This is a genomic window from Kribbella amoyensis, from assembly GCF_007828865.1.
Classification (GTDB): Bacteria; Actinomycetota; Actinomycetes; order Propionibacteriales; family Kribbellaceae; genus Kribbella; species Kribbella amoyensis.
Genome location: NZ_VIVK01000001.1, coordinates 5513658 through 5570479, shown reverse-complemented (window position 1 = coordinate 5570479; position 56822 = coordinate 5513658). Strand labels below are relative to the sequence as shown.

Annotated in this window: 54 protein-coding genes (1 of these 54 only partly in view); 23 read left to right on the top strand and 31 right to left on the bottom strand. The window is 69.8% G+C overall.

All coding sequences use genetic code 11. The annotated features are described in order from the left end of the window. The first annotated feature begins 71 nt into the window (after positions 1 to 71). Complete coding sequence (locus FB561_RS26025; RefSeq protein ID WP_145811139.1) at positions 72 to 1031, top strand: sigma-70 family RNA polymerase sigma factor; 960 nt, start codon at positions 72 to 74, stop codon at positions 1029 to 1031. A 93-nt stretch (positions 1032 to 1124) separates the two neighbouring features. Here the strand turns inward: FB561_RS26025 and FB561_RS26020 are convergent, their stop codons facing one another. The 3 genes from FB561_RS26020 to FB561_RS26010 form a co-directional block, all read right to left on the bottom strand. Beyond that, positions 1125 to 2051: an endonuclease/exonuclease/phosphatase family protein gene (locus tag FB561_RS26020; RefSeq protein ID WP_145811138.1), complete on the bottom strand. Its 927-nt coding sequence runs from the start codon at positions 2049 to 2051 to the stop codon at positions 1125 to 1127. A 140-nt stretch (positions 2052 to 2191) separates the two neighbouring features. Continuing rightward, positions 2192 to 2917, bottom strand: coding sequence for an HAD family hydrolase (locus tag FB561_RS26015; RefSeq protein ID WP_145811137.1), 726 nt, complete (start codon positions 2915 to 2917; stop codon positions 2192 to 2194). Between the two features lie 40 nt (positions 2918 to 2957). Beyond that, complete coding sequence (locus tag FB561_RS26010) at positions 2958 to 4529, bottom strand: CPBP family intramembrane glutamic endopeptidase (RefSeq protein ID WP_145811136.1); 1572 nt, start codon at positions 4527 to 4529, stop codon at positions 2958 to 2960. Positions 4530 to 4652: 123 nt separating this feature from the next. Here FB561_RS26010 and FB561_RS26005 point away from each other — a divergent pair, with 123 nt between their 5' ends. The 8 genes from FB561_RS26005 (at position 4653) to FB561_RS25970 (ending at position 12782) form a co-directional block, all read left to right on the top strand. Then, positions 4653 to 5978 (top strand): MFS transporter, encoded by a 1326-nt coding sequence (locus tag FB561_RS26005; protein ID WP_145811135.1) that lies wholly within the window; start codon positions 4653 to 4655, stop codon positions 5976 to 5978. Continuing rightward, on the top strand, positions 5975 to 7390 hold the full coding sequence (locus FB561_RS26000) for a pyridoxal phosphate-dependent decarboxylase family protein (protein ID WP_145811134.1): 1416 nt from the start codon (positions 5975 to 5977) through the stop codon (positions 7388 to 7390). Before FB561_RS26005 ends, FB561_RS26000 begins: the two co-directional genes overlap by 4 nt. An 89-nt stretch (positions 7391 to 7479) precedes the next feature. Then, positions 7480 to 8448: a Dyp-type peroxidase gene (locus tag FB561_RS25995; RefSeq protein ID WP_145811133.1), complete on the top strand. Its 969-nt coding sequence runs from the start codon at positions 7480 to 7482 to the stop codon at positions 8446 to 8448. A 73-nt stretch (positions 8449 to 8521) separates the two neighbouring features. Beyond that, positions 8522 to 10057, top strand: coding sequence for an ATP-dependent DNA ligase (locus FB561_RS25990; RefSeq protein ID WP_145811132.1), 1536 nt, complete (start codon positions 8522 to 8524; stop codon positions 10055 to 10057). Then, positions 10054 to 10731 carry a class I SAM-dependent methyltransferase gene (locus FB561_RS25985; protein WP_145811131.1) on the top strand — a complete coding sequence of 226 codons (678 nt, stop codon included), beginning with the start codon at positions 10054 to 10056 and terminating at the stop codon, positions 10729 to 10731. Before FB561_RS25990 ends, FB561_RS25985 begins: the two co-directional genes overlap by 4 nt. Positions 10732 to 10814: 83 nt before the next feature. Further along, positions 10815 to 11687, top strand: a complete 873-nt coding sequence (locus tag FB561_RS25980; RefSeq protein WP_145811130.1) for a helix-turn-helix domain-containing protein — start codon at positions 10815 to 10817, stop codon at positions 11685 to 11687. 59 nt (positions 11688 to 11746) lie between these two features. After that, positions 11747 to 12043, top strand: coding sequence for a hypothetical protein (locus tag FB561_RS25975; RefSeq protein ID WP_145811129.1), 297 nt, complete (start codon positions 11747 to 11749; stop codon positions 12041 to 12043). 145 nt (positions 12044 to 12188) lie between these two features. Beyond that, complete coding sequence (locus FB561_RS25970) at positions 12189 to 12782, top strand: hypothetical protein (protein WP_145811128.1); 594 nt, start codon at positions 12189 to 12191, stop codon at positions 12780 to 12782. A gap of 202 nt (positions 12783 to 12984) precedes the next feature. Here FB561_RS25970 and FB561_RS25965 read toward each other — a convergent pair whose 3' ends face one another. Then, the gene (locus tag FB561_RS25965; protein WP_475422033.1) at positions 12985 to 13674 is read right to left on the bottom strand and encodes a response regulator; all 690 of its coding nucleotides are present in this window, start codon (positions 13672 to 13674) and stop codon (positions 12985 to 12987) included. 110 nt (positions 13675 to 13784) lie between these two features. Here FB561_RS25965 and FB561_RS25960 point away from each other — a divergent pair, with 110 nt between their 5' ends. After that, the gene (locus FB561_RS25960; protein WP_145811127.1) at positions 13785 to 14342 is read left to right on the top strand and encodes a pyridoxamine 5'-phosphate oxidase family protein; all 558 of its coding nucleotides are present in this window, start codon (positions 13785 to 13787) and stop codon (positions 14340 to 14342) included. Between the two features lie 13 nt (positions 14343 to 14355). Here the strand turns inward: FB561_RS25960 and FB561_RS37990 are convergent, their stop codons facing one another. Next, on the bottom strand, positions 14356 to 15210 hold the full coding sequence (locus FB561_RS37990) for a universal stress protein (protein ID WP_170284768.1): 855 nt from the start codon (positions 15208 to 15210) through the stop codon (positions 14356 to 14358). 175 nt (positions 15211 to 15385) lie between these two features. Here FB561_RS37990 and FB561_RS25950 point away from each other — a divergent pair, with 175 nt between their 5' ends. Then, the gene (locus FB561_RS25950; protein WP_145811125.1) at positions 15386 to 17128 is read left to right on the top strand and encodes a sensor histidine kinase; all 1743 of its coding nucleotides are present in this window, start codon (positions 15386 to 15388) and stop codon (positions 17126 to 17128) included. Here the strand turns inward: FB561_RS25950 and FB561_RS37985 are convergent, their stop codons facing one another. Both FB561_RS37985 and FB561_RS25945 read right to left on the bottom strand, forming a co-directional pair. Then, positions 17129 to 17278, bottom strand: a complete 150-nt coding sequence (locus FB561_RS37985) for a hypothetical protein (protein ID WP_170284767.1) — start codon at positions 17276 to 17278, stop codon at positions 17129 to 17131. A gap of 57 nt (positions 17279 to 17335) precedes the next feature. Next, positions 17336 to 18406 (bottom strand): glycosyltransferase family 2 protein, encoded by a 1071-nt coding sequence (locus FB561_RS25945; protein ID WP_145811124.1) that lies wholly within the window; start codon positions 18404 to 18406, stop codon positions 17336 to 17338. 175 nt (positions 18407 to 18581) lie between these two features. Between FB561_RS25945 and FB561_RS25940 the strand changes: the two genes are divergently transcribed. Further along, positions 18582 to 19439: an LLM class flavin-dependent oxidoreductase gene (locus tag FB561_RS25940; protein ID WP_145811123.1), complete on the top strand. Its 858-nt coding sequence runs from the start codon at positions 18582 to 18584 to the stop codon at positions 19437 to 19439. Between the two features lie 124 nt (positions 19440 to 19563). On the opposite strand, the gene FB561_RS25930 is transcribed toward FB561_RS25940, so the two are convergent. Genes FB561_RS25930 through FB561_RS25915 form a run of 4 tightly spaced genes read right to left on the bottom strand, consistent with a single transcriptional unit; the run spans position 19564 to position 23629 of the window. Beyond that, complete coding sequence (locus FB561_RS25930) at positions 19564 to 19830, bottom strand: hypothetical protein (RefSeq protein WP_145811122.1); 267 nt, start codon at positions 19828 to 19830, stop codon at positions 19564 to 19566. 9 nt (positions 19831 to 19839) lie between these two features. Further along, the gene (locus tag FB561_RS25925) at positions 19840 to 21342 is read right to left on the bottom strand and encodes an FAD-binding oxidoreductase (protein ID WP_145811121.1); all 1503 of its coding nucleotides are present in this window, start codon (positions 21340 to 21342) and stop codon (positions 19840 to 19842) included. Beyond that, complete coding sequence (locus FB561_RS25920) at positions 21339 to 22562, bottom strand: (Fe-S)-binding protein (protein ID WP_145811120.1); 1224 nt, start codon at positions 22560 to 22562, stop codon at positions 21339 to 21341. The genes FB561_RS25925 and FB561_RS25920 overlap by 4 nt, the downstream gene beginning before the upstream one ends. A gap of 14 nt (positions 22563 to 22576) precedes the next feature. Further along, complete coding sequence (locus FB561_RS25915; protein WP_202880738.1) at positions 22577 to 23629, bottom strand: LLM class flavin-dependent oxidoreductase; 1053 nt, start codon at positions 23627 to 23629, stop codon at positions 22577 to 22579. Between the two features lie 171 nt (positions 23630 to 23800). Here FB561_RS25915 and FB561_RS25910 point away from each other — a divergent pair, with 171 nt between their 5' ends. Continuing rightward, the gene (locus FB561_RS25910) at positions 23801 to 24466 is read left to right on the top strand and encodes a VOC family protein (RefSeq protein ID WP_170284766.1); all 666 of its coding nucleotides are present in this window, start codon (positions 23801 to 23803) and stop codon (positions 24464 to 24466) included. Here FB561_RS25910 and FB561_RS25905 read toward each other — a convergent pair. Continuing rightward, a complete protein-coding gene (locus FB561_RS25905; protein WP_145811118.1) occupies positions 24463 to 25161 on the bottom strand; it encodes an NADPH-dependent F420 reductase in 699 nt (232 codons plus the stop codon). The genes FB561_RS25910 and FB561_RS25905 overlap by 4 nt on opposite strands. A 3-nt stretch (positions 25162 to 25164) precedes the next feature. Beyond that, positions 25165 to 26196 (bottom strand): LLM class flavin-dependent oxidoreductase, encoded by a 1032-nt coding sequence (locus FB561_RS25900; RefSeq protein WP_145811117.1) that lies wholly within the window; start codon positions 26194 to 26196, stop codon positions 25165 to 25167. A gap of 257 nt (positions 26197 to 26453) precedes the next feature. Here FB561_RS25900 and FB561_RS25895 point away from each other — a divergent pair, with 257 nt between their 5' ends. Together FB561_RS25895 and FB561_RS25890 are read left to right on the top strand one after the other, a co-directional pair. Then, entirely contained in the window at positions 26454 to 27209 is a 756-nt protein-coding gene (locus FB561_RS25895; RefSeq protein WP_272952568.1) for an arsenate reductase/protein-tyrosine-phosphatase family protein, read from the top strand. Between the two features lie 3 nt (positions 27210 to 27212). Beyond that, the gene (locus FB561_RS25890) at positions 27213 to 27590 is read left to right on the top strand and encodes a VOC family protein (protein WP_238335060.1); all 378 of its coding nucleotides are present in this window, start codon (positions 27213 to 27215) and stop codon (positions 27588 to 27590) included. Here FB561_RS25890 and FB561_RS25885 read toward each other — a convergent pair. The 3 genes from FB561_RS25885 to FB561_RS25875 all read right to left on the bottom strand — a co-directional run bounded on the left by FB561_RS25885 (position 27587) and on the right by FB561_RS25875 (position 31030). After that, positions 27587 to 28234: a response regulator gene (locus FB561_RS25885; protein WP_145811114.1), complete on the bottom strand. Its 648-nt coding sequence runs from the start codon at positions 28232 to 28234 to the stop codon at positions 27587 to 27589. The genes FB561_RS25890 and FB561_RS25885 overlap by 4 nt on opposite strands. Then, a complete protein-coding gene (locus FB561_RS25880) occupies positions 28231 to 29430 on the bottom strand; it encodes a sensor histidine kinase (RefSeq protein ID WP_202880737.1) in 1200 nt (399 codons plus the stop codon). The genes FB561_RS25885 and FB561_RS25880 overlap by 4 nt, the downstream gene beginning before the upstream one ends. Before the next feature lie 109 nt (positions 29431 to 29539). Then, positions 29540 to 31030 (bottom strand): alpha/beta hydrolase, encoded by a 1491-nt coding sequence (locus FB561_RS25875; RefSeq protein WP_145811113.1) that lies wholly within the window; start codon positions 31028 to 31030, stop codon positions 29540 to 29542. A gap of 353 nt (positions 31031 to 31383) precedes the next feature. Here FB561_RS25875 and FB561_RS25870 point away from each other — a divergent pair, with 353 nt between their 5' ends. Both FB561_RS25870 and FB561_RS25865 read left to right on the top strand, forming a co-directional pair. Beyond that, the gene (locus FB561_RS25870; protein WP_145811112.1) at positions 31384 to 33654 is read left to right on the top strand and encodes a family 43 glycosylhydrolase; all 2271 of its coding nucleotides are present in this window, start codon (positions 31384 to 31386) and stop codon (positions 33652 to 33654) included. 20 nt (positions 33655 to 33674) lie between these two features. Beyond that, positions 33675 to 36506 (top strand): alpha-glucuronidase family glycosyl hydrolase, encoded by a 2832-nt coding sequence (locus FB561_RS25865; protein ID WP_145811111.1) that lies wholly within the window; start codon positions 33675 to 33677, stop codon positions 36504 to 36506. Between the two features lie 46 nt (positions 36507 to 36552). Here FB561_RS25865 and FB561_RS25860 read toward each other — a convergent pair whose 3' ends face one another. From FB561_RS25860 to FB561_RS25825, 8 genes are all read right to left on the bottom strand, one after another. Continuing rightward, positions 36553 to 37569: a LacI family DNA-binding transcriptional regulator gene (locus FB561_RS25860; RefSeq protein ID WP_170284765.1), complete on the bottom strand. Its 1017-nt coding sequence runs from the start codon at positions 37567 to 37569 to the stop codon at positions 36553 to 36555. Positions 37570 to 37698: 129 nt separating this feature from the next. Beyond that, a complete protein-coding gene (locus FB561_RS25855) occupies positions 37699 to 38814 on the bottom strand; it encodes a UDP-N-acetylglucosamine--N-acetylmuramyl-(pentapeptide) pyrophosphoryl-undecaprenol N-acetylglucosamine transferase (RefSeq protein WP_238335059.1) in 1116 nt (371 codons plus the stop codon). Beyond that, complete coding sequence (gene vanX, locus FB561_RS25850) at positions 38811 to 39422, bottom strand: D-Ala-D-Ala dipeptidase VanX (RefSeq protein WP_145811109.1); 612 nt, start codon at positions 39420 to 39422, stop codon at positions 38811 to 38813. Before vanX ends, FB561_RS25855 begins: the two co-directional genes overlap by 4 nt. Continuing rightward, positions 39412 to 40449 carry a D-alanine--(R)-lactate ligase gene (gene vanA, locus FB561_RS25845; RefSeq protein ID WP_145811108.1) on the bottom strand — a complete coding sequence of 346 codons (1038 nt, stop codon included), beginning with the start codon at positions 40447 to 40449 and terminating at the stop codon, positions 39412 to 39414. Before vanA ends, vanX begins: the two co-directional genes overlap by 11 nt. Continuing rightward, a complete protein-coding gene (locus tag FB561_RS25840; RefSeq protein WP_145811107.1) occupies positions 40446 to 41477 on the bottom strand; it encodes a D-isomer specific 2-hydroxyacid dehydrogenase family protein in 1032 nt (343 codons plus the stop codon). Before FB561_RS25840 ends, vanA begins: the two co-directional genes overlap by 4 nt. Further along, positions 41474 to 42070: a VanZ family protein gene (locus FB561_RS25835; RefSeq protein ID WP_238335058.1), complete on the bottom strand. Its 597-nt coding sequence runs from the start codon at positions 42068 to 42070 to the stop codon at positions 41474 to 41476. The genes FB561_RS25840 and FB561_RS25835 overlap by 4 nt, the downstream gene beginning before the upstream one ends. Before the next feature lie 31 nt (positions 42071 to 42101). Continuing rightward, positions 42102 to 43211: a lipid II:glycine glycyltransferase FemX gene (locus FB561_RS25830; RefSeq protein ID WP_145811106.1), complete on the bottom strand. Its 1110-nt coding sequence runs from the start codon at positions 43209 to 43211 to the stop codon at positions 42102 to 42104. After that, on the bottom strand, positions 43208 to 43831 hold the full coding sequence (locus FB561_RS25825) for a M15 family metallopeptidase (RefSeq protein WP_145811105.1): 624 nt from the start codon (positions 43829 to 43831) through the stop codon (positions 43208 to 43210). Before FB561_RS25825 ends, FB561_RS25830 begins: the two co-directional genes overlap by 4 nt. Before the next feature lie 87 nt (positions 43832 to 43918). Between FB561_RS25825 and FB561_RS25820 the strand changes: the two genes are divergently transcribed. Together FB561_RS25820 and FB561_RS25815 are read left to right on the top strand one after the other, a co-directional pair. Further along, the gene (locus tag FB561_RS25820; RefSeq protein WP_145811104.1) at positions 43919 to 44626 is read left to right on the top strand and encodes a response regulator transcription factor; all 708 of its coding nucleotides are present in this window, start codon (positions 43919 to 43921) and stop codon (positions 44624 to 44626) included. Continuing rightward, the gene (locus FB561_RS25815) at positions 44619 to 45725 is read left to right on the top strand and encodes a sensor histidine kinase (protein ID WP_145811103.1); all 1107 of its coding nucleotides are present in this window, start codon (positions 44619 to 44621) and stop codon (positions 45723 to 45725) included. Before FB561_RS25820 ends, FB561_RS25815 begins: the two co-directional genes overlap by 8 nt. Before the next feature lie 3 nt (positions 45726 to 45728). Here the strand turns inward: FB561_RS25815 and FB561_RS25810 are convergent, their stop codons facing one another. Then, a complete protein-coding gene (locus FB561_RS25810) occupies positions 45729 to 46151 on the bottom strand; it encodes an RNHCP domain-containing protein (protein WP_145811102.1) in 423 nt (140 codons plus the stop codon). Between the two features lie 168 nt (positions 46152 to 46319). Between FB561_RS25810 and FB561_RS25805 the strand changes: the two genes are divergently transcribed. Continuing rightward, positions 46320 to 47894, top strand: coding sequence for a DUF4139 domain-containing protein (locus tag FB561_RS25805; RefSeq protein WP_145811101.1), 1575 nt, complete (start codon positions 46320 to 46322; stop codon positions 47892 to 47894). Between the two features lie 12 nt (positions 47895 to 47906). Here the strand turns inward: FB561_RS25805 and FB561_RS25800 are convergent, their stop codons facing one another. Continuing rightward, complete coding sequence (locus FB561_RS25800; RefSeq protein ID WP_145811100.1) at positions 47907 to 48683, bottom strand: maleylpyruvate isomerase family mycothiol-dependent enzyme; 777 nt, start codon at positions 48681 to 48683, stop codon at positions 47907 to 47909. A gap of 216 nt (positions 48684 to 48899) precedes the next feature. Here FB561_RS25800 and FB561_RS25795 point away from each other — a divergent pair, with 216 nt between their 5' ends. Beyond that, positions 48900 to 49484, top strand: a complete 585-nt coding sequence (locus FB561_RS25795) for a GNAT family N-acetyltransferase (protein WP_145811099.1) — start codon at positions 48900 to 48902, stop codon at positions 49482 to 49484. Positions 49485 to 49490: 6 nt separating this feature from the next. Here the strand turns inward: FB561_RS25795 and FB561_RS38310 are convergent, their stop codons facing one another. After that, the gene (locus FB561_RS38310) at positions 49491 to 49700 is read right to left on the bottom strand and encodes a hypothetical protein (protein ID WP_202880736.1); all 210 of its coding nucleotides are present in this window, start codon (positions 49698 to 49700) and stop codon (positions 49491 to 49493) included. 98 nt (positions 49701 to 49798) lie between these two features. Beyond that, positions 49799 to 50437 (bottom strand): DUF2461 family protein, encoded by a 639-nt coding sequence (locus FB561_RS25785; protein WP_145811098.1) that lies wholly within the window; start codon positions 50435 to 50437, stop codon positions 49799 to 49801. 311 nt (positions 50438 to 50748) lie between these two features. On the opposite strand from FB561_RS25785, the gene FB561_RS25780 reads away from it, so the two are divergent. After that, positions 50749 to 51174, top strand: a complete 426-nt coding sequence (locus FB561_RS25780; RefSeq protein ID WP_238335057.1) for a DUF1269 domain-containing protein — start codon at positions 50749 to 50751, stop codon at positions 51172 to 51174. 102 nt (positions 51175 to 51276) lie between these two features. Further along, the gene (locus tag FB561_RS25775) at positions 51277 to 51654 is read left to right on the top strand and encodes an SHOCT domain-containing protein (RefSeq protein WP_145811096.1); all 378 of its coding nucleotides are present in this window, start codon (positions 51277 to 51279) and stop codon (positions 51652 to 51654) included. Positions 51655 to 51698: 44 nt separating this feature from the next. Here the strand turns inward: FB561_RS25775 and FB561_RS25770 are convergent, their stop codons facing one another. The 3 genes from FB561_RS25770 to FB561_RS25760 form a co-directional block, all read right to left on the bottom strand. Beyond that, positions 51699 to 52736, bottom strand: coding sequence for a lysylphosphatidylglycerol synthase domain-containing protein (locus FB561_RS25770; protein ID WP_145811095.1), 1038 nt, complete (start codon positions 52734 to 52736; stop codon positions 51699 to 51701). 39 nt (positions 52737 to 52775) lie between these two features. Continuing rightward, on the bottom strand, positions 52776 to 55403 hold the full coding sequence (locus FB561_RS25765; protein ID WP_170284764.1) for a LuxR C-terminal-related transcriptional regulator: 2628 nt from the start codon (positions 55401 to 55403) through the stop codon (positions 52776 to 52778). Between the two features lie 318 nt (positions 55404 to 55721). After that, positions 55722 to 56822, bottom strand: partial view of an amidohydrolase gene (locus FB561_RS25760; protein WP_145811093.1) — the 3' portion only. 141 nt of this gene lie beyond the right edge of the window; only the last 1101 of its 1242 coding nucleotides appear in the window; its start codon lies beyond the right edge, outside the window — the gene reads right to left on this strand; the stop codon is at positions 55722 to 55724.

The window sequence follows — 56822 nt, the reverse complement described above, 5'->3', positions numbered from 1 at the left end:
TTACACACTCATCGTGGAATCTTGAACCTCACTCGAGCGTTGCTCTCCATGTAACGACGAAGGGAGTTTCGGTGGCTCGCACGGCTCGTGTCCGGTCAACGGACGACGGTATCGACGGCAAGGACAGCGTCGGTCTCTACCTGGAGGAGATCGCACGCACGCCCCTGCTCACCGCTGAGGAAGAGGTCGAGCTCGCTGAGACGGTCGAAGCAGGACTCCTGGCGGAGCAGCTCTTGGCCGAGGGGCGGGTTGGACGCAAGAAGGGCGGCGCGCCCAAATATGCGACAGAGGAAGAGCTGGAGTGGCTGGCCGAGGAGGGTCAGCGCGCCCAGCAACGGTTCGTGACCGCGAACCTGCGCCTGGTGGTATCGATCGCCCGCCGCTACGGACGGTCCCAGATGCCGCTCCTGGACCTGGTCCAGGAAGGCAACACAGGCCTGATCCGCGCGGTGGAGAAGTTCGACTACCGCAAGGGCTTCAAGTTCTCGACGTACGCCACCTGGTGGGTGCGTCAGGCCATCACCCGCGGGATCGCGCAGCAGGCCCGGGTGGTCCGGCTGCCGGTGCACGTGGTCGAGCAGCTGAACCAGATCGGATCGGCCCGGCGGACGCTCGAGCGCAGGCTCGGCCGTGAGCCGGAGATCGACGAGATCGCGGCGGAGCTGGACCTGGACGAGGACCGGGTCACCGACCTGATCCGGATCGGCCGGGACCACATCAGCCTGGACAACCCGATCGACGACGAGGGCGAGACCTCGCTGGGCGACCTGATCGCGGCCGAGACCGCGCCGGGTCCGGACCAGCTGGTCGCCGACGCCTCGGACCGCTCGGGCCTGTTCAGCCTGGTCGACCAGCTCGACCCGCGGTCCGCGGACGTGATCCGGCGGCGGTACGGCCTGCACGACGGCCGGCAGGCCAAGCTGGCGGACATCGGCGCGGTGCACGGCATCTCCGCCGAGCGGGTCCGGCAGATCGAGCGGGAGGCGCTCGGCCGGCTCCGGCTGCTCGCCGACCCGACCCTGGCCGCCTAGGACCGAGCCACCTGGCCGCAGCCGATCAGAACCCCCACCCAGGACCCCCGTGCCGCCCTCCCGGCCGGGGGTCCTGTCCTGTCCGGAGGTGGATCAGGGCAGCTGCAGCCAGGACTCGACCGGCAGGTGGTCGCTCGGGTACTGGCCGTCCTTCTGGAAGGTGTTGATCGACGCCTTCGGGACCTTGACGCCCGGCGTGGTGAGGATCCAGTCGATCCGGTCACCGTTCGGCGTCAGCGGCTTGTAGCCGTGGAAGGTCGCGTACAGCGGGCTGCGCCGGTCGGCGGTCAGCCAGCTGTCCTCGAGCGGCCCGTTGGTGACGAGCTTGTCGTAGACGGTCACGCCTGGCTTGCCGGCCTCGTTGAAGTCGCCGGTCGCGATCACCGGCAGCGCCGGGTCGAACCCGCCCATCCGCTGCAGCAGCAGGTCCGCCGACTTCGACCGGGTGGTCGCGTCGAAGGCCTCGAAGTGCGTGTTCACCGCGTAGAACTGCTTCTCGGTCGCCTTGTCCAGGAACCGGACCCAGGTGACCATCCGCGGGCAGCAGCCGCCCCAGGTCTGCGAGCCGACCACGTCCGGGGTGTCGGACAGCCAGAAGTGGTCGTACTCGAGCGGCTGCAGCCGGCGGGTGTCGAAGAAGACCATCATGAACTCGCCGCGGCTGCCGCCTTCACGGCCGAGACCGATCGAGTCGTACGACGGGCCGAGGTCGGCGGCGATGTCCTGGAGTTGCGGGTAGACGCCCTCCTGGGTCCCGATGAGCTCGGGCCGCGCCATCCGGAGCTGCTCGCGCATCACCGGGCGCCGGTCCTGCCAGGCGTTCGGCGGGGTGTCGCTCGCGTAGCGCAGGTTGTACGACATCACGTGCAGCGGTTTGTCCGCCGCACCCTTGGTCGCTGTTCCGGAAGTGCTCGCGGACTTGGCGGTGCCGGTCGCGGAGGCCGAGAGGCCGCCGACGAGAGTGAGACCGAGGGCGGCCGCGGCGAGGAGCGCGGCGACTCGGGGGCGGGTGGTGAACATTTGTCTGAAACCTCCAGGCAAGTGGGAGCGAGTTACCGAAGCTAACCACGATCGGTGACCGCCGCCTGACCACGGCGCGTCGGCCAGGTAACCGCTGTCCGCCCACCGGGCAGTACCGGGCGCCTGCCCTCGCTGGTCGGTCAGGCGGCGGTTCGGTTCCAGGTCTGGATCAGCGCGGGGAGCTCGGCGAGCCGCTGGACGGTCGCGTCCGGGACGCCTTCGGTGTGGCCGATCTGGTTGGCCGGGATCGCGCTGTGCGGGATGTGGACCGCGCGCATGCCGACGTTCTGCGCGCCCCAGACGTCGTCGAAGAGCCGGTCGCCGACGAACAGGCAGCTCGCCGGATCGGTCGCTCCGGCCGCCCGCATCGCCGCGAGGAACGCCTCCGGATGCGGCTTCGTCCACGGCACCTCGCTCGTGTACACGGCCCCGTCGAGGAGGTCGAGGACGCCGTCGCGGGCGAAAATGTCCTCGTGCCGCTGCCGGGACCAGATGGTGTTCGACAGCACGCCGATCCGCAGGCCCTGGGCCCGCAGGTCGGTGAGCATCGCGAGCGCGTCCGGGTCGAGCTCGGTGTGCGGGTGCCACAACCGCTCGTACTCCGCGAGCGCCGCCGGCGTCATCACCACGTCGGCCAGCAGGCACACCTCGTCCAGCGTGCTGCTGCGGTGCTCGTCGCGGGAGCGCGCCCAGACCGAGTCCTCGGCGGCGAGCAACCGCGCGGCCAACTCGTCGGCGCGGGCCGCGTCGATCAACGCGGCCACCGACCGCCAGACGGCGTACAGGTCGATGGTGTGCCAGGTCGCCAGCGTGCCGCCCCAGTCGAACAGGACGGTGTCGATCGGTGCGCTCTTCGGATTCGTCACGGCGTCAGGGTGCCAGAACCCGCCGACAGTTCTCGCCTGGTTATCCGCTGACCCGCGTCAGCTCCTGCCGCTTGGCGAGCCACAGCACGAGTACGGCGTAGACGGCGAGGCTCGGCACGTCCGTCACCGGGAGGGTCCATGGCGCACCGCCCTGCTCGGCCCAGCCATCCAGCGTTCCCATTGCCGCAGGCAACAAAAACGCGAAGACGTTGTTCAGGGTGTGCAGCCCGATCGCGGCCTCGATCCCGCCGGTCCGCACCGACACGTACCCGACCACCATCGCGAACATGAAGATGTCGAGCATGGCCCAGCCGGTGTACCCGTGCACCGAGACGAACGCGGCGCTGCTGATCACCAACGCCGGCCACGGCGTCCGCAGGACCAGCTTGGCCGTCCGTACGAACGCGTTGCCGTCGGTCCCTTGCGGGGCGTACGCGCCGATCGCCTGCACCAGCCAGCCGCGGAAGACGAACTCCTCCGCACCCGCCTGGAACGGGACGAGGACGAGGATGATCAGCAGCGGCAGGATGAAGTCCGCCAGGCCCACCCAGGAGCCGTCGTCGGTCACCGCGCTGTCCGTGGTCGGGAACAGGGCCTCCATCAGCACGCTCAGGCCGAACGACACGGCGAGGTAGGCGAGGCCCGGGAGCAACGCGAAGAGCAGCCAGCGCCAGCGGATCCGGTTGAGTACGGACGCGACGCTCCAGGCCGGGCGGCGTTGCACCAGCCAGGCGGAGAGCAGCACGACCGGGGTGAGGATAGCGAGCGAGGCGAGCGTGAAGGCGAGGTTCTCCAGGTCGCTCGGGAAGAAGTCGGTGCCCTCCATCGACGGGGTGTCGCCGGTGACGAGGGTGTGCACGATCGTCCAGATCACGACCAGCGCGGCACTGGCGAAGAACGCGACGGCGAGCAGGAACCCGGTGCCGACGATCGGCCGCCACCAGCGGTGCTTGACGTTGCGCGCGAGCTGGTGGAACGGCGTGCCGGGTGGGGCGGGGATCGCCCGGGGCTCGGCCGGGCGCACTCCGTACGGCGCGTACTGCGGCTGCTGCCAGGCCTGCGGCTGGCCGGGATAGGGCGGCGGCTGCTCCGGCGACCAGTACGGCGGCTGTTGCGGATACGGCCCAGGCTGCTGCGGGTACGCACCGGGCTGTGGCGGGTACGCCCCAGGCTGCTGGTACGCCCCGGGCTGCTGCGGGTAGGCGCCAGGCTGCTGGTACGCGCCAGGCTGCTGGTACGCGCCGGGCTGCTGGTACACACCGGGTCCGGGATACGCGCCGGGTTGTTGCGGGGGTGCGGACGGGCCGGGGTACGGCTGTTGCTGCGGGTGCTGCCTGGGTTGCTCCGGCGGCAGGTACGCGCCGGGTCCGGTGTAGCCGCCCGACTGCGCGGGGTAGCCCGGCTGCTGCGGCTGGACCGGCTCGCGGCGCACGTCCTGGACCGAGCTCGGTTGCACTCCAGGCCGGCGATCAGCCGTAGGCTCCGGCGGGCGGGTACCGTCCGCCGACGCGCCGTCGGGGGTGGACTCCGACGTACGGGATTCGGCCGGCGGCGCCTCGTCGGCGGGGCGGCGAGGGTCCTGCGGCTCGGGTGGGCCCTGGTGCGAGTCCATGAACCGACTCTAGGACCTGTCTGGTAATCCGGTGCGGTGACGGGCTGGTGCTCGGAGATTCGGGCCGACCCGGCTGTGGACGACCGGATCCACGAACGGCTCCGAACCTGGCATGCTTCCGCCATGTCCGCCGCACCGCTGCCCCGTCGAGTGCGGATCGGGTATGCACTCGGTTCGGTCGCGACCGGGTCGTTCGGCACGGTGCCCGGGTTGCTGCTGCTCCCCTACCTCACCGACACGCTCGGCATCGCGGCCGCGCTCGCGGGCCTCATCGTTTTGTTGCCCAAGGCATTGGACGTGCTGCTGAACCCGGTGGCCGGCCGGATCAGCGACCGCCACGTCTCGCCGCTCGGACCACGGCGCCCGTTCCTGCTCCGAGGCGGTCTCGCCCTCGCTGCGTGTTTCGCGGTGCTGTTCGCCGCCCCCGCGTTCGACTCGAAGGTGGCCGGCGCGTCCTGGGTGCTGCTCGCGTTCGTCGGCTGCGCGACGGCGTACGCGTTCTTCCAGGTGCCGTACATCGCGATGCCGGCCGAGATCACCGGCGACTACACCGAGCGCACCCGGCTGATGTCCTGGCGGGTCGCGTTCCTCACCCTGGCGATCCTGATCAGCGGCGGCGCCTCCCCCGCGATCCGGGACGCGATCGGCGGCCGGGACGGCTACCGCGCCATGGGTCTCACCGTCGCCGCCCTGCTCGTCCTCGGCACGGTCGGCGCGTACTACGGGACGCGGCGGGCTCCGATCGGTCCGGCTCAGGAGACCACCGGGACCCTCCGGGACCAGCTTCGCGTGGTCGCGCAGGCGGCCGACTTCCGCTGGCTGTTGTCGACCTTGATGCTGCAGGCGCTCGCGATCGGTTCGATGCTCGCCGGGATCGACTACCTGGCCCGGTACGTCCTCGGCGATCCGGGGGCCGCGTCGATCGGGTTCGTCTGCGTCGTCGGTCCGGCGCTGCTGGTGAGCCCGTTGTGGCTTGCCTTCGGCAACAAGTTCGGCAAGAAGACCGGGTACGCCGCCGCGTCGGCGGTCCTGGGTCTCGGTGCGATCGCGCTGACCGCGGCCAACCACCTGCCCGCGTGGTGCGTATACGCCGCGACCGGGATCGTCGGGATCGGCTTCACCGGCGCCCAGGTGTTCCCGCTCGCGATGTTGCCCGACGTCGCCGCGGTGGACGCCGCGCGGAGCGGGGTACGCCGGGCCGGTGTGTTCACGGGGATCTGGACCGCGGGCGAGACGCTCGGGCTCGCTCTGGGCCCCGGCGTCTACGCGCTCGTCCTCGCCGCGGGCGGGTACGTCTCGTCCACGGACCAGGCCGCCGTGCAGCCCGGCTCGGCGGTGACCGCGATCGTGCTCGGGCTGTCCGTGGTCCCTGCTGTGCTCATCGCGATCAGCTTCTTCACCTTGTCCCGCTACCGGCTCACGCCCGAGGAAGTCCTGGAGGCCCGATGACCGACGTCCTGGCCCGCTTGCGGGAACTGCAGCAGGCGGACCTGCCGACCCACGGCGGCAGCACGCTCGCCTACGTGTACGACTCGGGTCTCGCCGAGGCCGACGAGCTCGGCCGGCAGGCGCTCGCGTTGTACGGGGCGACGAACGGGCTCGACCCGACCGTGTTCCCGAGCCTGCGCGCCTTGGAGAACGAGCTCGTCGGCTGGGCGGCTCGGCTCCTTCGCGGTCCGGATGCCGTGGGGACCGTGACGTCCGGTGGGACCGAGTCGGTCCTCCTGGCCGTGCAGGCTGCTCGGGACGCCTCCCCCGGCATCACCTCGCCAAGCATGGTCCTGCCGTCGACGGCGCATGCCGCGTTCCACAAGGCCGCGCACTACTTCGGCGTCCGCGCCGTGGTCGTGGATGTCGACCCGGCCACGTTCCGCGCGAAGCCGGCGGAAATGGCGGCCGCTTGCGACGACACCACGGTGCTCCTGGTGGCCGGCGCCCCGTCGTACGCGCATGGCGTGGTCGATCCGGTCGAGGAGATCGCGGCGCTGGCGGCGGACCGGGGAATCAGGTGTCACGTCGACGCGTGCATCGGCGGGTGGGTGCTCCCGTACCTGCGGCTCGACGGGGTCGAGGTGCCCGCGTTCGACTTCACGGTGCCGGGCGTGACCAGCGTGTCGGTCGACCTGCACAAGTACGCGTACACCCCGAAGGGCGCCTCGATCCTGCTGCACCGCGATCCGGGACTGCGGCGGGCCCAGTTCTTCGCGAGCGCGGACTGGCCCGGGTACACGATGCTGAACTCGACCCTGCAGTCCACCAAGTCGGGGGCTCCGCTCGCTGCTGCGTGGACGGTGGTCCGGCACATCGGCGACGACGGGTACCGGCGGCTCGCGCGCACCGCGTACGACGCGACCCGGAAGCTGGCCGAGTCGGCCGGGGCCATCGACGGGTTGACGGTGATCGCCGAGCCGGCCACGACGCTGGTGGCGTTGCGGAGTGACGAGCGGGCGGACGTGTTCACGATCGCGGACGAGCTGGTGGCGCTCGGCTGGTTCGTCCAACCCCAGTTGAGCTTCCGCGACCAGGGCCCGTCCCTGCACCTGACGGTCAGCGCGGCGACGGCGGATCGGCTCGACGAGCTCCTGGACGCGTTGGCCAAGGCGACCCGGGCAGCGCAGGAGGCAGGGCCCGTTCAGGTGCAACCGGAGCTCGCTCAGGCAGCCGCGGCGCTGGATCCGGCGACGCTCGACGACGCTGCGTTCGACGGCCTGCTGACGATCGCGGGACTCGGCGACACCGCCGCGACTGGCACGTTGCCGGCCCGGATGGCGCCCGTGAACGCGCTGCTCGACGTCGCTCCCCCACGCTTGCGGGAGGCGTTGCTCATCGCGTTCCTGGATCGGCTGATGCGACCGTCCTGAGTGACCGACGACCGACCCCGGGTGCCCGCGAGGTCGGCGTCCTGCTGCATCCTGACGCTGGAATCACCGCACGAACAGAGGAGACCTTCATGGTGACCGATCCGACTCCTGGTCCGACCGCCTCGACCCGCGTCCTCCCGCAGTCCGTCCTGATGCCGCTGACCGGGTCCGCGATCTTCCTGGTGGTGCGGATCGAGCCAGGCGGTGAGGCGACCACGCGGGATCTGCTCGAGCGCGTCACCGGACTCACCCGGTCGGTCGGCTTCCGGGTGCCGGCCGGCAACCTGTCCTGCGTCACCAGCATCGGCTCCGACGTCTGGGACCGGTTGTTCGCCGGACCCCGGCCGCGGAAACTGCACCCGTTCGCCGAGCTCGACGGCGGCAAGCACAAGGCCGTGTCGACACCTGGCGACCTGCTCTTCCACATCCGCGCGGCGCACCTGGACCAGTGCTTCGAGCTGGCCACCCAGATCATGAAAGAGCTCGACGGGGCCGCCACCGTGGTCGACGAGGTGCACGGGTTCAAGTACTTCGAGATGCGGGACCTGCTCGGCTTCGTCGACGGCACCGAGAACCCGGCCGGTACGGAGGCCGCCGAGGCGGTGCTGATCGGCACGGAGGATCCGGAGTTCGCGGGCGGCAGCTACGTGATCGTGCAGAAGTACCTGCACGACATGAAGGCGTGGAACGCGCTCACCGTCGAGCAGCAGGAGCTGGTCATCGGCCGGACCAAGCTGGAGGACATCGAGCTGCACGACGACGTGAAGCCGAGCAACGCGCACATCGCGCTCAACGTGATCGAGGACGACGACGGCAACGAGCTGCAGATCCTGCGCGACAACATGCCGTTCGGGACCGTCGGCTCGGAGGAGTTCGGCACGTACTTCATCGGGTACGCGAAGGACCCGGGCGTGACCGAGCTGATGCTACGGCGGATGTTCCTGGGCGAGCCGGCCGGCAACTACGACCGCATCCTCGACTTCTCCACCGCGGTCACCGGCACGTTGTTCTTCACGCCCACCGCCGAGTTCCTCGACGAGCTGCCGGACGCTCCCTGACCACGGCGTACCGACGCCCGCACGGACAGCGAAATCCCCCGGAACTGTCGGTGCGATCGGCAACACTGGACCCATGTTGCTAGCCGAGGTGGTCGCCACTTCGACCGCGTTGAGCCAGACCCGGTCACGCCGGGCGAAGGCCGACCTGATCGCGTCCCTGCTGACCACGGCCACCGATCCGGTGGAGACCGAGATCGTCGTGACGTACCTGTCCGGCGAGTTGCGGCAGCGCCGGACCGGCGTCGGTTGGCGCACGCTGGCCGACGCGGCCGGGCCGGCCGAGAGCACGTCACTCACGGTCGAGGAGGTCGACCGGGCGTTCGGCGAGCTGGCCGAGATCTCGGGTGCGGGTTCGCAGGCACGTCGGCGGGAGGCGGTCGACGCGTTGTTCGGCCGGGCGACCGAGGACGAGCAGCGGTTCCTCCGGTTCCTGGTCAGTGGTGAGCTGCGGCAGGGAGCGCTCGACGGCGTGATGGCCGACGCGGTCGCCAAGGCCACCGGGATAGGTCTCGACAAGATCCGGGCCGCGACGATGCTCCGTGGCGCGGCCGCACCGGTGGCCGTCGCCGTGCTGACCGAGGGCGAGGCGGGGCTGGACCAGTTCGGTCTCGAGGTCGGTCGCGGGGTCCAGCCGATGCTGGCCCAGTCGGCGACCGGTGTGGCCGAGGCGATGACGAAGACGGGCGCGCCGGCCGCGATCGAGTGGAAGCTGGACGGCATCCGGATCCAGGCCCACCGCGACGGTGACACGGTGGTCGTCTACACCCGGACGCTCGACGACATCACCAACCGCGTCCCCGAGGTGGTCGACGCCGTCCGCGCGCTCAAGGCCGAGCAGATCGTGCTCGACGGCGAGCTGATCGCGCTCCGCCCGGGCGGACGGCCCGAGCCCTTCCAGGTCACGGGTTCCCGGACGGCGACCCGGGCGGCGACCGGGCCCGAGACGGTGCCGCTGACGCCGTACTTCTTCGACATCCTGCACGTCGACGGCCAGGACCTGCTCGGCCTCGACGGCGCCGAGCGGTACGAGTGGCTGCGCAAGGTGGTCCCCGAGGAGCAGCGGATCCCGCGCCTCGTCACCGCGGACCCGGAAGCCGGTCAGGAGTTCTTCGCCGACGCAGTCCGCCGGGGCCACGAGGGCGTGATGGTGAAGTCGCTGACCGTTCCGTACGAGGCGGGCCGGCGCGGGTCGGGCTGGGTCAAGGTGAAGCAGACCCACACCCTCGACCTGGTCGTGCTCGCCGCGGAGTGGGGTCATGGCCGCCGGACCGGCTGGCTGTCCAACCTCCACCTCGGCGCGCGGGACGAGGCCACCGGCGAGTTCGTGATGCTGGGCAAGACGTTCAAGGGGCTCACCGACGAGCTGCTCCGCTGGCAGACCGAGCGGTTCCAGCAGCTCGCGGTCCGGCGGGACGACTACACCGTCTACCTGCGCCCGGAGATCGTGGTCGAGATCGCGTTCGACGGGGTGCAGACCTCGCCGCGCTATCCGGCCGGGATGGCCCTCCGGTTCGCGAGAGTACTGCGGTACCGCGAGGACAAGGCCGCGAGCGAGGCTGACACCGTGCAGTCGGTCCGCGCCATCCACCAACCCGAAGAGGACCGATGAGCCCCGAAGACCCCGCTGTCGTCTCCCGCCGGATCGCCCGGGAGTCGCTGACCAAGGACGATCCGACCGGCTGGTTCGAGGAGCTGTACGCCGCCGCCGAGAACGGCCAGGCCGTCGTCCCGTGGGACCGCGGTGCGGCCAACGCGCTGCTCACCGACTGGATCGAGACCGCCGGGCCGGACGGTACGGGCAAGACCGCGCTCGTGGTCGGTGCCGGCACCGGGTGGGACGCGGAGCTGGTCGCCGACCTCGGCTACGCCACCACCGCGTTCGACATCTCACCGTCGGCGGTCGAGGCGGCGAAGCGAGCGCATCCGGACTCCAAGGCCGAGTACGTGGTGGCCGACCTGCTGGATCCGCCGGCCGAGTGGCATCGCGCGTTCGACCTGGTGGTGGAGATCTACACGGTCCAGGCGTTGCCGATCTCGCTCCAGGCGAACGCGACCAAGCAGGTCGGCGAGCAGGTCCGGCCCGGCGGGACGCTGCTGGTGATCGCGTCCGCACGGCCCGAGGGCCTCGCGGACGACGACGTCGAGGGGCCGCCGTGGCCGCTGACCCGGGCCGCCGTCGAGGCCTTCGCGCTCGACGACCTGCGGCTGATCCAGCTCGACGAGACCCCGCACCCGACCGAACCGTCACTGTTCCGCTGGCGGGCTGAGTACCTGCGCGACTGAGCTCCGCGCGGGCCCTCGGTAGACCCCGGCCGCGCTCCGGGATCGATTCGAACATAGGTTCGAAAATGAGGTAGACTGGCCGCATGGCCGGGCGAAGCGAGCCGGGGCCGACGGCTCTGCGCATCATGCTGGGCGCGCACTTGCGGCAACTGCGGGAGCGCGCCGGAGTCAGCCGGTCCCAGGCCGGCTGGGCGATCCGCGGCTCGGAGTCGAAGATCAGCCGGCTGGAGCTCGGCCGGGTCGGCTTCAAGGAGCGCGACGTCCGCGACCTGCTCACGCTGTACGGCGTGACCGACGAGGCCGAGCGGGATCGGCTGGTCCAGCTCGGCCGCGACGCGAACAACCGCGGCTGGTGGCATCAGTACAGCGACGTCACCCCGGACTGGTTCGACGCGTACCTCGGGCTGGAGGCGGCGGCCACCTTGATCCGCACGTACGAGATCCAGTTCGTGCCCGGCCTGCTGCAGATCCCCGAGTACACGCGGGCCGTCGCGCGGCTGACTCCCGGTGGCGCGGATCGGTCCGCGAGCGAGGTGGAGCAGATCGTCGAGCTGCGCCGGACGCGTCAGCAGGTGCTGCGCCGGGATCGGCCGCTCAAGCTGTGGGCGGTCGTCGAGGAGTCGGTCCTGCGGCGCCCGATCGGTGGCGCCGACGTCCTGCGGGCCCAGCTCGCCGCGTTGCTCGAAGCGATCCAGCTGCCGAACGTCACCCTCCAGGTCATCCCGACCGGTAGTTCGGGGCACCCGGCGACCGGTGGAGCCTTCAGCGTGCTCCGGTTCCCCGAGGCCGATCTCCCGGACGTCGTCTACCTCGAGCACCTCACCAGCGCGATCTACCTCGACAAACGCGACGACGTCGACGCGTACACCCACATCCTCGACACCCTCGCCGCCACCGTTCCCCCACCGGGCGAGACGGAGCACCTGCTGACCGAGACGCTCGCCGAGGTCGGCTGATCCGGCGCGCGCGTGCATAAGTTTTGGTGAACCTTCCACCTCGGGGGCACCGGCGGGCGATGAAACGGTTATGCGCTGCGCTGCTGATCGGACTCCTGATCGCGATCATGCCGACCGGGATCGCCGAGGCGGTCGGCGGCGATGAAATCGGAGCTGGGGTCTCGGCGGCGAGTCCTTCGCCTTCGTTGGGGTCGACACCGCAACCCGGGGTCGAGCAATCGGGGGACAACGACGGGGACGCGGCCGACTTCTCGCAGGTCCCGTTGGCTTTCGCGGGGTTGGCGATCGTGGTGATCGTGCTCGGGTCGGTCGCGTTCTACCTGCGGCGACGACAGCGGAGCGGATCGAACTCTTGACAGTTCGTGGTCGACTGACGACGATGTGTCACGTCATCCGCCCGTGACAAGGTTGTCAGTGCCGCCTGCCAGGCCGGCGACCGCTCCGCCCCCGGTGTACTCACGGGCTGCTGTTCCGTGCAGTGAGGACCCGGAAGGACACCCGATGAAACCGATCGCCCCTCGAGTGGCGGTGGTGTTCGCGGCAGTGGCGGCCACCGTGCTCGGCTCGATTCCCGCCGCGTCGGCCGCCGAGCCGCTCGCGACCCCGCGCACCGAGACCACCCAGCTCGCGGCCCCGAGCGCGCATCAGCAGATCACCGACGAGCACGCTGCCGACGAGCACACCGGGGACGGGCACGGCGTGGAGCTCGGCCCGGCCGCCAAGATCGCGCCGAAGCCGGCGAAGCTACTCGGCTGGGACCCGCCGAACCCGCGCTCGTACACGATCACCGCGTCCTGCGCCCAGTGGGCCGGCGAGATCCGGCAGGGCGCCGCCGCGTGGAACGGCCTCACCGAAGGCGGTGGGACTCCGGTCTCCTGTCAGACCTCGTACATCACCGACTGCGGCGGCACCGGCGCGATCATCGGCTGCAACTACGGCTCCGGCCAGCGCATCACGCTGGTCCCGACCGCGACCGGCCAGATCGCGCTGCTCGCCGCCCACGAGTTCGGCCACGACTGGTACGGCCACTCCGGCAGCGGCTGCGCCAACTGGAACAGCCCGGCCGACGTGATGCGGACCACCATCTGCGGCTGACCGAAGACCTGCGGCATCCGCCGGGCGCAGGGTCCTGGCGGATGCCGCAGCTTGTACTTGGAGCAGGCCGCGACCTTGGTCGTACCGCCGGCCGCGGCTGATGGTGGCCGAGGCCAGGTGGATCTGGGACTTTCGGCCCTGGTGAGCCGGACGCGTCGTCCGGGACCCTGGAGCCCTGATGGAGTGGTTCGGGTTCCGGGGGTCAGCGCGACGGGCGGCGTCTGGACCGCTCGACGGCGTAGATGGCCGCCTCGGTCCGCCGGTCCATCTCCAGTTTGCGGAGCAACCCGGACACGTAGTTCTTCACCGTCTTCTCGGCCAGGAACAGCGCCTCCGCGATCTGCCGATTGGTCTTGCCCTCGGCAATCAGATCGAGAATCTTCTTCTCCTGCGCGGTCAACGACTTGTACCGCGGGTCGTCGTCCTCCACCACGGGACTCCGCAACCGCTCCAGGACCGCGGTCGTCATCGCCGGATCCAGCAGCGACTCCCCCGCCGCCAACCGCCGCACCGCGCCGACCAGGTCCGTCCCGCTCACCTGTTTCAGCAGGTACCCCGCGGCGCCGGCCATGATCGCGGTGAACAACGCCTCGTCGTCGGAGAAGGAGGTCAGCATCAGGCAGGCCGGCGGGTGGTCCATCATCGAGCGGATGTCGCGGCAGACGGAGATCCCGTCGCCGTCGGGCAGTCGCACGTCGAGCACGGCCACCTGCGGGCTCAGGGCCGGGATCCGCGCGATCGCCTGCGCCGCGGTCGAGGCGTCACCGATCACCTCGATGTCCGGTTCGGCTTCCAGCAGCTGACGCAGCCCGAGCCGCACCACCTCGTGGTCGTCGAGCAGGAACACCTTGATCGTCGTCATCTCGCGCCGCTCCCAGTGTCGCGTGGTCACTCATCGCTCACCCTAGACCGCGAACGGCGTTCCGCAAGGCCGAACCCATCCCCAGTACGTCCATCGCGCCGGAGCAGACAGCGCCCCGGCGCCCGACCAGGAGCCGCCCGATGACCAAGGCCTCGAGCACCCCTCCCCTGTCCAGCACCCTCACCGACTCCCCGGAACATGTCGACGGCAACGAGTTCGGGTCCGCGTTGCTCGCACCTGACCAGGAAGCGGCGACTCCGTTGCCCGAGGCCCGGACCGAGGTGGATGCCAACGGGCTGGAGATCCTCGATCCGGCGGAGTGCCTGCGCCTGCTGGCGACCAGGGCGATGGGCCGGCTCGTGTTCACCCGGGACGCCCTCCCCGCGGTCCGGCTCGCGACCTTCGCCGTCGAGCAGGGCGGCCTGATCTTCGCGACCGCCGACGACGACCGGTATCGGGCAGCGGAGCGTGGTGACGTGGTCGCGTTCGAGGTGGACGACATCGACGAGGACGAGGGGCTCGGCTGGCGGGTCACCGTCGTCGGCCGGTTGGCACCGATCGACCCGGAGCAGGCCGCTCCGCTGATCCCCTTGCTCCCGGTCCGTGCCTGGGCTCCGATCGGCGAGCGTCAACTCGTCCGGCTCACGATCGAGTCGTACGACGGCCGCCGCCTCGCCTCCAGGCCGGACGAGACCTGACCGGGAAACCGGATCAGTTCGCAGCCGCCCCGGAGTGGGCGGCCGCGTGGTGCGGTACGACGGCCAGCGGGCTGTTCATCGACACCACGGACCGGCGTGCGCCCGGATCCCCGATCGGCAGCAGGCCGGCCGGGGTACCGATCACGACGAGCCCGGCCTGGTGCCCTTCCTCGACGAGCACGTCGGCCACGGGTCGCGTGGTGAGGAACCGCGTCAGCTTCACCTGCGGATAACGGCTCCCCCAGTCGGCGAGCGTCTCGGCCACGCTCAGCTCCTCGCCGGACCGCGGCTCGGGCGGTACCAGCGACAGGTGCCGCGGAGTGTGCTGCGAATGCACCAACGTGAGGTCGCCGCCACGATCCGCGGCCGCCCGCATCGCGAACTCGACCGCCTCCAACGACATCGCGGTGCCGTCCACCCCGACCGAGATCCGCCGGTCCAGGTCCGACGGCCGCCACCCACTCGGTACGACGAGCACCGGGCAGCCCGTACGGGTCGCGAGGAAGAGGTCACCGTGTGCGGTGACCAGACGTTGCGGCCCACGCAGCGGCGTCCGGCCGATGACGAGCAACCTGGCGTGCTGCGCGGTCTCGGCGAGCACCTTCAACCGGGATCCACGAGCCAGCAGCGTAGTGATCGCGACACCGCTCCCGGTGAGTTCGCGGACCCATCTGGCCGCCGACCGGAGGTTGTCGGTCGGAGTCGGTCCCTCGGTCTCGGTGAAGCCGAACGGCTGCGTCGGCGCGACCAGGACCAGTTCGGCCCCGGTCCGCAGCGCCTCGTGGCTCGCGTACTCGACCACGCGCCGACCGGCCGGCGTACCGTCGACCTCGACGACGATCGGGCCACTCCGCGTCCACCTCACCATTCGCACTCTCCCTTCCGAGTCAGGATCCCGGGACGGGGGGTGTTCGCAGCAGTGCCGCCGGTCTCCACCTGGAGGGTCGAAGGCAGTCGGCGGACGGGACTTTCGGCCGTTGCGGCCCGGACGCGACCCGCCGGGGTAGTTCCCAAACGCGGCCGGGCTTCGTACGGTGGACCGCATGGCCGGCCGCGAACGCAGGGTGACCTGGGACGAGGGGGCGCTGGAGTTCGCCAGCCTGTCGCGGGTCCGCCTGGACGCCTTGCTGGAAGAGCTGCTCGGCCGGGTCGACGAGATCATGGAGTCGCAGGAACGGCTGCGCGCCCTGTTCGACGCGGTGGTGGCGATCGGCGCCGATCTCGACCTGAACAGCACTCTGGACCGGATCGTCACCGCGGCCTGCGACCTGGTCGGCGCGAAGTACGGCGCCCTCGGGGTGGTCGGGCGGGACGGCCGCCGGTTCGCGCGGTTCATCACGCACGGGATCAGCCCGGAGGAGCAGGCGAGGATCGGGCCGCTGCCGGAGGGCCACGGTCTGCTCGGACTGCTGGTCGAGGATCCCGAGCCGCTGCGGCTGGCCGATCTGGCCAAGCACCCGAGCTCGTACGGCTTCCCGCCGAACCACCCGCCGATGCGGTCGTTCCTCGGCGTCCCGATCCGCAGCCGGGACCATGCCTACGGCAACCTTTATCTGACCGAGAAGGCGGACGGGGCCGAGTTCACCGCCGACGACGAGCGGGCCGTGACCGCGCTGGCGATGGCGGCGGGCGTGGTGATCGACAACGCCGGGCTGTTCGCCGAGTCGGAGCGCCGGCGCCGCTGGCACGAGGTGACGGCCGAGATCACCCAGGCGGTCCTCGGCGACGTCGACCAGGGCGAGGCGCTGCAGCTCATCGCCGGCCGCGCCCGCGAGGTGTCCGAGTCGCTGCTCGGCGCGGTGCTGCTGGTCGACGGGGACGATCTGGTGATCGAGGCGGTCGACGGGCCCCGGGAGTACCTGCCCTATCTCGGCCGGCGGCTGCCGGTGGACCGGCCGATCCTCGGCGACGTCCTCCGCGGCGACGAGCAGGTGGTGATCGACGATCTCGCCCAGCTCATCGAGCAACGGGGCCGCAGCGCCGACCTGCCCGAGCTGACCACCCTCGGCCGGACCTTGCTCTCGCCGCTCCCCCGCGGGACGAACAGCAGTGGGGGTCTGCTCATCGTCGCCGCCCGGCGAGGCGAGAGCGTGGTGGTCGGGAACGAGCTGATGCAGATGTTCGCGAACCAGGCGACGCTCGCCTTGGACCGGGCCCAGGCGCAGCGCAACGAGTCCACCCTCGCCGTGCTGGAGGATCGCGACCGGATCGCCCGCGACCTGCACGACCTGGTGATCCAGCGACTGTTCGCGACCGGGCTGCAACTCCAGGGCATGCACCGGATGGTCGAGCCCGAGGTCCAGGAGCGGATCACCCGGGCGGTCGAGGACATCGACGCCACGATCCGCGACCTGCGTACCGCGATCTTCGAGCTCCACCACCAACCGGGGCGCAGCTCGCTCCGTGCCGACCTGCAGAGCCTGGTCGACGAGTACGCGGCCCCGCTGGGATTCCGGCCGCGGCTGACGTGCATCGGTCCGGTGGACAGCGCCGTCCCGCCGATCGTGCGGCCGCAGATCCTCGCCGCGGTGCGGGAGTCGTTGTCGAACGTGGTCCGGCATGCGAAGGCGAGTGCCGTCGAGGTGGAGGTCGGTGTCAGCAGCGACGCGGTCACCGCGCGGGTGTCCGACGACGGCATCGGGATCCAGGACACCGAGCGGCAGAGCGGACTGCGGAACCTCCGGGAACGGGCCGAGAGACTGGGTGGCGCCGTGCGGCTGATGACGAATCAGCCGCACGGCACCGTGCTGGAGCTGCGCGCGCCTCTCGCCGCGCAGACCAGCTGATCAGGAGGAGCGCTTCGGCAGCAGCTTCAGCAGCGCGAGGCCGACGAAGATCAGGGCGAAGCCGGCCACCACCCAGGCGAGGGTGTTGGTGGCGGCGCCGGTCGCCGCGAGGGTGCCGCCGGTCGTGGTGGTGCTGGTCGGTCCGTACATCGGTTCTGGTTCCCCGTTTCCTGGGTGTGAGGGTGATCGTGCGGTGAAAGGTTGTGTTCAGTTGTCAGTGGCAACGACGACGTGGTGCCACCGTGCCTCGGTCCGGCGCAGGACGTCCCACGCCGAACGGATCAGGACGACCTGCAGGAAGAGGTCGTAGGCCCACTCGACGACCATCGTCAGCGCGAGCGCCATGGCCCGGGGACCGCGCCGGCTGACGGTGACGACGCGCTCGACGACGAAGATCAGGCCGACCGCGAACCACAGCGGCCGGAACTCGAACCCGTGGTGGATCGTGAGCGCGGTGAGCAGCAGGAACAGCCACATCGCGACGACCCCGATCCCCATGCCGACCTGCTGCAGGGCGTACGGGGCGGTGACGCGGGTGAGGCCGTAGGTCTTGAGGTTCTCCAGGGCCCCGCGCTGCCAGCGGATCCGCTGCCGCCACAGGTCGCCCCAGGTCGGCATCACCTCGGTCTCGACCCGGCACTCGGCCGGGGAGACGCAGCGGTAGCCGAGGGTCTTGATCGCGAGCGTGATCTCGTTGTCCTCGGTCAGCGCGGTGGTGTCGTACACCTTGCCGGCCGGGCCGGGCAGCGTCCGGCCGCGGGTCGCGGCGATCTGCCGCAGGACGTCGACGCGGTGCAGAGTGGCCGTGCCGGTGAGGACATGGGCGCGGCCGCGGCGGCGGTCGATCTCCCGGGCGTACCGGGCGTACTCGTTACGCTGAAGCGCGCCGATCAGGCCCGCGCCGGCCTCGCCCCAGAAGACGCCGCCGACGGCGCCGACGGACGGGTCGGCGAGCTCGGCGGCCGCGGTCTCCAGGAAGGTAGGGGACAAGGTGCCGTCGGCATCCATCACCAGGACCAGATCGGCCGGGTCCAGCAGGTCGAGCAGAACGGCGAGGGCCTGGTTCAGGCCGCCGGCCTTCTTGTCCCGGTTGCGGACGGTCTCAAAGACCTCCACACCGGCGGCGCGGGCGACCGCCGCGGTCCCGTCGGTGCAGTTGTCCGCGACCACGATGATCCGGTCCGCCGGGCGACCCTGCTCCCGCAGTGACGCCAGCGCCGCCGGCAACGAGCGCTCCTCGTTGTGTGCCGGGACCAGGACCACGATCCTGCCTGCCATCAGCTCCCCGTTTCGCTGTGTCGAGATGACCAAGTGTTCAACTAACTGAGAGTGTTCATCATCGAGCAGATCCTGGGAAAGTGACCACGGTAAGTATTCGGTTGGGACTTTGGGCCCTAACCCGTGGGCGGAACTTCCTTGCGGTCCCCCGGTCCGGTGCAGCACGATCCTGGGCGTGCGCTTCTCGATCAACCTGCCCAACTTCGGCGACTTCGCCGACGCCGCCGCCGTGGTCACCGTGGCCCGTGCCGCCGAGGAGGCCGGCTGGGACGCCGTCTTCGTCTGGGACCACGTCGTCCACGACAAGGAACGCCGGCGCGGTCAGCCCTTCGCCGACCCGTGGATGCTGCTGACCGCGGCCGCGCTGGCGACCACCCGGGTACGCCTCGGCCCGCTGGTCACCCCGGTCGCCCGGCGCAGACCCGAGCAGCTGGCTCGCCAGGTCGCGACCCTCGATGCCATCAGCAACGGCCGGGTGATCTTCGGCGCCGGACTCGGTGGCCCGATCGAGGACGAGTTCGGCAGCTTCGGCGAACCGACCGACCCGGTCCTGCTGGCCGAGAAGCTGGACGAGGGACTCGGGCTGCTCCAGCGGTACTGGTCAGGTGAGCGCGTCGACCACGAGGGACCGCACTACCGGGTCCGCGACGTCACGTTGCTCCCGGCCACGGTCCAGCAACCGCATCCCCCGATCTGGGTCGGCGGCTTCTGGCCCAACCAGCGCCCGTTCCGCCGAGCCGCCCGGTACCAGGGCGCCGTCCCCCTCTTCAAGAACGCCCGCCACGGCGAGGTCCCCAGTACCGACGACGTCCGCGCGGTCGCGGCGTACCTCACCAGGCACCGCGAGAGCGACGCCGCGTACGACCTGGTCATCGGCGGCGCGACGAACCCGTCCGACGCCGCGTCGATCATCGGGCCCCTCGCCGAAGCCGGCGCAACCTGGTGGGACGAACGCCAACTCCAAACCAGCGAAAACCTCCACAACCTCGACGCAGTGCTGGCCCGCGTCGAGGCAGGACCACCGGTCGTCTGAGGTCTCGGTCCAGGCAGAACTCGTGGCCTTCGGGGTCGGTCATGACGATGTGGCCTGCGCTCTGGAGGTGACGGCTCATCGCGAGGCACTCAGTTCTCGGCAGTCGTCCGGTCCGCGCCGGCGGTCAGTCGCCGGGCGGGTTGCCGTCCTCGTCGAGTCCGAGCTCCGGCATGCCGAGGACCTTGTCGGCGAAATGCCGGTGCATCCACGCCAGGTGGTCCCACCGGCTGTCGATGATCCGGTGCGTGTCCCAGGCCGGCAGGTCCTGCTGCGGAAAGAGCGTCATCTTGGCCGGATCCACCTCGTAGACCTGGTCGAACCGCATCACCACGTCGTCGGTGATCCGCCGGGCGGCGGGTGGTCTCTGCGCCGAGAGCCGGAAGCCGAACATGGGATCTCCTCAGTCCTCGTAGGCCTGATCGAGCAGGTACTTGCCCGGGTTCATCACGTTGTTCGGATCCAGCGTCCGCTTGATCTTCTTCATCACGTCGAACGCACCGCCCAGCTCCTGCGGGACGTAGTCCACGTCGCCCGCCCGGCTCGCCCCGTGGCACGCGCTGATCGAGCCGCCGTACTTCAGCGTGACTTCGGTGATCTCGCGCTTGCAGTTCAGCCAGGCCGCCCAGCCCTCGTCGTCGAGCCGCTGCTCCCAGATGCCGATGTCGATCTCGACCAGGTAGTCGCCCCACGGCTTGTAAGCCCCGTTGGTGTAGGCGAAGATCCCCCAGTCGTCGAAGATGCCGTACCGCTCGATGTACCGGTCGGCGATCGCGTGCCATTCCTCGTGGACCTGCGGCAGCACGCTGTAGTTCAGCGCCGCGTCCTCGCAGTGCCACGACATCGGCACCACCTCGCCGCTCCGGAGCCGCCCGTGCAGCGGGATCGCGTACCGGTCGTGGCGCGCCGCCCAGTCACCCTGGCTCACCTCGTCGCCGAGGTACGTCCCCCCGCTCTCCCGCCCGATCCGCATGATCTCGCGCGCCGCCGGGACCACCTCGGCCTCGTTGCCGTACATCGCGACCGCCACCACGCTCTTCAGCCAGTCCGGCTGCTCGATGTACGCCTCGTCGTCGCGGCGCAGGTACGCGAGCTTCCACTCGTCGAACAGCACCACCCCGGCCAGCGTCGCGAACCCGGACCGCGCCAACGCCCCGGTACTGCGCCACGCGGTGTCGTAGTCGCGGTACCCGAAGAACGCCGCGAACTCGGCTTGCGGCCGCGGGACCAGTTCGAGGGTCGCCTCGGTGACCACGCCCAGCGTGCCCTCGTGCCCAAAGAACAACGGTTTGAGCGTGAACCCGGTCGATGCCTTGCGCACCTTCCGGCCACCGCCCTCGCCGATCCGGACCACCTCGCCGGTCGGCAACACCACCTCGAGCGAGCAGACCAGGTCGCGGGTGTGGCCGTACCGCGCGCCGATCAGCGACCAGCCGCTGGTCCCGATCCGGCCGCCGATCATCGAGCACGGGTAGCTCGCCGGGTCGTCCGGGAACATCACGCCGTGCGGCTGGAGCACCTCGTTGAGCTTCAGCATGTTGAGCCCGGGTTGCACGGTCACGGTCCGGTCGAGCAGGTCGATCTCGCGGATCTCGTTCATCCGCTTCACGTCCAGCAGGATCCCGCCGTTCAGCGGGGTCGCCCCGTCGGTCAGCCCGGTCCCGGCCGCGCGGGGAACGACCGGGAGCTTGCGCCGGTTCGCGAGCCTGACGATCTCGGCGACCTGCTCGGTGGTCCGCGGCAGCACCACGACGTCGGGGACGTGCTCGTGCCACCGATGCACCGGGAACGGCGCCGGGACCCTGGTCCGGTTCCACCTCGCCGACTTGCCGGTCAGGACCCCGTCCGGACCCAGGATGCCGACCAGTTCGTCGTACACCGCGTCGGAGATCGCTCGCTCGGTCATGGCGTCACCTCGAGCCCGGCCGACTCGGCCACCAGTTCCATCAGGTCGCGGACCTCGATCCGCGGCTCCCGGTGCTCGCCGGCTTCGGTGAGTGGGCGTTCCGACCAGACGCACGCGCTGACCAGCAGGTCGACGTCCAGTTGCGCCGCTCGGTCGAGCCGCTGGCCGCTGATCGCCCGGGTGAGTTCGGGTCGCTCGATGCTCAGACCGGCGCCCGCCCCCGAGCAGTACGCCCACTGCGTGACGTGGTCGACGTCGCGGAAGTCCAGGCCCGGAATCGCCCGCAGGATCTCGCGAGGTGATTGGTGGATCCCCTTGCGCTTGTTGAGCCGACAGGGGTCGTGGTACGTCGCGACGCGCTCGATCGGCTTGCTGAGTTGGAGTTTCCCGTCCCGGACCAGCTCGGCCACGAGTTCGGTGATGTGCACGATCTCGAACTCGTACGCCGGACCGAAGTACCGCGGGTAGTCCTCGGTGAAGGTGATGTAGTCGTGCGGGTCGAGCGTGATGATCCGGCGCGCGCCGATCGCCCGCCAGTCGGCCACGTTGTGCTCGGCGAACTCGCGGGACTGCGCCACGTACCCCATTTCGGCTGCGGGTCCGCCACAACACCACTGCTCGCGCATCAGTCCGAACTCGACCCCACCCGCTCTCAGGATCAGGGCGACCGCGCGCGGCAGCGAAGTACGGTAGAACGCTGCCTCGCAGTCGACGAACAAGATCGTCTCGCCGCCGGCTTCCAGGCCGAGCCCTTCGGCCCACTTCGCCACGTTCTCCTGGGACACCGGGACGTCGAGCACCGGTTCGTTCTTCCGGTCGACCGTGGCCTCGACCCAGCGCTTCCAGTTCGGCTGCTCGAGACCGGATTCCACGGCCAGGGCCCGCATCGCCTTGACCACGTCGACTGTGCGCGTCCGGGCTCGGTAGAAGTCGCCGGCCATCAACGTGTTGGGGCAGCGCAACTCGCAGGCGCCGCACTGGGTGCAGTGGACGTAGTCCTCGGCGACGTCCGCGACCGTCAGCCCGCCCTGCTCCATCGCGACGATGTTCGCGTGGAAGGCGGTCGGCGAGTGATTCTCGTTCCGGGTGACCTGCATGACCGGGCACACGTTCCGGCAGAACTTGTGGCCCGAGCTGAAGCAGTTGTACGCCGGATCGCGCCACTGCTCGACGAACTCCCGCTGCGCGTCGCCCGCTTCCGTGCTCTCGTCCGAACTCATGGCAACCTCCGGCGTCACGCGAGTTCGGGCATCACCTTGTCGTGGATGAGGCGTAGCTGTCCCTGCACGTCCGGGACGCCGGTGATCTCCTTGCCGCTGAACGCCTTCACCATCATCGGGTCGGTGACCGCGGCGATGATGTGGTTGACGCCGGTGGGCAGGATGTCGCTCTTCAGCTTGGCGACGCACTCCTCCGGCGTCCCGGACACCGACAGCGTGTCCGCCAGCTCCGGGGTGGTGAGCTCGATCGCGCGGTCGATCTGGCCCGCGCCGAGCGCGTCGATGATCGGTTGCAGGTCGTCGCGGTTCAGGCCGTGCCGGGCGAGCTGGCTGGCCGGCATCGAGGAGATGTAGAAGCCGACCATGATCCGGGCCGCCCGCTTGGCCGCCTCGGAGTCCTCGGCCACCGCGAACACCACCCAGGCCCCGAGGTCGAAGTCGTCCAGGCTGCGGCCGGACTTGTCCAGCCCGAGCCGGACGTGCTCGGCGACGTACTCGTAGTTCTCCCGCGAGTACCCGAGCGCGTGGTGCATGCCGTCGGCGATCTCGCCCGCGACCTCGAACGAGCGCGGACCGCCCATCGCGCCCATCTTCAACGGGATCCGCTCCTGCACCGGCCGCGCGAACGTGAACAGCCCGGAGTACTGGAAGAACTCGCCGTCGAAGGTGATCGCGCCCTCGTCCAGGAAGCGCCGCATCACTTCCATCCCCTCCCGGACCCGGGCCAGCGGCTTCGTCTGCGTCCAGTCGATCTGGTACTGGGCGAGCAGGCCGAGGTTGCCGAAGCTGACCACCGCCTCCGCCCGGCCGCCGGACAGTTCGTCCAGGGTTGCGAGCATCTGGCAGATGTGGGTCGGCTCGCGCAGGATCACGTGCGTGACGTTGGGTCCGAGCCGGATGTTCCTGGTCTTGTCCGCGGCGGCGGCGAACAACAACCACATGTCCTTGTGCCAGGTCTCGTCGACGCTGTACGCGGCGTAGAAGCCCAACTCGTCCGCGGTCCTGATCATGTCGATGCAGTCCGCGAGCGGATAGTCGGGAAGCTGGACGTAGCTGAACCGCACCATCGCTGCTCCTCTCACTGCCGAGCGCGAGGGGCGGCAGCGCGAGGGGCGACGGACTGTCTGGCTCGGACCCCGATCCGATCCATTTCACTGTAGCCAGCGGATCGCGGCTTTGTCTCTGCCTCGCCGATTCGCCTTGACAGGCTCCGGCAAACGTTTGCCATGATGGCGGGCGTGATCTACGAACTGAACCACGTCGGGGCCAGGATCAGCGACCTGGAGGCCAGTTTGGCCTTCTACACCGAGCAGATCGGCGCCGAGGTGGTCGACCGGATCGTGATGGGCGACGGCCGCGTCGACCGTGTGCACGTGCAGATCGCGACCGGCCTGGTCGAGTTGCTGCACAGCCGGGACGCGGCGGCGCCGGACGCGACATACGGACTGGATCACGTCGGCTTCATGACCGACGACCTGGACGGCGACTTCGCCCGGCTGACCGAGGCGGGGTACGCCGCGCTGTCGGAGCCGAGGACGGCGAGCAGCGGGCAGGGGCGGCTCGCGTTCCTGGCCGATCCGAACGGGGTCCGCGTCGAGCTTCTGCAGCGCTCGGAGGAGTTCCGGGTCCCGCCGATCACGTCCGGGCCGGCCGAGCGCCTGGCCTTCGTCGCGTTGGCGGCGCCCGATCTCGACGCGGCGATCGAGTTCTACGGGAACCAGCTCGGGATGGAGCGGTGGACGCCGGACGGGGCGGACGAGGCGGTGTACTTCCGGCTCGGCACCGACGCGGTGAAGCTGAGCCCGTCGTACTTGCTGACCGTCGACCACCTCGGTCTGGCGACGGCCGAATCCCGCGCGGACGCCTACGATCCGGACGGGATCCAGCTCACCTTCGTCGCTTAGACCGGCTCGCCGCTGGTCGCTCGGGCCTCGGCGACGGCCTGGCCGCGAGGTGTGGCGGGGAACCGTTCGAGCATCGCGCGGATCTCGGCGGCGTCGACGTTCGCGCCGAACAACTCGGTCGCCGGCTCCAGCCGCATCCCCTCGGCCAGCGGCCCGGCGATGACCGGATCGAACCCGAGCGCGTCCACGATCGCCGCGACCTCTTCCGCGGCGCCAGGCTCCCCCGCGACCGCGATCGCCTTGCGATCCAACGCTCCAGCCGGCCGCGCGCCGTCCTCGAGATCGTGGTAGCCCATGTGGTTGAACGCCTTCACCACCCGGGACCCGGGCAGGAACGCCTGGACGATCTCGCTGGACGACGTGCGCGGGTCGGTCAGGTCGTCACGGATCCCGTCGACCTCCCACCAGTAGTTCATCGCGTCGATCACGAGCTTGCCGCGCAGTTCCTCGGCCGGGATGCTCCGGTGCTTGCCGAGCGGCAGCGCCAGGATCACCACGTCCGCCTGCTCGACCGCGTCGGCTGCCGTGGTGGCGATCGCGCCGGGCGTGACCACCTCGACGATCAGCGCGATCTTGCCGACCTCACCGGAGCCCGCGATCAGCACGCGGTACCCGGCCGCGACCGCGAGGCGGGCCAGGACGGTACCGACCTTGCCGGCGCCGAGGATCGCGAGAGTGGTTCCGCTGGTCGTCATCGGTCAGCCCGCCACGATCTCGCGGACCATCGGGATGACCTTGCTGCCGTACAGCTCGACCGCCTTCAGCCGGGCACTGACCGGGAGCGGTCCCGCGGTGTAGATCAGGTCGAACCGGCCGACCCCGAGCTTCTTCACGGCCGCCGCGATCCGGCGAGCCACGGTCTCCGGCGACCCGACGTACAACGACCCGTGCTCGACCTCGGAGTCGAACTCCTCCCGGCGCACCGGCGGCCAGCCGCGCAGCGCACCGATCCGGTCCCGCATCACCTTGTACCGCGGGTAGTACAGCTCCTTCGCTTCCTCATCGGTGTCCGCGATGAAGCCCGGCGAGTGCATGCCGACCGGGTGCGCGACGGTACCGAACTGCTCGGCCGCGCGACGGTACAGGTCGAGGTACGGGCCGAAGCGGTCCGGGGCTCCCCCGATGATCGCGAGCATCAGCGGCAACCCGTAGTACGCGGTCCGCACCACCGACTGCGGTGATCCGCCGACCCCGACCCAGGTCGCCAACCGGCCGGACTCGGTCTTGGGGTACACGTCCGCGTTGTCGAGTGCGGCGCGCGTGGTGCCGTTCCAGTTCACCGGCTTCTCGTCGAGCAACTGGACGAACAGTTGCAGCTTCTCCTCGAACAGGGTGTCGTAGTCCTTCAGGTCGTACCCGAACAGCGGGAACGACTCCGTGAACGACCCGCGCCCGAGGATCACCTCGGCCCGCCCGTTCGACAACGCGTCCACGGTCGAGAACCGCTGGAACACCCGGACCGGATCGTCCGAGCTCAGCACGGTCACCCCGGACCCGAGCTTGATCCGCGAGGTCCGCGCCGCGATCCCGGCCAGCACCGTCTCCGGCGTCGAGATCGAGTACTCCGGCCGGTGGTGCTCCCCCAGCGCGATCGCATCGACCCCGAGCTCGTCGGCCAGCACGGCCTCGTCGACCACCTGCCGAATCGCCGCCGCGTCCGTGATCAGCTTCCCGTCGTCACCCTCCGGGATGTCACCGAACGTATCGAGCCCGAACACAAGGTCGGTCATGAGCCCATCTCTCCATCCGTCGTTCCTGTCACCCAGCAAGTCTAGGTTGACACGTCAACGTCGGGGTGGGCGGGCTCTATTCCACGACTGTCCGGAACTCACCTCGGCGTCTGCGCGAACGCCCACTCCCCGCTGACGCCGATGGCGGGTTGTTGGATGACTGCCGTGCTGCAGCATGGCCATCGGTCCAACAACCCGCCAGCCGCCCCACTACCTGAGGTCTTTCCATCAACTGGAGTTGATGTATTGTCGGGAGGGTGGGCGACGGTGCGCTTCCTGGGTTCGTTCGGTTGGCGGGGCATCCGGTGCGGTGGCTGCTGATGACCGAGTTGGCGCGGAGTGATCTGCGGGTGCGTGAGCTGGTCGGGATCGTGGACGAGCCGCAGAACCTTGTCTCGTACCACCTCAAACTCCTGCGCGACGGCGGCCTGGTGACGTCGCGGCGGAGCAGCTTCGACGGGCGGGACACCTACTACCACCTCGACCTCGCCCGCTGCGCCGAGGAACTCGAAGACCTAGGCACCGCTCTCCATCCAGCGCTCCGCATGACCCCCGTACCAACACCGCCACCTCGCAAGACCACAGGATCGAGTGTGCTCTTCGTCTGCAGCGGCAACAGCGCGCGCTCGCCCATCGCCGAGGCCCTGCTCCGCCACCACGCCGGCACCCACCTCCGCGTGGCCAGCGCCGGTACCAAGCCGAAGGACGCCGTCCATCCCCACGCGGTTCGCGTACTACGCGAGCACTACGACCTCGACATCACAAGGCAGCGACCTCGCGCGATCGGCTCCGCCGAGCGGACCCGATTCGGCCACACGATCACCTTGTGCGACAAGGCGCGCGAGGCTCTTCCCCCGACGAACGGGCAGCGGGCGCACTGGAGCATCCCCGATCCCGCGGCCGGTCGTCGGAAGGACCTGTACCCGGAGTTCGTCGCGGTGGCGGCCGAGATCGATGCCCGGGTCCGTCAGCTTTTACCGAGCCTCAGTACCACTGGAGACCAGGAGGACTGAATCGTGGACACCTCCGCGAACGTGCGGTACATCGTCGACGACGTGTCGGCGGCCGTCGACTTCTACACCAAGCGCCTCGGCTTCGAACTGCGGAGCAACCCGGCGCCCGCCTTCGCCGACGTGACGCGCGGCTCCCTGCGTGTCCTTCTCTCCGGACCGCAGTCGTCAGGCGCTCGCGCCACACCCGCGACCGCGGCCGGACCAGGGCGCAATCGCATCCACCTGATCGTCGCCGACCTCGACGCCGAGATCGAACGCCTTCGCGGCGACGGCGTACCGTTCCGCAGCGAGCTCACCACCGGACCGGGCGGCCGGCAGATCCTCGTCGCCGACCCGGCCGGCAACCTCGTCGAGCTCTTCGAACCCGCGAGCCCTGCCTAGCGGACGAGGCCTGATTCCCAAGCCCAGACAGCGATCTCGGTCCGATTGCGGGCGGTGATCTTGCGCTGGATCGAGGCCAGGTGAGACTTCACGGTCGACAGCGAGATCGTCAGTTCCTCGGTGATCTCGGCGTTGGTCCGGCCCCGGGCGACCGCCTTCGTCACGTCGAGCTCGCGCTGAGTCAGTGCCGGTACCGCCGGCCGCGCTCGGCCGCCCGAGGTGGTGAAGTGTTCGAGCAACCGCGTCGTGATCGACGGAGACACCAACGACTCACCGTTCGCCCCGGCGTGCACAGCTTCCACCAACAACCGGGGCCCGGCGTCCTTCAGGAGGAAGCCGCAGGCACCGGACCGGAGCGCCTCGTGGACGAGCTCGTCGAGGTCGAAGGTCGTCACCACCAGCACCCGCAACGGATCAGCCACCTCGGGTCCGGCCAGCAGCTTGGTCGCCGTCAGCCCGTCCATCAACGGCATCCGGATGTCCATCAACGTGACGTCCGGGCGCAGCTCCTGGGCGAGGGCGACGGCTTCCTTCCCGTTCTCGGCCTCACCGACGACCTCGATGTCGGGCTCCCGCTCCAGGATCAGCCGGAAGCCGGTCCGTACCATCGCCTGGTCGTCCGCGAGCAAGACCCGCAGTGTCACTGTGCCGTTCCTTCCTCGCGTCGCCGGGTCGCGACCACGCCACCCGGGAGCGGCAACTCGGCCAGCACCCGCCAGCCGCGTTCGCCGTGTTCGCCGGCGGTGAGCCGGCCGTCCAGGGCGTCGATCCGCTCGCCCATGCCGATCAGACCGTAGCCGCCCGCCGAGCGCCGGGTGCGGCCGGGCCGGAGACCGTCGTTGAGAACCTCGACCAGCAAGCACTGCCGACCCCCTTCGACGGCGTGCTCCACCGTGACGGTCACCCGCCGCGCGTCGGGCGCGTGTCTGCGGACATTGGTCAGCGATTCGAGCACCACGCGATGCACGGTCGACACCGTCTCCGGAGCGACAGCGAGCTCCGCGAGACCGGGTGCCAGGCGCAGCGTGACGGCGTCGTCCCCAGCGACCGCGGCCTCGACCGTCTCCAACAGACTGCCGGTGGTGACGGGTAACTCCTGCTCCGGGCTCCGCAGCATCATCACCAGCCGTCGCACCGCGGCCAGCGCCTCCGCACCGGCGCGTTCGATGTCCTGCAGGGTCTCCTGCTCGGGTCCGTCGGCCAGCACGACCTGCGCTGCCTGAGTACGCACCACCACCCCGGTGATGTGGTGGGCCACCAGGTCGTGCAACTCACGCGCCAGCGCCAAGCGTTCCCTGTTCCGGGCGGCGGTGAGGGCGGCCTCGCGGCGCGCGTTGCCGTCCCGCAGAATCAGGCCGACCGCGACCGTGGCACCCCACACCATGGCCCACAGCACCGCGACGGTGAGCGCGGCGGAGTCGTTGCCGTAGCGCAGGATCGGTGCGGAGGCGATCGTGACCCCACCGACCAGCGCCACCGCGCCGGCCTGAGCCGGTGGCAGTCGATGACAGGCGGCCCCGACCAGCAGGAGCAACGCGAGCGTCTCGCTGTCGCCGGAGAAGTCCGCGGCCGGCTTCGCCAGGAACCCGACCGCACTGCAGGCCAGGGACACCGCGATCGCACCGGCCGCGAGCTCGGTGATCCGCTCTGGATAGCGGCGCCGCAACAGCGCGAGCACAGCGATCACCACAGCGGCCGCGAAGTAGAGCAACTCGCCGACCGGTGGCGGTCCCTGCAGGATCAGCTTCCGGACGGCCTGCTCGAGATTCAGCCCGCCCAGCAGCATGACCTCGACGATCAGCAGGCCGCGCCGCACCGGCCGGTTGGCTCTTCTGATCACCGGTGTCGACGTCCTTCCTGCGCTGGCGAAATCGAAGGTGCCCCGCCGACGGTACTGGGACGGGCGCGCCGGTGTACCCGGCGCGCCCGTCCGCCATCGGACTGTTGCCTCAGCGCGGTTCCGCCGCGGCCGTGCAGTGGTAGTCGCGGGCCGGTCGTTCACCCTTGACCAGGAACTGCGTCACCGCGTGGTTCGCGCACTGGTTCTTCCCCATCGGGTAGACACCATGTCCACCCTGGTCGGCCGTGACCATCACGGCCCGGTCGCCGAACGCCTTCCGCAGGCCCAGCGCACCGGCCAACGGGGTCGCCGGGTCGCGGAGGTTCTGCACCATCAGCACGTTCGAGGGACCTTCGTCGGTGACCTGAACCGGCTTCTCGATCGCCTTCGGCCAGTACGCGCACGGCTGGACGTTGGCCCCGGCCGCGCCGAACAGCGGGTACTTGATCCGGTCGATCGCCACGTTCCGCTGGTAGGTCGCGAGCGACTTCGGCCAGGACGAGTCGTTGCAGATGATGTAGTACCGGCCGGACACCAGGTTCTCCGCGCCGGCCGCGGCGTCGTCGCCCCCGGGCAGCGGCGGCGGTGCCTGGTTCGCGTCCAGGGACTTCCACACCGAGGCCAGCACCGGCATCTGCGGGGCGCCGTAGAGGAAGCCGAAAGTGATCTGCCGGAACAACTTGCCGTCGAACGTCCCGTCGGGCGACTCCACCGGCTTCTTGTCCAGCCGCGCCCCGAGCTCGAGGTACTTCGACCGCACCTGCGCCGGGGTCCAGCCCAGGCCGTACTCGCGGTGGTTGGCGGCGACGTACTTCGCGAAGTCCGGGAAGCGGTCCTCGACGCCCTGCGACCAGAGCCGGTCGCTCGCGTAGTCCCAGCCACCCTTGTCCAGGTTGCTGTCGAGCACGATCCGGTCGCTGCGGTCCGGGAACAACGTCGTGTACAGCGCGCCGAGGTGGGTGCCCCATGAGGCGCCGGCGTACGAGGCCTTCTCCTCGCCGAGGGCGGCCCGGATCTTGTCCATGTCGCGGGCCGTGTTGGCGGTGCTCAGGAACGGCAGCATCGACGCGGTCTTCGACGACGCGCACTGCTCGGCCAGCTTCTTGCTCTCGGCGGCCCGCTTCGCGACGTCGGCCGCGTTCCGCGCGTACGGCGGGATGTTGCCGTCCACCAGCTGGGCCACGGTCAGGTCGCAGGTGACCGGGGTGCTCCGGCCGATCCCGCGCGGGTCGAACCCGATCACGTCGTAGCTGTCCAGGACGCTCTTCGGCAGTCCGGTCGCCACGAGGAAGGCCGGGTAGCCCAGCCCGGACGAGGGTCCGCCCGGGTTCGTCAGCAGCACGCCGCGTCGCTGCTCCGGCTTCTTGCTGGCCAGCCGGGACACCGCGATGTCGATCTGCTTCCCGTCCGGATCACGATGGTCCAGCGGCACCTTCAAGGTCCCGCACTGCATCCCTTCCGGCATCGGGACGCCCTTGGCGACGTCCGCCGGACAGTCACTCCATTTGATCGCGGTCGGTGTCTCCGCCTGCGAAACCCCCGGAACCATCACGGTCGCGACCGCCGCGACGATGATGGCAATGGACAACGTCCTTCGCATCCGAATTCCTCCAGCCGGCCCCCGAGGGCACGTGGTCTGTGAGTGGTTGGCTCATACGCCCGAGCTCTGTGAACAGGCTCCATCCTTCCGAGCGGCCACCTGGCCCCACATCCAGCGCGCGGCTGGTCTTCCCGCCCGCGGACCCCGGCCAAAAGTACGAGGTGCCCGCTGCGCCGGAACCGGTCCAACCGAACTCTTGCGGCCGAATTAACGATCACTTACTGTCTGGGTGATCGATCATCTTTTCCCCTGATTCGCCCCGATCGCCGCCCTGCTCCCCGTCCCCCCACGGGGAGCAGCGGACCAAGGACAGGACGCCGAGAATCCCCCATCTCCGGCTGTGAGGACCGCCCATGTCTCGAACTCTGTCGTTCCGCCTGATCGTCACCGCCCTGGTCACGGTGCTGATCACCACCCTCGCCGGGCCGCCGTCCGTCGGTGCCCCACCCGACCGCCCGCCCGGCAGCTACGCCAACCCGTTGATGGCCGACATCGCCCAGGCCTTCTCCGACGTCGGGCTGATCCGCGCCAAGGACGGCGCCTGGTACGCCTACGCCACCAACACGAGCCTGACCAAGGCGAACGCCGAAGCCGGTGGGCCACCGCATCTGCTCCCGATGGTCCGGTCCACCGACCTGGTGAACTGGGAGTTCCTCGGCGACGCGTTCAGCGAGGCGAACCATCCGCAGTGGGCCGGCTGGCCGAACAAGGGGTACTGGGCGCCCGACGTCCGCTACGTCGACGGCCAGTACTACATGTACTACTCCGCCCCCGGATCCACGGCGCTGGATGCCGCCATCGGACTAGCCACGGCACCGACGCCGGCCGGCCCTTGGACCGATATCGGCCACCCGGTGGTCAACTTCGTCGCCGACAGCGAGGTGATGGAGATCGACCCGATGATGTTCATCGACGACGACGGCACCAAGTACCTGTACTACGGCTCGTTCCGGCGCGGCGGGCTGCACGTGGTCAAGCTGTCCGCGGACGGGCGCACCACGGTCGGCCAGTCCCACCAGGTCGTCGCCGGCGAACGTGGCGAGGCCGCCTGGGTGACGAAGCGCGGCCCCTGGTACTACCTGTTCTACTCCGGCTACGGCTGCTGCATGGGCGACGTCGGCGGCGGTGGGTACCCGGTGCTGGCCGGCCGGTCCACCTCGCCCACCGGCCCGTTCCTCGACGCGAACGGGGTCTCGCTGGCGGCCAAGGAGCCCGGCGGCACGATCGTGAACTCGTTCAACGGCAACACCCTGGCGGCCACCGGGCACAACGCGGTGACGGTCGACCGGTCCGGCCAGCAGTGGAACCTGGTCAACTCCGACTTCCGGTTCGAGGTCCCGTACGGCGGCCGGCCGCAATCGATGGACCGGCTCGACTGGATCGACGACTGGCCGACCGTACGGGCCGGGCAGTGGACCTCCGACCGCGCGCAGCAGGCGCCCGCGACGGCGTGGCACTCCGGCAGTTCGTTCAACGACTCGAGCGACCTCTCCGAGTGGAGTTCCGTCGGTAGCAACTGGACCGTCGGCCAGGACAGTGCGAGCGGTGGGTACGTCGCGTCCGACGGCTCCGCCTCGATGCTGCTCAGCCGTCCCGGTGGTCCGGCTGACTACCGCGCCGAGGCCGACCTCAGGTCAGCGGCCGGGAAGGCCGGACTGGTCTTCGGGTACCACTCGCCGAAGACCTATGCGGTCGCGTGGCTGGACCCGGTTCGCAACTCGCTCCGGGTCGAGCAACGGGTCGGCGGCAAGGTCGTCGGGACCGCGGAAACCCCGCTGTACCAGGGATTTCGGTTCGACACCTGGCACACCGCGAGCGTCGAGGTCCGCGGTGATCGCGCAACGGTCCAGGTCGCTCCCGCGGCAGGCGACAACCCGTTGGGCGAGCTCACCGTGCGACTGGCCGACGGAGTGACGGGTGCGGCCCAGGTCGGTGTCGCCGGTGAAGGCGGGGTCGTCCACGGCGACAACGTAGGCAAGGCCCAGCTGTACAAGCCGGTCACGCAGAAGATCGCCGACCCGCAGATCGGCCAGCAGCTCCCCGACTTCAGCGACGACTTCGCCGACGGCTCCCTGGATGCCGCGTGGCAGTGGACCGGGTCCCAGCAAGGACAGCTCGAAAACGGGAAGCTCGTCTGGAACACCCAGGCACAGAACCTCAGCAACGAGAGCAACCTGGCCACCGTGCTGCTCCGGGACGCCCCGGAAGGTGACTACACGGTGGAGACTCGCCTGTCCCTGCCGTTCGACGGGAGTACCGGCAACGCGCGCGCCGGCCTGATCGCCTGGGCCTCCCGCAAGCAGTCGCTCCAGCTGGCTCCCACCCGGACGGGCGCGGTACGTCAGGCGTTCCTGTGGCCAGGGGCAGACGCCAGTCCGTGGCCCGAGGCGATCCAGCTGGGCCCGAGTGCCGACACCATGTGGCTGCGGTTGCGCCACACCACGCAGCCCGACACCGGTGAGCACCTGTTCCAGGCGGCGACCAGTCTCGACGGCAAGAAGTGGGAGTGGGGCAGCTACTGGTACCTGCCGACCGACGCCGGTCCGCTGAAGCTCGGCCTGATCTCCATGGGCGGCACCGGGACCACAGCGCGGTTCGACTACGTCCGGACCTACCAGTCATGACCGGCCGGAAGGAGTACTCCATGACGTTCACACGCCGTACTCTGCTCGCCGGTGCGCTGGCCGCGGCCATGCTCCCCGGGGCGGCACCCCAGGCGTTCGCCGCGCCGCCGTCCGAGGACGGGTACGACCTGTGGCTGCGGCACCGACTCGTCGCCGATCGCTCGATGCTGGCCCACTACCGGGCCGCCATCGACCACGTCGTTGTACTGGGCAACCACCCGGTGCTGCGGTCCGCGGGTGAGGAGCTGGCCCGCGGTCTGTCCGGGCTGCTCGGTCGTGCGATCCCTGTGCGCAACGAGGTCGGCAAAGGCGCGGTCGTGGTCGGCGTCAACGTCCTCTCCCCCGAGAGCCTCGCCCGGCTCGGTCCCGAGGGCTTCATGGTCAAGCGGCTGGACGGTCCGGAGCGGGTGGTGATCAGCTCGGCCGGTGAGCAGGGCGCGTTGTACGGCGCGTTCCGCTTCCTGCAGCACCTCCAGAGGCAACTCCCGCTCAACCAGGTGGACATGGCGGACCGCCCGGCGTCTCCGCTGCGCATGATCAACCACTGGGACAACCTGAACCGCAGCGTCGAACGCGGCTACGCCGGCAAGTCCATCTTCGTCTGGGACGAGCTCCCCGAGCTGCGGGAACGGTACGTCGACTACGCCCGCGTCCTCGCCTCGGTCGGGATCAACCACACCGTGGTCAACAACGTCAACGCGAGCGCCGAGTTCCTCCGGTCCGAGCGGCTGCCCGGCCTCGCGGCACTGGCGGGCGTCCTGCGGTCGTGGGGTGTGCGGTTGTGGGTATCGGCGAACTACGCCAGCCCGATCACGCTGACGAAGGACCAGGCCGATCCGATCACCGTCGCGGATCCGCTCGATCCCCGGGTCCAGCAGTGGTGGCAGGACAAGATCGAGGAGATCTACCGGATCATCCCGGACTTCGGTGGCTTCCTGGTCAAGGCGAACTCGGAGGGCCAGCCGGGACCGCTGGACTACGGGCGCACCCATGCCGAGGGCGCCAACATGCTCGCCGATCGGCTCGCCCCGCACGACGGGCGGCTGGTCTGGCGGTCGTTCGTGCACGAGGGCTTCGACGACTGGGCCGAGCACCAGTACCGGGTGTTCCATCCGCTCGACGGCCAGTTCCACGAGAACGCCGTCGTCCAGACCAAGAACGGCCCGATCGACTTCCAGGTCCGCGAACCGGTGAATCCGCTCTTCGGTGGACTGCCGCGCACGAACCAGCTGATCGAGCTGCAGGTCACCCAGGAGTACACCGGCCACTCGACCCACCTGTGCTACCTGGTGCCGGAGTGGAAGACGATCCTGGACTTCCCGACGTACACGGGGACCGGGTCGTGGCCGACCGTGTCCGACGTGGTCACCGGGGCCGCGTACGGGCAGGAGAACGTCGGGTTCGCGGGAGTGGGGAACCTCGGCGACGACCGGGACTGGACCGGCTACCAACTGGGCGCGGCGAACCTGCACGGATTCGCTCGGCTGGCCTGGGACCCGACCGCGACCGCCGACGAGGTCGTGACCGAGTGGATCGAGCTCACCTTCGGCTGCGACCGCCGCGTCGGGTCGGTGCTCAAGGCAATCATGCTGCAGTCCTGGCAGGTGTACGAGAGCTACACGTCGCCGCTGGGGATGGGGTACCTCACCTATCCGCTCGGCGCGCACTTCGCCCCCGCGCCGACGACCACGCAGAACCTGTCCCACCACACCACGGCCGAGGGCACCGGCTTCGACCGGACCGAGGCGACCGGGAGCGGGTACACCGGGCTGTACGCCCAGCACTGGCAGGACGTGTACGGGTCGCTCGAGCGGTGCCCGGACGAGCTGTTGCTGTTCATGCACTGGGTGCCGTACACGCATCAGCTGCATTCGGGCAAGACAGTGATCCAGCACATCTACGACAGCCACTTCGACGGGTACGAACGGGTGCTGGAGTTCCAGCGGGCGTGGAGCCGGCTGAAGGGCCAGGTGGACGCGAGCCGGCATGGCGACATCGCGGCGACCTTCGACGACCACGTGGTCGAGGCAGAGCGCTGGCGCGACACCATCGTGGCGTACTTCTTCGGCTGGTCCCGCATCCTGTCGACCGGACCAGGGTGGCTGCAGTTGGCGTTCCCGAGTGGGCGGCTGCTGTTCGGCGGCGTACCCAACAGCCTCGACCTGGAGATCACCAACGCGAACAGCGCGGAGCAGTCCGTCACGGCGACAGTGCACCCACCCGACGCGAGCTGGAAGGTGGAAGGCACCACGGCAGTGGTCGGCTCGGCGCAGTCGAAGACGGTGGCCCTCTCCGTGACACCGCCGCTCATCGCCGATCACGTCCCGCTGACCGTCGACATCAGTCCGGGTCAGACCACACTGGGCTCGCAGGACCAGACGTACGTGGTCACCCCGGCCGCCGAACTCTGCCACCTGGCCCTGGATGTCGGTACCGCTGACAGCCCGCTGGTGACGGGCTACGCGCGGCTCGCACCGGGTACGGCGTGGGACGAGACACGTGGGTACGGGTGGGTCGGTACCGCGCCGCAGGGCCGGGACCGTGGTGGAAGCTGGGACGCCCTGCAACGGGACTTCTGCGGTGACTACCCGGCTCGGACGTTGCGGATCCGGATCCCGGCCGGACGGCACCGCTTGTCGGCGCTGATCGGGGACGGCGGCCCGGATACGCCCCCGACGATCATCACCGAAGCGGGCAAGGTGCTCGCCACGTCGCCGGAGATGCCTGGTGGCACGTTCATCTGGATCCACGCCGAGGTGGACGGCGGAGCGACCGGCCGGACCGCCGACCTCGTCCTCGACAGCGAGCCGGACCGCTTCTGGCACCTGGGCGCGCTGGTGATCACCGACTGACCGCTGTCCCGGCCGCGGTCTACTGGGCGTAGACCGCGGTCGGGCGTCAGTCCTCCTGACCGATGACCGCGTTCTTCCGCGGCGGGACCGTGGTCTCCCGGAAGGCGATCTCGGTCGGCGCGGCGGCCATCGGATCGGGCTCCGCCTCACCCCGGATCGCCGCGATCAGCCGCCGCATCCCGTGCCGCCCCGACGTCTCCCGATCCACCCGGACCGTGGACAACGCGGGCGTCCCGTACCGGACCAGGGTGATGTCGTCCCACCCGGTCACGCTCAGGTCCTCGGGCACCGCCCAGCCGCGGTGTACGGCCGCGTGGACCACGCCGACGGCGAGGTGATCGCTCGCCGCGACCACTGCCGTCACCGGGGTGTCGTCGGGCAGCGACCGCACCGCCTCGACCCCGGTCTCCGGGTCCCACGGCCCGTCGAACACACCGTGCGACCGGATCCCCAACCGGTCGCAGGCCTTCAGATACCCGGACCGGCGAAGCTGCGCGGACCACCAGTCCTGCGGGCCGGCCACATGGAAGAGATCCCGGTGCCCCATCGCGGCGAGCCGGTCGACCAGGTCCTCCATCGTGATCTCGTCGGCGGCGACCGCCTCGACCGACCGCAGCCGATGATCGAACTCGTCGGTCTGGACGACGACGCCCCCGTCACCGGTCTTGATCGTCAGCGGCGTGACCGACAGCACGCCGTCCACCTGGCCCCGCGCCAGGATGTCGGTCGCCAGCCGGCTCAACGCCACCGGGTCCTCGTCGACGCCGATCACGATCTCCACCTGGTAACCGAGCGACTGCGCTTCCGCACAAGCAGCGTTGACGGTCCGCTCCGGCCCGGTCCACCCCGGCAGGATGATCGCGACGACGCCGCTGCTCCGGGTCCGCATCGCCCGGGCCGTCAGGTTCGGCCGGTACCCCAACTCGTCGACAGCGGCCTTGATCCGCCCCAACGTGTCCGCCCCGACCGTCGGATCCCCGCGCAGGAACCGCGAAACGGTCTGGTGCGAAACCCCGGCAAGAGCGGCCACGTCGTGCAAGGTCGGCCGCCGCTTCACGCTCATGTGCCCAACGATACTTACCCACGCGCCGATCCACGCCGACATTTCCACCGTTGCCGAAGGCCCCAACCACTCCGCCGCCGTGACCCACAACTTGCGGTGTCGTTCGGAATGCGGTTGCCGAGTGCGGCGTCACCCGGTGAGCCGGCGGCGGGTGGCGATCGTGGTGAGGACGTGGCGGGCCAGGGCGAGGCCGGCATCCGGTACGCCGGCCGCGGCCGCCTGCTTCGCCATCGTTGCGAGCCTGGTGGGATCGACGAGGAGTGGGATCAGGACGGACTCGATCCAGGCCGTGTTCAGGTCCGCGTCGTCGACGAGCAATGCGCCGCCGGATGTGATCGCCTGCTCGGCGTTGAGTCGCTGCTCACCACCGCGCCGGGACAGCGGGACGTACGCAGCTGGCAGACCGACGGCGGCCAGTTCGGCGCACGTCATCGCGCCTGAGCGACAGAGCACGAAGTCGGCCGCGGCGTACGCGTATCGCATCTCCTCGACGTACGGCACCACGACGTACGGCGGTTCGGCGTCCTCCACGTCGACCGTGTGCTCGCGCCCGGCGATGTGCAGCACCTGTACGCCGTTCGCTCGCAACAGGGCAGCCGCAGACGACACCGCGGCGTTGATCGTCCGCGCACCCTGCGAGCCTCCAGTGACCAGCAGCACCGGCCCTTCGGTTCGCAGGCCGAACCGCTCACGTGCCTCGGCGCGCAACGCGGGTCGGTCGAGCCCCGTGATCGCTGGTCGCAGCGGGATGCCGAGAGGAGTACCGTGCGCCAACTCGACCCCTGGTCCGGCAGTGAACACCTGCGTCGTCATCCGAGCCGCCAGCCGGTTCGCGACTCCGGGCCGGGCGTTCGCCTCGTGCACGACGATCGGTACGCCCCGCCGACGCGCAGCGAGGTACGCGGGCAGAGCGACGTACCCACCGAAGCCGACAACGACCTCCGCGCGTACCCGGTCCAGTACGGCCCCCGCAGCTTGCACCGAGTCGCGCAGCTTGCCTGGTACCTCCAGCAGCTCCGGAGTGAGCCTGCGCGGCAACGGCACCGGCGGGATGAGCTCGAGCGGGTACCCGCGGGCCGGGATGAGCGTGGTGTCCAGGCCGCGGACCGTCCCGACCGCGGTGATCTCGGCAGTCGGTTCGAGCCACCGCACCGCGTCGGCGAAGTTCATCGCGGGCTCGATGTGGCCGGCCGAGTGCCCGCCGGCCACCAGGACGCGCGGGCCGACGACGCCTCCCCCGCTCAACAGGTGATGGGGAGGTCGAAGTACGTGTCCGGGTACGGCTCGTCCCGGAGAACGTAGTGCCACCACTCGAACTCGTACGCGCGGAATCCGCCGGCCGCCATCACCGAGCGCAGGTGGTACCGGTTCCTCGCCTCGGTCGGCGTGATCTCCGCGGCGTCGTGGTGGGAGATCTCGTCCATCAGGTCGTGGTCGCCGCCCATCTGCACGAGGTCGCCGGTCGCCAGCTGGTACAACGTCAGGTCGACGGCGCTCCCCCGGGTGTGGCCCGACCTGGCCGCGACATACCCCTTGGCGATCATCTCGGCCCGGTCGATCTTCGGGTAGTGCCGCAGCTTCGTCCGGCCGTCCTCCGGTTGCTTCGACCAGCGGAGGAAGGAATCCACGGCACGCTGCGGCCGGTACCCGTCCCAGAGCAGCAGGCCGAATCCGAGCGACGCGGCCGCCTCCCGTGACCTCTCCAGGGCCGCGCACAACGCCCTCGTCCCGACGATGCGATTGGCCAGGTACCCGTCGACGGGCTTGCCGGTGAAGTTGTCCCAGGTTGCGTACTTCGCGTCCCAGCGGACACCGGGCACGAGTTCGTCGACGAAGACCAGGTCATCCTTCATCGGGTCCACCCGCCAGCGCCAGCGCCACCATCCGGTCGATCATCTCGGGGAACGGCAGCCCGGCCGCCGCCATCATCTTCGGATAGCGGCTGTACGGCGTCAGGCCGGGGAACGTGTTCACCTCGTTGAGCATGATCTCGCCGTCCTCGGTGAGGAACAGGTCCACCCGCGCGAGACCACGGCACCCCAGCGCCCGGTACACGGCCTTCGCCGACTCCTGGACCAGCGCCCGCGTCTCCGCCGGGATGTCGGCCGGGACGATCAGCGCCGAGTTCTCGGACCCGCTCTCGGGATCGGCCTCCTGGTGGATCTTGAAGAACCCGTGGGTCAGCGCGACGCGGTCGACCTCGCCGGTGATCAGCTCGGCCTCGTTCCCGAGGATGGCGCACCCGACCTCGCTGCCGACCACGGCGTCCTCGATCAGCACCTTGGAGTCGTACTCGCGGGCCGTCTCCACCGCGGCCGCCAGCTCGTCCTTGCTCGACACCTTGCTCACGCCGAACGACGAACCGGACCGCGCCGGCTTCACGAAGACGGGGTACTCGAAGTCGGCGCCGTCCACCTGCTCACCCGCGAGGACGATCCGGAAGTTCGGCGTCGCGATACCCGCGCTTCGGGCGACGACGTGGACCAGGGACTTGTCCATGCACAAGGCGGAACTCGGGATGTCGCAACCCACATAGGGAATGCCGGACATCTCCAGCAGACCCTGGATCGCGCCGTCCTCGCCGAGCTTCCCGTGCAGCACGGGCAGGACCACATCCAGGTTGATCGTCTCGTACCGCCCGTCCTCGAGGACCAGCAGTCCACGAACGTCGCGGTCCGGCGACAGGACGGCCGGACGGGAGCTGCCGTTCTCCCAGTCCTCGTACGGTCCGTCGCACAGCTTCCAGGCACCGCTCTGGGTGATTCCGACGTAGTAGGGCTCGTACTTCGCGGGGTCGAGATGCCGCGCGACCTGCCGGGCGGACTTGACCGAGACAGGGTGTTCTTCGGAACATCCCCCGAACAGAATGCCGATCTTCATATCCAGTGCTGCTTTCTTCGCTCGAATGCCAGGCAGTTCGTCAGAGAGTTCTCGACGATGTCGCTCAGGGCGTGGTCGGTGTAATAGGCCGTGTGTGGACTGATCAACACGGTGGGCAGTTCGTGCAGCCGCACCAGCGCCTTGCTGGTGATCGGCCCGTTGCTGCAGTCGCGGTAGAAGATGCCCTCTTCGCCTTCCAGGACGTCAAGGGCCGCTCCGCCCAACCGGCCGCTCTCCAGCGCCGGGATCAGGGCCTCGGTGTCGATGAGCGCCCCGCGCCCCGTGTTGACGACGAAGGCGCCGAGCTTCAACTGCTCGATCCGCCGCGCGTCCAGGAGGTGGTGGGTCGCCGCGGTGAGCGGGGTGTGGAGGGTGACGATGTCACTCTGCCGGAGCAGCTCGTCGAGCGGAACGAACTGGTCGGACGGCCGGCGTCGCGTGTCGTGAGCCAGGGCCCGGCCACCGAATCCCCGAAGCCTCGCCAGCACCGCGGTACCGATGCGGCCGGCCCCGATCACCCCGACGGTGAGGTCGCGCAGTTCCCTCCCCCGCACCTCGCCCAGCCGGTAATCGTGAACCTCGGCCCGGCGGAGTACCGACCGCGCGCCCCGAATCGCCATCAGCATCAGCATCACCGTGTAGTCGGCAACGCTGTCGGGTGAATAGTCGACCGTGTCCACGTGAATCCCGACGGAGTCCGCGTAGTTCACGTCGATGTGGTTGCACCCGACACTTCTGGTCGACACGTACTGCACCCCGGCCCGGCTGAGCTCACGCAGGGCCGATGGCGTGACGTGGGTCTTGTGACCGACGCTGACGCACCGATTCCCCGCGACCAGGCCGACGTTCTCCGCGGAGACGGGCGCTGCGGAAATGGTCGGAATCACCCCGAACCGCGGCGCCATGTCGCGGAACAGCACCGCCTCGTCCGGCCCACAGTCGAAAATGGTGATCCCCGTTGTCGGGGCGGACGGGACAGCGGCGGACGCCAGCCATTGGCGGAGGGCCGCTGGTTCGCTGGAGTTCATGATTTCCAGTCAAGTCGGGACGATGTTGCCGACCCGTATGCGGTTTTCGATATGCCGACGACATCCGGGCCGGCTGCCCTTCTCCACCAACGGCGCGACACCACTGCGGCCAAGCCGGCGCCGGCGGTGTTGAGGAGTACGTCGTCCACCGAAGAGACCCGGTCCAGCCGGAGCACGTACTGCGCGACCTCGATCAGCAGCGAGCACCCGGCCGTGAAGACCAGGATCCGCGCCCACGATGCCAACGCGGCGGAACGCACGGGGAGGAACGCTCCCAGCGCCGCGAAGATCAGCAGGTTGCCGATCACCTGGCCGGTCGACATCGTGACCAGGTCCCGGAACGGCACCAGGTTCACCCGGCCGGGAACGACACCGGCCCCGCTTCCCGGCAGCAGGGTCATCCAGATCCACGGCAGCGTCCCGTAGACGATGCCGACGTCGGCCAGCGAAGTCCGCCACGCCCACCTGCCGTCGGCTCTGCGCCGATAGGCCAGCGCCACCACGAGGAGTACGGCCAACGGCAGCAGGACCACCGTGAGCATGGCGACGCCGGTGAAGGTGCCGATCAGGTGCTGCCAGTCTCTGATGATCACGCGACCTCCGCAGTCGGGACAGTGCGTACCCTCATCGGCCGCGCCGCCTCATGTACGCGTCGAAGGCGCGGTAGACCATCGGCCGAAGCGGGAGGTCCCACTCGCCGACCGACCGCACGGCCTCCCCGCCGGTACCGACCTTGAACTGGATCAGGCCGACGTGCGGGTCGTCGGCGTCGACGGTCGGGGTGATGCCGCGCAGGTTGTAGACGTCGCAGCCGGCCGCGAGCGAGTCGCGGATCATCGCCCACTGACACGCGTTCGAGCCGCGCACCTCGCGCTTGGCGGTGGAGGACGCGCCGTAGGTGTACCAGGCCTGGGTCCCGACCCGGATCAGGATGCTGGCGGCAACGAGTTCGCCCTGGTGGTGCGCGAGATAGAGCTTGATGCGCTCGGGATCCTCGGCGCTCAGCTGGGCGAACATGGTCTCGAAGTACCGCAGCGGGCGAGGCGTGAAGTGATCGCGCTCGGCGGTGTGGACGTACAGGTCGTGGAACGCCTTCAGGTCCTCGCCGATGCTGACCTCGACCCCCTCCTTGGCCGCCTTCTTGAGGTTGCGGCGCCAGAGCTGGTTCATGCCGCGCAGCACCTCGTCCTCGGTCCGCCCGGTCAGCGGCAGCTCGAAGGTGAACTGCGGATGCCCGTTCCCGAACCCGTCCAGCGGATTCTGCGGCAACCAGCCCGACTCCCTCAGCCGGGCGGTGATCCGCGTACCGATCGACGCGGCCTGGCTGGGGAGCTCGGTGAGCCGCCTGACCTCCGGATCCGCGATGCCCTCCTTGACCTGGGCGGCGCTCCAGGTGTCCGTCCGGACCGGCGGGCCGAGCCGGATCGCGAACGCGCCGTCGCCCTTGAGCCGGTCCGCCATCGGGTCGATCCACGCGTCGAGGTCGCCGGTCCAGTCGATCACCGGCCCCTCCGGAACGTACGCCAGCGTGAGACGGTCGACCAGCGGTACCGGGCGGTGCAGGACGAGCCCGGTACCGACCAGGTCGCGGCCGTCGTACCAGCCGAGCGACTCGCTGCGCCACGCCGCCTTCACGCCCGCCCACGCCGGGGTCTGCAGGAAGCTGACCGATCTCCGGGTCCGGACGAACCCCAGGTGCTTGGCAGGGCTTATCCGTTGAACAGTCAGAGTCACCGGCGCATCCTCGGATCGTGGGTCGGGTCGGGGTACCTGGCCGGGCAGCCGCCGTCGACGGCCTCGCGGCGCAACTCGTAGTGCCACGGTTCGTTGTCGTAGATCTGGCAGAGTCCGTACTTGGCGCCGTACTTGGACAGCCAGGCCGTGGCGTCCGAGCGTCCGATGTCGATCGCGTGGCCCTGAACATGCGGGGACGTGGTGGGCGTCGCGACCCACCGGGCCGCCTCCTCCTCCGAGCCGTACTTGGTGACCGCCTCGGCGAGGAGCCTCGCCTGGTACTGCGGCGACCGCCAGCCGCTGTTGACGTAGAACTCGACCCCGTCGTTCGCGGCATCCTTCGCCGCCTCGCGGACAGCGCCGAGCAGATCGGGATCCAGGTTCGCCACGCCGGGGACCGCGTCGTTGAAAACGGTCACCCCCGGGGGTACGGCGCCGTCCGCCACGCCGAGGACACGCTGGCCGACGTCGCTCGACGACGCTGCGAGCGGGGACGGCGACAGGGTCAGGGACTGGTGGATGAAGACGCCGATCACGGCCGCGTTGGCGAGCACGAGGGCGGTCCGGAGGGTCGTTCTGGTCCGGCGGTCCGCGGGAGGCGCTTGCTGGCTGGCTGACATGGAACCAGTCAACGAAAAGTGCTGTTGCCGGCGTGTATCAGCTTCAGGATATGTGGACGATATGTCCGGGCTCGTAGCATCGACCTTGTGCGCGTGCTGATTGTCGAAGACGAGCCCGAGCTGGCGACCGCGGTCCGGGACGGCCTCCGCCTGGAGGCGATCGCCGCCGACGTCGCCGGTGACGGGGACACCGCGCTCGAACTGCTCGGCATCAACGCCTACGACATCGCCGTCCTCGACCGCGACATCCCCGGCCCGTCCGGCGACGAGATCGCCGAGCACATCGTTGCCTCCGGCAGCGGGATGCCGATCCTGATGCTGACCGCCGCGGACCGGCTCGACGACAAGGCGTCCGGGTTCGAGCTCGGCGCCGACGACTACCTCACCAAGCCGTTCGCGCTGCAGGAGCTCGTCCTCCGGCTCCGGGCCCTGGACCGCCGGCGCGCGTACAACCGGCCCCCGGTCCGGGAGATCGCCGGGCTGCGGCTGGACCCGTTCCGGCGCGAGGTGTACCGCGACGGGCGGTACGTGGCGCTCACCCGGAAGCAGTTCGCCGTCCTCGAGGTTCTCGTCGCTGCCGAAGGTGGGGTCGTCAGCGCCGAGGAACTCCTGGCCCGGGCCTGGGACGAGAACGCCGACCCGTTCACCAACGCGGTCCGGATCACCGTCTCGGCCCTGCGCAAACGCCTCGGCGAACCCGGCATCATCAGTACCGTGGCCGGCTCCGGGTACTGCATCGACACCACGGCAGGCACCGCAGCCGGTACCGGGAGGGTCGGAGGCGGCCGTGGCTAGGCGGCCGGGGTGGAGCGTCCGCCTCAAGCTCACCCTCAGCTATGCCGGATTCCTCATGCTCGCGGGCACCCTGTTGCTCGGCGCCGTGTGGCTGTTCCTGCTCCGCTACGTCCCCGAGCGGGCACTCCTCATGGGCGATGTCGAGGGTGACCTGGACAAGGGCGTCTTCCCGATCCGGTCGGTCCTGCTGCAGGTCTTCGCCCCGCGAGCCGCCGCGGTGATGGCGATCCTGCTGGCCTTCGGCCTGGTCGGCGGCTGGATCCTGGCCGGCCGGATGCTCGCACCGCTGTCCCGCATCACCGAGGCGACCCGGATGGCGACGAGTGGGTCGCTCTCCCACCGGATCGAGCTGGAGGGCAGCACCGACGAGTTCCGCGAGCTCGCCGACGCCTTCGACGGCATGCTCGCCCGCCTCGAGGCTCACGTCGCCGAGCAACGACGATTCGCCGCCAACGCCTCCCACGAACTGCGGACCCCGCTCGCGATCACGCAGAGCCTGCTCGACGTCGCCCGCAACGACATGACCCGCGACCACGGGGTCCTGGTCGATCGTCTGCACGCCGTCAACGCTCGCGCCATCGACCTGACCGAGGCCCTCCTCGTCCTCAGCCGGGCCGACCAGGGCTCCTTCGACCGCGAACCCGTCGACCTGTCGCTGACCGCGGAGGAAGCCGCCGAGACGTTGCTCCCCCTCGCGGAGAAGAACGGCATCACCCTCGAAGTCGCGGGCGACATCGCTCCGACCCTCGGCTCCCCCGCGCTCCTCCTGCAACTGACGACCAACCTCGTCCACAACGCGATCGTCCACAATCTCCCCGACCACGGGACCGTCTGGGTCACCACCACCGCGTACCCCGAGGGAGTGGTCCTCACCGTGGAGAACACCGGCAAGGACCTCTCGCCCGAGGTGGTGTCGACCCTGGTCGAACCCTTCCAGCGCGGCGCCGAAAGAGTCCGGACCGATCACGCCGGCGTCGGCCTCGGCCTCGGCCTGGCGATCGTCAAGAGCATCACCCAGGCCCACAAGGGCACGCTCCTGCTCACGCCTCGCCGCGAAGGCGGCCTCACCGTCCGGGTCCAACTCCCGATCGCCCGCTGACGATCAGGAAGTCTTCGCCTTCCGCGCCCGCGGCTTGCGGGCAGGGGGTACCCGGCTGTCGCCGTTGCTGGTGCTGATGCCGTTGCTGCCGGGATCCGCGGCGAACGGGACGAACGGCATGGTCAGCGGCAGCGCTGCCAGCCGCATCAACAGCAGGACGTTGTCGTCCCCGGCGGTCTTGTTGAGCCGCAGGCGCCCGCAATTGGTACACCGGTGAACGAGGACCCAGCGGCCCTCGCCGCGGACGGTGACCGCGATGGGTTCCATCCCGCCGGAGCAATCGGCCTTCCGATCACCCGGCACGTTCCGATCGAGATGCCGCGACCACAGGCAACTCGGGCAATGATTCCGATGGGTGGTTCCAGGGGCGTCGAGGGAGACCTCTACGCCGCAATGCTCACAACTGAACGACCGTGCGAATGCCAAACCGAAGAACCTTTCAGAGCAAAGTTGCAGGACAGAACAACCATCGCTCTCCTCCTTTCACTCCGCACCGGCCCACCCGGCACACCGCCCCACAGCAGACCAGCACCCTTCCAGCAGCGTCAACCGAATTCACCCGGCCGAGCACCGTCGCGCGGCTACTGTCGGGGCATGAGCGAACTCGTGGTGGACGCGCCGATCGCAGCAGTCACCGTGTACCCGGACCGGGCGCGGGTGACCCGGCGCGGCACGATCACGGTGCCGGCGGGCAGCCAGACCGTGTACGTCCAGCCGCTGCCGCTGTCGTTGCAGGAGGACTCGGTACGGGTCTCCGGCCGCGGGCCCGCGACCGTGCTCGGCGTGGACGTGGCGACCCAGGTCCACCCGCAGGCGCCGGACGAGACCGTTGCCGAGCTGGAGCGGCAACGACGGGAGGCCCAGGCCGAAGTCGCGGAGCTCGCTGACGCCGACGACGTCCAGGCCCAGCTCGACACGTTCCTCACCCAGCTCGCCCACCGAGCCGGCGGCACGTTCGCCCGGTCCCTCGCCGGCGGTGAACCCGGCGCCGAGCTCGGCGGATTCACCGACTCGCTGGCCGACCGCCTCTCCGCCGTACGGTCGAAGCGACGCGAGCTGGCTACCTCGCGCCGTGAAGCCGAGGAACGTCTCGCGGCCGCCGACCGCCGCCTGGCCGCGATCACCCAGCAGCGCACCCCGGACCGCCGGACCGCCGCCGTCTCGCTCGAACTGGAGTCCGAGGCCGAAGTACAGCTCGAGCTCTCGTACGTCGTCGCCGGCGCCGGCTGGACCAGCTCGTACGACGTCCGCCTGACCGGCGACGAGCTGACCCTGAACTGGTACGGCCTGGTCACCCAACACACCGGCGAGGACTGGCCCGAGTGCCACCTCGAGCTGTCGACCGCCCGTCCCACGGTCGCCGCGAAGGTCCCCGAGCTGGCCCCCTGGTACCTCGACCGCTATCACCCGCCGGTCCCGGTCGCCGCCGCGCCCGCTGCCGCTGCCGCGCGAGGCGGCTCGGTCAAGCGTGGCTTCAGCGCCGAGATGGCCGATTACGACGCTGCGGAGGCTCCCGTGTTCGCCGACCTGTCGGCCACGGTCGAGCAGGGCATGACGGCGGCCACGTACACCCCACCGCGCCCGGTCGCGGTCCCCGCGGACGGAGCCTCCCACCGCGCGACCATCGCCTCGATCGATCTCGAAGCCGAGCTGGACTACGTCACCGCGCCGGTCCGCTCGACCGACGTCCACCTCCGCGCGACGGTGGTCAACTCCTCCACCCACGCGCTCCCCGCCGGCCGAGCCGCGATCTTCCACGAGTCGGACTTCGTCGGCTCGGCGGCGTTGCCGATGTGGGCTCCCGGCGAAGACGTCGAGCTGGCCCTAGGCCTGGACGACCGCATCCGCGTGACCCGAAAGCTGACCCGTCGCACCGCCACCAAGGCGACCCTGGGCTCGACGCGCCGCCGTGAGGTCGAGTACGAGACCACCATCGAGAACCACACCCCGCGCAGCGCGAAGGTCACGGTCATCGATCAGCTCCCGGTGTCTCGCGACCACGAGATCACCATCAAACCCATCACCACGAGTCCGGAGCCGACCGAGACCACCGATCTTGGCGTCGTGACCTGGAAGCTCGACCTGGCCGCCGGCAAGGAGCAGCAGATCAAGCTCGCCTTCAGGGTCGAGACGGCCAAGTCGGTAGAGCTCTCGGGCTGGAGGGAATGACCCAGTGCCCCTTCAGCCGGTGACCCAGTCCATGTGACCGACCCAGTGCTCGAACAGGGCGCGCTCCCCCTGAATGTCCAGGCCAGGCACCGCGCTGAGCGGGCTTCGCCGGCTGATGACGAGCAGGAGGTCGGAGGCATGGCCGCTGACCGTCACGTCCGCCTCGCCGTGGGTGCGTTCCAGGGCGACCCGGTCGGGCTGCCGGCGGGCCAGCCACTCCCCGGCGGCGTCGGTGGCGTGGAAGTGCAGGGTCTGGCCGTCGCCGCGCATTCCCTCGGCGAAGTCCGGCCGGTTCTCCCAGTAGCCCTGGGAGGTCAGCGTGTCGAGCCAGTCCTCGATGGCCTCCACGGCGTACTCCGGCGCCAGCTCGTACGGCTTCCCGACCGTCGCGGCCGCATCCGCGCGGTGTACGCAGACCTCACCGAACAGCCGACGCGACCAGAACGGCACGCCCGCGGCAGCACCGGAGGGATCCCACACCGGAGTGGTGTCGTCGACCGATGAGAACGCCTGCTGCGCCTCGGCCGCGGTACCGGTCAGCCACGCTCCCCACTCGGCCGAATCGGTCGGAGCCGGGACGTACCCCTCGAACGCCTTGCTCGGCTCGGCCATCCGGTCGCTCACGAGCATCGTCACCATGCGCTGCACCGAACCGACGTGGTCGACGAGATCGGCCAGCGTCCACTCCGGACAGGTCGGTACCGGGGCCGACGCGTCCTTGCCGTCCACCCACTCGGCGAAGGTCTTCGTCTGCTCGACAACGGCGTCCAAGTACGCGGATGTGTTCATCGGTCCACCTTCCTCAGGCCTCGACGGCAAGCTAGCGCAACGAGGCGACCGTCTGATCCTCGTCGAAGTGTGCTGATTTTTCCCATGGTGGCGAGGCTAGGAGCTGGCCTGCCGTCTACGCATCGGTCAAACGACTGGCGCTGCTCGCCTTTGGACCATCGGTCTGCTGAACTGATCGTCGGTCCACCAGCAGTGCTCCGATTCCGAGGAGGTCACGTGGTCAGGTCGGATGCCGAACTCTCGGTCCGGTCGTTGGACGTCGACACCTGGCCCGCGTTCGCGGAACTCGTGGAAGCGAACAACGGCGTGTGGGGCGGCTGCTGGTGCGTCGGCTTCCACGTGAAGCTGGGCAAGGACCGGACCGCGGCGCAGAACCGTAGCGAGAAGGAAGAACGCGTCCGCGAAGGCCGGACCCACGCCGCCTTGGTGTTCGCCGACGATCGGTGCGTCGGCTGGTGTCAGTTCGGCTCCCCCGACGAACTTCCGCAGATCAAGAGCCGCCGGCTGTACGAGAAGGGCCTGACCACGTTGCCGGACTGGCGAATCACCTGCTTCTTCACCGGCAAAGGCCTCCGCGGTCGCGGCGTCGCCAACGCGGCCCTCGGCGGAGCCCTGGCCGAGATCGCCCGCCTCGGCGGCGGTACCGTCGAGGGCTATCCCGAGGAGACCGACGACCGCAAGGTCTCCGGCTCCTTCCTCCACACCGGTCCCATGGCCGCCTTCGAGAACCACGGGTTCACACGGACTCGACCGATCGCCCCACATCGTTGGGTCGTCACCCGGACTGTTGCTGCCGCCTGAGTCACCTCAGCCAAGCTCGAAGCCCTGGGTACGCAGCGCCTCCCGCAGGTGTTCGCGACCCTTCAGCCCGTCGATGCTGCCGAACCGGCCGGCGACCCGCTGTACCCAACTCTGCGGCAGCCCGAGCTCCGCGGCCACCTCCAGCGGCCGATCACGAATCGCTCCCACGAACACCGTGCCCATCCCGAGCGACTCGGCAGCCGGGGACACAGTCACGAGCACTCCCTCGGCCGGCAGTCATTGGAGGCTCGATTATCCTCAGCTCCTACTATCCCACTGCACAATGTCCCAGATATGACCGCTCTCGGCTCGGGTCAGGGTCGCTGCTGAGCGACGTTCTTGACGAGCCACCTGGTCAACGGCCGCAGCTGGGCGAACGCGGCAAGCACCCGATCTGCCGCAGCGGCGGTGTGGATCCAGTCCTCACACCCGAGCGGCCGCGACGCGATCACCGACCGATGCCGCAGCAGCTCCGCCCGCGGATGGTCGGCGGGATACCCGCGCAACGGCCGCTTCAGCAAGTCGCCGGAGAGCGCGAACCCCTCCCGTTCGAGCTTCCGCACGATCGCGACCAGCCGCCGCCCGGTCCCCGGATCCGCCACCGCCGCCCGGTACCGCTCGACCTGCTCCGACGGCGCGTACCACCACGCCACCCCGACCTCCAGCCCGTCGAGATCGAACCGAACCCCCAGTTCGACGTTCCGGGCCATTCGCACGATCGCACTCTGCCGCTGCCAAGCCTGGACGAGCACCTCCCCGTACCCCCAAACGGCGAAGTCCTCGTACTCCGGATCCGCGTCGGCGATCGCGTTCAGCAACTCCACCATCGGCCGCCGGACCAGTTCCTCCCGCTCACCCCGCCACCGCCGCCGAACCTCCGCCGAAGGATCACCGTCGAGCTGGAGAAGCACGTCGAAAGCGCCCCGCGGCCACCCCTCGAATCCTCCAGTCACCTGCGCAGCTTAGCGATCTACGGTTGGCGGGCGACGACCGCGCCGTTCGCGCCGGGAGCCTCGAACGACACCGTCTCCACGTCCAGGAACTCGGCTCGGCACCCGGCTCGGCATCTGCTCCACCCAGGGGCCAGGGCGGATCTCACCCGAATCGGGCGACGTCCTGAGGTGTCCGGGTTGAGCAGAGTGGTTGGGCCGGCCCCGGACCAACGGGAGCGCCGGTGCGCTCGCGACGCCGAAGGGAACGATCCATGGGCGCGTTGACCGTTTGGAGGTTCGACTCTCCGAAGGGCGCTGACAAGGCCGCTGAAGTGTTGAGCGTTCTTGCCGCAGGCCACCTTCTCGGCGTCCACGACGCCGTCACTGTGTCGTGGGTCGATGGGCGGCCGAAGCCCTCGACCGGCCGGATCGCCGGCCGCACCGGCCAGGACGGATCGGTCACCTCGTTGTGGGGTCTTCTGCTCGGCGTGATCTTCTTCGTTCCGCTGGTCGGTGCCGCCGTCGGCGCGGTCAGCGGAACGCTGTCGGCTTCGCTGCAGGACGTCGGGATCTGTGACCGCTTCGTGCATCAGGTTCGCGACGAGGTCACCCCCGGGACGTCGGCCCTGTTCGTGCTCGCGCCGGCGGGCGTGATCGACACGATCCGGGACGCCTTCGCGGCCGACCATCCCCAGCTGATCCTCGCGCTGCTGAGCGACGAGCAGGACGCGGCGATCCGTGCCGTCTTCGCGGACTGAGCGACGCGAAGTGGCCGGTCAATTCACCCCTGTGAGGTGAGGCAGGGCGAACGCCGCGCCAACACACTGGCGACGCAACAGCCCCTCGAGGAAGGAAGTGCCATGTCATTCTGGGACGTCGTCTGGTTCATCGTCATCGGTTTCGGCTTCGCGGCCTACCTGATCACCATGTTCTCGATCGTGGCCGACCTGTTCCGCGATCGGACAGCTTCCGGCGGCGCGAAGGCGTTGTGGATCCTCGGGCTGTTCGTCCTGCCCCTGCTGACCGCGCTGGTCTACGTCGTCGTCAAGGGCAAGGGCATGGCGGAGCGATCGGCGGGAAGCTATCGGGAGGCCCAAGAGCGCCAGGAGACCTACATCAGGCAGGTCGCCGGCACGTCCGCGCCGGACCAGATCGAGAAGGCTCGCTCGCTGCTGGACAGTGGCATCATCTCCGCGTCCGAGTTCGACGTCCTCAAGGCCAAGGCACTCGGCGTGTGAGTCCCCCCGGAAGGTGCGGCGGCCTCGACGCCGCCGCACCCTGACTACGCCGACTCCGCCGACGCTCCGGTCGTCCGCCGCCACCACGCGAGTGTCGTCAATCCCAAGAGCACCGGCAGGACCTGGACCGTCAGGCGCCAGACGATCATGCCGCCGAGCAGATCGGTCGGATCGAGATCGCTGTAGTCGGTCACGAAGGCGATGTAGGCGGCGTCGAGAACGCCCAGTCCCATCATCGGAAGGCCGTTCATCGGATAGACGACGAGGAAGCTGCAGCCGAGCACCAGCACGATGCCCGGGTCGATCCGAACGCCGGCGAACGACAGGCAGGTGATGAGGACGCCGGTCTCGACCAGCACGTACAGCAGGAGTACCAGCGCGGCGGTGGCCCCGTGGCGGCGGACCCGGTCGGCGCTGTGTGACTGGAACTCGACGACCCGGCCGCTCCAGATCTCCGGCCCGCCGCCGGCCGGGCGCAGGCCGCCGACGACCTTCCCCAGGGTCGACCCGACGAAAGCGGCGCTCTTGGCGGCTCTGAGAGCGAGAACCAGTCCTCCGAGCAGCAACAGTGCCCCGGTTCCGCCGACGAGGGCCAGCCAGGAGAAGCCGCTGGAGTACTCGCGCGCGATCCAGAAGAGCACGAAGCCGAGGACCGGCACGGCGAGGCGGACGACGTAGAAGCCGAGAATCCTGAGCGTCAGACCGGACGTGGCCGAGGTGGTCTCGATCCGCCACGACCGGAACATCGCCAGCCGGACCACGACATCGCTCGGATCGGGGGCGATCGTGGAGACGGCCGCCCCCGCGGACTCGTTCGCCAGCGCCTGCGGGTAGCGCAGAGTCTCGATCAGGACGAAGAGCACACCGGACAGCACCGCGAGCCGCAGAACGCCGGCCAGGACGAGGACGACGGCCTGCCACCACGCGAGGTCGGTGATGGCCGACAGGACCTTGTCCCAATCGATCCCGCGAATCAGCCGCAGGGCCAGCCAGGACAGTACCGCCACCAGGAGGACCCGGCCGATCCGGACGAGCCAGGCCCTCGTCCGGGCCGTCGGCACCTCGGTCCTAGGCGTTGACATGAGTCACCGGAGGACGGCGCGGGTGGGCTGCGCGGCCGTTCAGATCAGTTCCAGCGTGCGCGCGATCTTCAGCGCCCGGCTGCGTCCGGAGGCCCCGAGCTTGGAGTAGAGCGACGAGACGTGCGTCTTCACAGTGTTCTCGCTGATGAACAGGGCGACGGCGATGTCCGCGTACGAGTTGCCGCCCGCCAGCTGGACCAGCACGTCGTGCTCGCGATGGGTGAGTCCGGGGACGAACGCGGGATCGATCGCGTCCCCGCCCGGGCTCTGGCTGGAGCCGGTCGAGCCGGCCACCCGGGATCTCCTCAGCAGCGTCTTCCAGCCGTTGCGGTCGCGCATCTGGTCGCAGAGTTCGTCCAGCCAGGGCGACGATTCCTGGTCCGCGATGCGGTGCAGCAGGTCGTAGGTAGGGGTGCCGTTCAGGCTCCAGCCGAAGAAGACACCGCTGACTCCGTGCGGCGCCGTGCCTCGGATCGCCTCCCGCAACATCGACTCGGCCGCGGCCTGGTAGCCCAGGCTGTCCTTGAGCTGGGCCTGACAGACAAGGGCCACCCATCGAGTCATCGACAGCAGCGCCGGCACCGTGTTGTCGACCACGGGCTCCAACGTCGCCGAAGCCTGTTCGCGATCGCCGCTGAGGTCGACGCACAGCGCCCGCACCACGGTCGCCTCGGCGTCGGCCCCGATCAGGTCGAGTTCGGCGGTCAACTCCACCAGCGTCGAGCGATCGTTGCCCAGCAGTGCCTGCACACAGCGCTCGCTCAGCAGCGCCGCCGCCAGGTGAGCGGGGGTCCACGGCAGCGTCGTCGGGGCAAGATCGACCGGCACGTCAAGGTCTTTGGCCTCGGCGGCGACCCGGATCCGGCCGTCGAGGATCGATCGGAGGACGGCGGTGGCGGGATCGAGGTGGACGTCCCCACGGAGGATCTCGGACGAGTCGATGACGGCCACCAAGGCGCCCGTCTGCCACGACCGGGCGAGCTCCCGCACGATCCGGGCTCGGACAGCAACGTCGTCCACCGCCGACCCCGCCGTACCGACCAGCTCCAGGACCCGGTCGACCAAGGCGCAGCAGTTGCGGTACCTGCCTTCCAGGTACTCGGTCAGCGCCAGATGTGAGAGTGCGGCGGACAGCACGCCGGGCAGGCCGAGCAACTCCCCCGCCGTGGCGGCCCGGCGGAGGTGGCCCTGGGCCGCGGTCAGCTGTCCCAGCCAGTTCTCGGCCGTGCCCAGCTGGACGAGCAGCCAGGCGCCGGAGGCGGTCGGGACGGTCATCTCCTCGAGCAGCGCCCGGGCCTGATCGACCGCCGTGGTCAGGGCGGCCGCGTCGCTCCACGCCCAGGCCAGTCGCAAGGACATCACCTCGATCGAGCCGATGACGGCCTCGTCGAGGGCCTGGCTGTCGTCCAGCCGGTCCTTCCAGTGCCTGGCACCCGCCGGGTCGCCGTGGATCATCCGCTCGATGGCGAGCGTCGCCCAGGCCCGGGGGCAGGCGTCCACCACTTCCGGCGCCGCGTGGACGATCTGCCGGAACTGCTGGTCCTGCCCGAGCATCAGCAGCTCCATCCCCCGTTCGGCGATCAGCTCGACGACCTCGTCCCACGCCCGGACCGCGACCAACCGCCGGAAGCCCTGTCCCAGATCGCCGTTGGCGACATCCCAGCGAGCGGCTCGGCCGAGCATGGCCCGGGCTTGCAGGACGTCCACCCCGCCCGCGTTCGACTGGCGGCGAAGCACTTCGGAGAGCAGTGGATGGATCCGGTACCGAACCGGCCCGGCGGGCTCCGCGTCGTATTCGCGGCTGACCAGCAGTCCGGACTCCTCGAGCTCGGCCAGCGACTCACCGGCCCGCGGATCCCCGGACAGCCAGACCGCGGTATCAACGGTCACCGTCTCCTCGGAGGCGACGCACAGCAGCAGATGACGCGCACGACCGGCGAGCGCGGAGAAGACCTGACCAGTCAACTGGTCGGCCATCAGCCAGCCGCCGTCGCTCAGGTGCTCGGCGGCACGCGCCGGCTCCGGGAGACCCGCGACAGTGCGCGCCGCGAGGACGATCAGCGCCGGCCAGCCCCGTGCCCTTTCCACGATGGCTGCCACCGCCTCGGCCGGCAGGTCCTTGCCATGCGCGAGCACGAGCTCCGCGGCTTCCCGCCGCGACATCCGCAGGCTCCTGCCCCGGATCGTGGTGAGCTCGCCCTGGAGCGAGGGCACCAGACGGTCCAACGGCGGATCCCACCGGCAGATCAGCACGATCCGCAACGCCGTGGGACAGCTCGCGATCAGCTCGTCGAGCAAGGTGAAGCAGCCCGCCGCCATCAGGTGGGCGTCGTCGATGACCAGAAGGCGCTCGGCCTCTCGGCCGGCCAGGTCGGCCGTCATCCGGCGGCTCAGCGCGGTGCGTGACAGCCGGCGCTCCAGCGCGGCGACTACCGCTGCCGCTCGGAGTTCGTCGGCGAGCTGCTGCGGGTCGATTCCACTGCCTGTTCTGATCCAGTCCACTGGCAGCTGCGCCCGCTCGGACGTCCAGCGAGCGAGGGTGAGCGTTTTCCCGGCACCGGCCGGCGCGACCACCAGGGTCACCGCCCCGCGCACCGCTTCATCCAGGGTCCGCATCAGGCCCGGGCGTTCCACCCAGACCCGCGCGGCCGGTGGATCTCGGGGCATGGCGTCGGTGTCCCCGGCCGATCTCCAGCTCGTCTCCCGGTGGCGATCCACCTCTACCCTCCCCTCGGGCACCCCGTTCAGCATCCGCCGCGTCCCGCCGTTTGGCAAGGATTCGGTGCGATCGGTCGGCACCGCTCGACCGGGCTTCAGCTTCGGCGCCGGACCAGAACGGGACCGCGGCGACGAGCAGGGGAACTGCAGCGTAACGCATCGCCGTCCTTTGCCTGAAGCATCGAGCTCCGCACAACTCGCAGTTTCAGTGCTCAAAGCAACAAACTTTCGGGGGTACGCCGCTGTTGCCGACCCACGACGATCGAATTACGGTTGCTCCTTGGGGAGCCAGCCGCGGGCGGCCGCTGTCAGAGCGGCGACGCCTGTACTGATCGTCGGCTCGATGACGGGTGCGTACAACGGGGAGTGGTTCGACGGGAGCTTCGCGACGGCCTCGTGCAGGTCGGCCATCTCGGTGAGGCCGGCGAAGTGCTGGGGATCGGCGCCGCCGAGCAGCCAGAAGACGCAGGGAGCGCCGGCCGCGCGGGCCAGGATCCCGACGTCCTCGCTCCCGGTCACCGGACCGGGGTCGACGAGGCGCCCCGGGCCGAACTCCGCCGCGAAGAGCGGCCTGGTGCGGGCGACCGCGTCGGGATCGTTCACGACCGCCGGAAAGGACATCGGGTGGTCGATTCGCGGAGCTCGGGGCGCGCCCGACGTCGCGGCTTCTCCGTTCACGATCCGCTCGATGGAGGCCAGCACCGTGCGCAGGACGGCCGGCTCGAACGTCCTGATGCTCAGCTGCAGCTCGGCCTCGTCGGGGATGATGTTCTCCTTGGTCCCCGCTCGCATCGACCCGATGGTCACCACGACCGGATCGCTCGCGGCGACGTCGCGCGACACGATCGTCTGCAACCGCAGGACCGTCGCGGCGGCCATCACGACGGGATCGACGCAGACCTCCGGCCGGGAGCCATGACCGCCTCGCCCGTAGAGGGTGATTTTCACGGTGTCGGCACCGGCGAAACAGGGTCCCGCAGTGAGTCCGAGGACCCCCGCCGGCAGTGGGCTCACATGCTGGCCGAGCACAACATCCGGTGTCCCGACGAGCTCGAACAGGCCGTCGTCGACCATCGCCTGGGCCCCTACCCCCAGTTCCTCGGCAGGCTGGAAGGCCAGCACCAGGGTGCCTCGCCAGGAATCGCGATCGCCGGCCAAGGCCGCTGCGGCGCCGAGCAGACAGGTGACGTGCATGTCGTGACCGCAGGCGTGCATCACGGGGACATCTTGACCGTGCTGGTCGGCGCTCCGCACGGTACTCGCATAGGTCAACCCGGTCTGCTCGTCGACCGGCAGCGCATCCATGTCGGCGCGGAGCAGGGCGGTCGGCCCGGCACCGTTGGCCAGGCTGCCGACGACGCCGGTACC

Coding starts and splice junctions, on each gene's coding strand:
- FB561_RS26020 (WP_145811138.1), bottom strand. CDS start 2,051: ATGTTCACCACCCGCCCCCGAGTCGCCGCGCTCCTCGCCGCGGCCGCC.
- FB561_RS26010 (WP_145811136.1), bottom strand. CDS start 4,529: ATGGACTCGCACCAGGGCCCACCCGAGCCGCAGGACCCTCGCCGCCCC.
- FB561_RS26005 (WP_145811135.1), top strand. CDS start 4,653: ATGTCCGCCGCACCGCTGCCCCGTCGAGTGCGGATCGGGTATGCACTC.
- FB561_RS26000 (WP_145811134.1), top strand. CDS start 5,975: ATGACCGACGTCCTGGCCCGCTTGCGGGAACTGCAGCAGGCGGACCTG.
- FB561_RS25995 (WP_145811133.1), top strand. CDS start 7,480: ATGGTGACCGATCCGACTCCTGGTCCGACCGCCTCGACCCGCGTCCTC.
- FB561_RS25990 (WP_145811132.1), top strand. CDS start 8,522: ATGTTGCTAGCCGAGGTGGTCGCCACTTCGACCGCGTTGAGCCAGACC.
- FB561_RS25985 (WP_145811131.1), top strand. CDS start 10,054: ATGAGCCCCGAAGACCCCGCTGTCGTCTCCCGCCGGATCGCCCGGGAG.
- FB561_RS25980 (WP_145811130.1), top strand. CDS start 10,815: ATGGCCGGGCGAAGCGAGCCGGGGCCGACGGCTCTGCGCATCATGCTG.
- FB561_RS25975 (WP_145811129.1), top strand. CDS start 11,747: ATGAAACGGTTATGCGCTGCGCTGCTGATCGGACTCCTGATCGCGATC.
- FB561_RS25970 (WP_145811128.1), top strand. CDS start 12,189: ATGAAACCGATCGCCCCTCGAGTGGCGGTGGTGTTCGCGGCAGTGGCG.
- FB561_RS25960 (WP_145811127.1), top strand. CDS start 13,785: ATGACCAAGGCCTCGAGCACCCCTCCCCTGTCCAGCACCCTCACCGAC.
- FB561_RS37990 (WP_170284768.1), bottom strand. CDS start 15,210: ATGGTGAGGTGGACGCGGAGTGGCCCGATCGTCGTCGAGGTCGACGGT.
- FB561_RS25950 (WP_145811125.1), top strand. CDS start 15,386: ATGGCCGGCCGCGAACGCAGGGTGACCTGGGACGAGGGGGCGCTGGAG.
- FB561_RS37985 (WP_170284767.1), bottom strand. CDS start 17,278: ATGTACGGACCGACCAGCACCACCACGACCGGCGGCACCCTCGCGGCG.
- FB561_RS25945 (WP_145811124.1), bottom strand. CDS start 18,406: ATGGCAGGCAGGATCGTGGTCCTGGTCCCGGCACACAACGAGGAGCGC.
- FB561_RS25930 (WP_145811122.1), bottom strand. CDS start 19,830: ATGTTCGGCTTCCGGCTCTCGGCGCAGAGACCACCCGCCGCCCGGCGG.
- FB561_RS25925 (WP_145811121.1), bottom strand. CDS start 21,342: ATGACCGAGCGAGCGATCTCCGACGCGGTGTACGACGAACTGGTCGGC.
- FB561_RS25920 (WP_145811120.1), bottom strand. CDS start 22,562: ATGAGTTCGGACGAGAGCACGGAAGCGGGCGACGCGCAGCGGGAGTTC.
- FB561_RS25915 (WP_202880738.1), bottom strand. CDS start 23,629: ATGGTGCGGTTCAGCTACGTCCAGCTTCCCGACTATCCGCTCGCGGAC.
- FB561_RS25905 (WP_145811118.1), bottom strand. CDS start 25,161: ATGACGACCAGCGGAACCACTCTCGCGATCCTCGGCGCCGGCAAGGTC.
- FB561_RS25900 (WP_145811117.1), bottom strand. CDS start 26,196: ATGACCGACCTTGTGTTCGGGCTCGATACGTTCGGTGACATCCCGGAG.
- FB561_RS25875 (WP_145811113.1), bottom strand. CDS start 31,030: ATGCGAAGGACGTTGTCCATTGCCATCATCGTCGCGGCGGTCGCGACC.
- FB561_RS25870 (WP_145811112.1), top strand. CDS start 31,384: ATGTCTCGAACTCTGTCGTTCCGCCTGATCGTCACCGCCCTGGTCACG.
- FB561_RS25865 (WP_145811111.1), top strand. CDS start 33,675: ATGACGTTCACACGCCGTACTCTGCTCGCCGGTGCGCTGGCCGCGGCC.
- FB561_RS25860 (WP_170284765.1), bottom strand. CDS start 37,569: ATGAGCGTGAAGCGGCGGCCGACCTTGCACGACGTGGCCGCTCTTGCC.
- vanX (WP_145811109.1), bottom strand. CDS start 39,422: ATGAAGGATGACCTGGTCTTCGTCGACGAACTCGTGCCCGGTGTCCGC.
- vanA (WP_145811108.1), bottom strand. CDS start 40,449: ATGAAGATCGGCATTCTGTTCGGGGGATGTTCCGAAGAACACCCTGTC.
- FB561_RS25840 (WP_145811107.1), bottom strand. CDS start 41,477: ATGAACTCCAGCGAACCAGCGGCCCTCCGCCAATGGCTGGCGTCCGCC.
- FB561_RS25825 (WP_145811105.1), bottom strand. CDS start 43,831: ATGTCAGCCAGCCAGCAAGCGCCTCCCGCGGACCGCCGGACCAGAACG.
- FB561_RS25805 (WP_145811101.1), top strand. CDS start 46,320: ATGAGCGAACTCGTGGTGGACGCGCCGATCGCAGCAGTCACCGTGTAC.
- FB561_RS25800 (WP_145811100.1), bottom strand. CDS start 48,683: ATGAACACATCCGCGTACTTGGACGCCGTTGTCGAGCAGACGAAGACC.
- FB561_RS25775 (WP_145811096.1), top strand. CDS start 51,277: ATGTCATTCTGGGACGTCGTCTGGTTCATCGTCATCGGTTTCGGCTTC.
- FB561_RS25770 (WP_145811095.1), bottom strand. CDS start 52,736: ATGTCAACGCCTAGGACCGAGGTGCCGACGGCCCGGACGAGGGCCTGG.
- FB561_RS25765 (WP_170284764.1), bottom strand. CDS start 55,403: ATGCCCCGAGATCCACCGGCCGCGCGGGTCTGGGTGGAACGCCCGGGC.